General features: G+C 44.8%; 60 protein-coding genes, 3 tRNA genes, 1 pseudogene and 1 riboswitch (1 of these 65 running past the window's edge). Of the genes and pseudogenes, 7 read left to right on the top strand and 57 right to left on the bottom strand.

Features of this window, described 5'->3' with window-relative positions:
- Positions 1-49: 49 nt before the first annotated feature.
- From D1970_RS13075 to D1970_RS13090, 4 genes are all read right to left on the bottom strand, one after another.
- A tRNA-Glu gene (locus D1970_RS13075) sits at positions 50-124 on the bottom strand.
- Positions 125-135: 11 nt separating this feature from the next.
- Positions 136-226: transfer RNA gene (locus D1970_RS13080), tRNA-Ser, on the bottom strand.
- 4 nt (positions 227-230) lie between these two features.
- Positions 231-305: transfer RNA gene (locus D1970_RS13085), tRNA-Asn, on the bottom strand.
- Between the two features lie 314 nt (positions 306-619).
- The gene (locus tag D1970_RS13090) at positions 620-1,093 is read right to left on the bottom strand and encodes a SprT family protein (RefSeq protein ID WP_119113322.1); all 474 of its coding nucleotides are present in this window, start codon (positions 1,091-1,093) and stop codon (positions 620-622) included.
- Between the two features lie 91 nt (positions 1,094-1,184).
- Between D1970_RS13090 and cmpA the strand changes: the two genes are divergently transcribed.
- Positions 1,185-1,298, top strand: a complete 114-nt coding sequence (gene cmpA / locus D1970_RS13095) for a cortex morphogenetic protein CmpA (RefSeq protein ID WP_119113323.1) — start codon at positions 1,185-1,187, stop codon at positions 1,296-1,298.
- A 416-nt stretch (positions 1,299-1,714) separates the two neighbouring features.
- Here the strand turns inward: cmpA and D1970_RS13100 are convergent, their stop codons facing one another.
- The 14 genes from D1970_RS13100 to acpS form a co-directional block, all read right to left on the bottom strand.
- Positions 1,715-3,892 carry a Tex family protein gene (locus D1970_RS13100; protein ID WP_119113324.1) on the bottom strand — a complete coding sequence of 726 codons (2,178 nt, stop codon included), beginning with the start codon at positions 3,890-3,892 and terminating at the stop codon, positions 1,715-1,717.
- 277 nt (positions 3,893-4,169) lie between these two features.
- Positions 4,170-4,766 (bottom strand): PP2C family serine/threonine-protein phosphatase, encoded by a 597-nt coding sequence (locus tag D1970_RS13105; RefSeq protein WP_119113325.1) that lies wholly within the window; start codon positions 4,764-4,766, stop codon positions 4,170-4,172.
- On the bottom strand, positions 4,763-5,557 hold the full coding sequence (gene sigB, locus D1970_RS13110; protein ID WP_119113326.1) for an RNA polymerase sigma factor SigB: 795 nt from the start codon (positions 5,555-5,557) through the stop codon (positions 4,763-4,765). Before sigB ends, D1970_RS13105 begins: the two co-directional genes overlap by 4 nt.
- On the bottom strand, positions 5,535-6,008 hold the full coding sequence (rsbW, locus tag D1970_RS13115) for an anti-sigma B factor RsbW (protein WP_119113327.1): 474 nt from the start codon (positions 6,006-6,008) through the stop codon (positions 5,535-5,537). Before rsbW ends, sigB begins: the two co-directional genes overlap by 23 nt.
- Positions 6,005-6,337, bottom strand: a complete 333-nt coding sequence (locus D1970_RS13120) for an anti-sigma factor antagonist (protein WP_119113328.1) — start codon at positions 6,335-6,337, stop codon at positions 6,005-6,007. Before D1970_RS13120 ends, rsbW begins: the two co-directional genes overlap by 4 nt.
- A 59-nt stretch (positions 6,338-6,396) precedes the next feature.
- Positions 6,397-7,407 (bottom strand): PP2C family protein-serine/threonine phosphatase, encoded by a 1,011-nt coding sequence (locus tag D1970_RS13125; RefSeq protein ID WP_119113329.1) that lies wholly within the window; start codon positions 7,405-7,407, stop codon positions 6,397-6,399.
- Between the two features lie 11 nt (positions 7,408-7,418).
- The gene (locus D1970_RS13130) at positions 7,419-7,820 is read right to left on the bottom strand and encodes an anti-sigma regulatory factor (RefSeq protein WP_119113330.1); all 402 of its coding nucleotides are present in this window, start codon (positions 7,818-7,820) and stop codon (positions 7,419-7,421) included.
- Between the two features lie 3 nt (positions 7,821-7,823).
- Positions 7,824-8,180, bottom strand: a complete 357-nt coding sequence (locus D1970_RS13135; protein ID WP_119113331.1) for an STAS domain-containing protein — start codon at positions 8,178-8,180, stop codon at positions 7,824-7,826.
- Positions 8,177-9,010 carry an RsbT co-antagonist protein RsbRA gene (rsbRA, locus tag D1970_RS13140; protein WP_119113377.1) on the bottom strand — a complete coding sequence of 278 codons (834 nt, stop codon included), beginning with the start codon at positions 9,008-9,010 and terminating at the stop codon, positions 8,177-8,179. The genes D1970_RS13135 and rsbRA overlap by 4 nt, the downstream gene beginning before the upstream one ends.
- A 284-nt stretch (positions 9,011-9,294) precedes the next feature.
- On the bottom strand, positions 9,295-9,645 hold the full coding sequence (gene ndoA, locus D1970_RS13145; protein ID WP_041967053.1) for a type II toxin-antitoxin system endoribonuclease NdoA: 351 nt from the start codon (positions 9,643-9,645) through the stop codon (positions 9,295-9,297).
- Between the two features lie 4 nt (positions 9,646-9,649).
- Entirely contained in the window at positions 9,650-9,931 is a 282-nt protein-coding gene (locus D1970_RS13150) for a CopG family ribbon-helix-helix protein (RefSeq protein ID WP_119113378.1), read from the bottom strand.
- A 171-nt stretch (positions 9,932-10,102) separates the two neighbouring features.
- Positions 10,103-11,263, bottom strand: coding sequence for an alanine racemase (alr, locus tag D1970_RS13155; RefSeq protein ID WP_119113332.1), 1,161 nt, complete (start codon positions 11,261-11,263; stop codon positions 10,103-10,105).
- A gap of 148 nt (positions 11,264-11,411) precedes the next feature.
- A complete protein-coding gene (locus tag D1970_RS13160; protein ID WP_119113333.1) occupies positions 11,412-12,428 on the bottom strand; it encodes a LolA family protein in 1,017 nt (338 codons plus the stop codon).
- A gap of 193 nt (positions 12,429-12,621) precedes the next feature.
- Entirely contained in the window at positions 12,622-12,972 is a 351-nt protein-coding gene (gene acpS / locus D1970_RS13165) for a holo-ACP synthase (RefSeq protein ID WP_119113334.1), read from the bottom strand.
- 115 nt (positions 12,973-13,087) lie between these two features.
- Between acpS and D1970_RS13170 the strand changes: the two genes are divergently transcribed.
- On the top strand, positions 13,088-13,675 hold the full coding sequence (locus D1970_RS13170; protein WP_119113335.1) for a rhomboid family intramembrane serine protease: 588 nt from the start codon (positions 13,088-13,090) through the stop codon (positions 13,673-13,675).
- 16 nt (positions 13,676-13,691) lie between these two features.
- Here the strand turns inward: D1970_RS13170 and D1970_RS13175 are convergent, their stop codons facing one another.
- The 6 genes from D1970_RS13175 to D1970_RS13200 form a co-directional block, all read right to left on the bottom strand.
- Complete coding sequence (locus D1970_RS13175; RefSeq protein WP_119113336.1) at positions 13,692-15,161, bottom strand: PH domain-containing protein; 1,470 nt, start codon at positions 15,159-15,161, stop codon at positions 13,692-13,694.
- Positions 15,154-15,636 (bottom strand): PH domain-containing protein, encoded by a 483-nt coding sequence (locus D1970_RS13180; RefSeq protein ID WP_119113337.1) that lies wholly within the window; start codon positions 15,634-15,636, stop codon positions 15,154-15,156. The genes D1970_RS13175 and D1970_RS13180 overlap by 8 nt, the downstream gene beginning before the upstream one ends.
- Before the next feature lie 115 nt (positions 15,637-15,751).
- Positions 15,752-16,717 (bottom strand): UV DNA damage repair endonuclease UvsE, encoded by a 966-nt coding sequence (uvsE, locus tag D1970_RS13185; protein WP_119113338.1) that lies wholly within the window; start codon positions 16,715-16,717, stop codon positions 15,752-15,754.
- Positions 16,718-17,020: 303 nt separating this feature from the next.
- Complete coding sequence (gene cshA, locus D1970_RS13190; RefSeq protein WP_119113339.1) at positions 17,021-18,481, bottom strand: degradosome RNA helicase CshA; 1,461 nt, start codon at positions 18,479-18,481, stop codon at positions 17,021-17,023.
- Between the two features lie 512 nt (positions 18,482-18,993).
- Complete coding sequence (locus tag D1970_RS13195) at positions 18,994-20,367, bottom strand: UDP-N-acetylmuramoyl-tripeptide--D-alanyl-D-alanine ligase (RefSeq protein ID WP_119113340.1); 1,374 nt, start codon at positions 20,365-20,367, stop codon at positions 18,994-18,996.
- 129 nt (positions 20,368-20,496) lie between these two features.
- Complete coding sequence (locus tag D1970_RS13200; RefSeq protein ID WP_119113341.1) at positions 20,497-21,567, bottom strand: D-alanine--D-alanine ligase; 1,071 nt, start codon at positions 21,565-21,567, stop codon at positions 20,497-20,499.
- A gap of 338 nt (positions 21,568-21,905) precedes the next feature.
- Here D1970_RS13200 and D1970_RS13205 point away from each other — a divergent pair, with 338 nt between their 5' ends.
- Complete coding sequence (locus D1970_RS13205) at positions 21,906-23,102, top strand: dicarboxylate/amino acid:cation symporter (RefSeq protein ID WP_119113342.1); 1,197 nt, start codon at positions 21,906-21,908, stop codon at positions 23,100-23,102.
- Positions 23,103-23,516: 414 nt separating this feature from the next.
- Here D1970_RS13205 and D1970_RS13210 read toward each other — a convergent pair.
- The 3 genes and pseudogenes from D1970_RS13210 to D1970_RS13220 all read right to left on the bottom strand — a co-directional run.
- Positions 23,517-23,633, bottom strand: a pseudogene (locus tag D1970_RS13210) (universal stress protein); the annotation flags it as partial.
- A 38-nt stretch (positions 23,634-23,671) separates the two neighbouring features.
- On the bottom strand, positions 23,672-24,448 hold the full coding sequence (locus D1970_RS13215) for a hypothetical protein (protein ID WP_119113343.1): 777 nt from the start codon (positions 24,446-24,448) through the stop codon (positions 23,672-23,674).
- A 161-nt stretch (positions 24,449-24,609) separates the two neighbouring features.
- The gene (locus tag D1970_RS13220) at positions 24,610-25,473 is read right to left on the bottom strand and encodes a sulfite exporter TauE/SafE family protein (protein ID WP_119113344.1); all 864 of its coding nucleotides are present in this window, start codon (positions 25,471-25,473) and stop codon (positions 24,610-24,612) included.
- Between the two features lie 151 nt (positions 25,474-25,624).
- Here D1970_RS13220 and D1970_RS13225 point away from each other — a divergent pair, with 151 nt between their 5' ends.
- Positions 25,625-26,200: a YqaA family protein gene (locus D1970_RS13225; RefSeq protein ID WP_119113345.1), complete on the top strand. Its 576-nt coding sequence runs from the start codon at positions 25,625-25,627 to the stop codon at positions 26,198-26,200.
- Between the two features lie 276 nt (positions 26,201-26,476).
- Here D1970_RS13225 and D1970_RS22425 read toward each other — a convergent pair whose 3' ends face one another.
- The 21 genes from D1970_RS22425 to D1970_RS13325 form a co-directional block, all read right to left on the bottom strand.
- Positions 26,477-26,620 (bottom strand): hypothetical protein, encoded by a 144-nt coding sequence (locus D1970_RS22425; RefSeq protein WP_181213463.1) that lies wholly within the window; start codon positions 26,618-26,620, stop codon positions 26,477-26,479.
- 130 nt (positions 26,621-26,750) lie between these two features.
- Entirely contained in the window at positions 26,751-27,404 is a 654-nt protein-coding gene (locus D1970_RS13230) for an ECF transporter S component (RefSeq protein WP_119113379.1), read from the bottom strand.
- Positions 27,405-27,424: 20 nt separating this feature from the next.
- Positions 27,425-29,059, bottom strand: coding sequence for an ABC transporter ATP-binding protein (locus D1970_RS13235; protein WP_119113346.1), 1,635 nt, complete (start codon positions 29,057-29,059; stop codon positions 27,425-27,427).
- Positions 29,041-29,916: an energy-coupling factor transporter transmembrane component T gene (locus tag D1970_RS13240; RefSeq protein ID WP_119113347.1), complete on the bottom strand. Its 876-nt coding sequence runs from the start codon at positions 29,914-29,916 to the stop codon at positions 29,041-29,043. The genes D1970_RS13235 and D1970_RS13240 overlap by 19 nt, the downstream gene beginning before the upstream one ends.
- Before the next feature lie 21 nt (positions 29,917-29,937).
- Positions 29,938-30,708 carry a DUF4430 domain-containing protein gene (locus D1970_RS13245; protein WP_119113348.1) on the bottom strand — a complete coding sequence of 257 codons (771 nt, stop codon included), beginning with the start codon at positions 30,706-30,708 and terminating at the stop codon, positions 29,938-29,940.
- A gap of 13 nt (positions 30,709-30,721) precedes the next feature.
- Positions 30,722-31,288 carry a class D sortase, LPxTATN-specific gene (gene srtD / locus D1970_RS13250; RefSeq protein ID WP_119113349.1) on the bottom strand — a complete coding sequence of 189 codons (567 nt, stop codon included), beginning with the start codon at positions 31,286-31,288 and terminating at the stop codon, positions 30,722-30,724.
- Positions 31,289-31,294: 6 nt separating this feature from the next.
- The gene (locus D1970_RS13255) at positions 31,295-33,220 is read right to left on the bottom strand and encodes a DUF4430 domain-containing protein (RefSeq protein WP_119113350.1); all 1,926 of its coding nucleotides are present in this window, start codon (positions 33,218-33,220) and stop codon (positions 31,295-31,297) included.
- A 92-nt stretch (positions 33,221-33,312) separates the two neighbouring features.
- A riboswitch (cobalamin riboswitch) is annotated at positions 33,313-33,499 on the bottom strand.
- A gap of 87 nt (positions 33,500-33,586) precedes the next feature.
- Entirely contained in the window at positions 33,587-33,874 is a 288-nt protein-coding gene (locus D1970_RS13260; protein WP_119113351.1) for a hypothetical protein, read from the bottom strand.
- A 185-nt stretch (positions 33,875-34,059) separates the two neighbouring features.
- On the bottom strand, positions 34,060-35,103 hold the full coding sequence (locus tag D1970_RS13265) for a GGDEF domain-containing protein (RefSeq protein ID WP_119113352.1): 1,044 nt from the start codon (positions 35,101-35,103) through the stop codon (positions 34,060-34,062).
- A 765-nt stretch (positions 35,104-35,868) separates the two neighbouring features.
- Positions 35,869-36,594 carry a CoA-transferase subunit beta gene (locus D1970_RS13270; protein ID WP_119113353.1) on the bottom strand — a complete coding sequence of 242 codons (726 nt, stop codon included), beginning with the start codon at positions 36,592-36,594 and terminating at the stop codon, positions 35,869-35,871.
- The gene (locus tag D1970_RS13275; protein ID WP_119113354.1) at positions 36,591-37,424 is read right to left on the bottom strand and encodes a CoA transferase subunit A; all 834 of its coding nucleotides are present in this window, start codon (positions 37,422-37,424) and stop codon (positions 36,591-36,593) included. The genes D1970_RS13270 and D1970_RS13275 overlap by 4 nt, the downstream gene beginning before the upstream one ends.
- Positions 37,425-37,439: 15 nt before the next feature.
- On the bottom strand, positions 37,440-38,771 hold the full coding sequence (locus D1970_RS13280) for a CoA-disulfide reductase (RefSeq protein ID WP_119113355.1): 1,332 nt from the start codon (positions 38,769-38,771) through the stop codon (positions 37,440-37,442).
- Between the two features lie 4 nt (positions 38,772-38,775).
- A complete protein-coding gene (locus tag D1970_RS13285) occupies positions 38,776-39,933 on the bottom strand; it encodes an extracellular solute-binding protein (RefSeq protein ID WP_119113356.1) in 1,158 nt (385 codons plus the stop codon).
- A gap of 17 nt (positions 39,934-39,950) precedes the next feature.
- Positions 39,951-40,208 (bottom strand): EutN/CcmL family microcompartment protein, encoded by a 258-nt coding sequence (locus D1970_RS13290; protein WP_119113357.1) that lies wholly within the window; start codon positions 40,206-40,208, stop codon positions 39,951-39,953.
- 16 nt (positions 40,209-40,224) lie between these two features.
- The gene (locus D1970_RS13295; protein ID WP_119113358.1) at positions 40,225-40,890 is read right to left on the bottom strand and encodes a phosphate propanoyltransferase; all 666 of its coding nucleotides are present in this window, start codon (positions 40,888-40,890) and stop codon (positions 40,225-40,227) included.
- A gap of 1 nt (position 40,891) precedes the next feature.
- Positions 40,892-41,170, bottom strand: coding sequence for a BMC domain-containing protein (locus D1970_RS13300; protein ID WP_119113359.1), 279 nt, complete (start codon positions 41,168-41,170; stop codon positions 40,892-40,894).
- Entirely contained in the window at positions 41,167-41,544 is a 378-nt protein-coding gene (locus D1970_RS13305) for a BMC domain-containing protein (RefSeq protein ID WP_119113360.1), read from the bottom strand. Before D1970_RS13305 ends, D1970_RS13300 begins: the two co-directional genes overlap by 4 nt.
- Positions 41,531-41,845: a BMC domain-containing protein gene (locus tag D1970_RS13310; RefSeq protein ID WP_119113361.1), complete on the bottom strand. Its 315-nt coding sequence runs from the start codon at positions 41,843-41,845 to the stop codon at positions 41,531-41,533. The genes D1970_RS13305 and D1970_RS13310 overlap by 14 nt, the downstream gene beginning before the upstream one ends.
- A 22-nt stretch (positions 41,846-41,867) precedes the next feature.
- A complete protein-coding gene (locus D1970_RS13315) occupies positions 41,868-42,191 on the bottom strand; it encodes a BMC domain-containing protein (RefSeq protein WP_119113362.1) in 324 nt (107 codons plus the stop codon).
- A 9-nt stretch (positions 42,192-42,200) separates the two neighbouring features.
- Positions 42,201-43,724, bottom strand: coding sequence for an aldehyde dehydrogenase family protein (locus D1970_RS13320; protein ID WP_119113363.1), 1,524 nt, complete (start codon positions 43,722-43,724; stop codon positions 42,201-42,203).
- A 12-nt stretch (positions 43,725-43,736) separates the two neighbouring features.
- The gene (locus D1970_RS13325) at positions 43,737-44,561 is read right to left on the bottom strand and encodes a class II aldolase/adducin family protein (protein ID WP_119113364.1); all 825 of its coding nucleotides are present in this window, start codon (positions 44,559-44,561) and stop codon (positions 43,737-43,739) included.
- Positions 44,562-44,867: 306 nt separating this feature from the next.
- On the opposite strand from D1970_RS13325, the gene D1970_RS13330 reads away from it, so the two are divergent.
- On the top strand, positions 44,868-45,629 hold the full coding sequence (locus tag D1970_RS13330; protein WP_119113365.1) for a DeoR/GlpR family DNA-binding transcription regulator: 762 nt from the start codon (positions 44,868-44,870) through the stop codon (positions 45,627-45,629).
- 103 nt (positions 45,630-45,732) lie between these two features.
- On the opposite strand, the gene mtnA is transcribed toward D1970_RS13330, so the two are convergent.
- The 6 genes from mtnA to D1970_RS13360 all read right to left on the bottom strand — a co-directional run bounded on the left by mtnA (position 45,733) and on the right by D1970_RS13360 (position 53,389).
- Complete coding sequence (gene mtnA, locus D1970_RS13335) at positions 45,733-46,794, bottom strand: S-methyl-5-thioribose-1-phosphate isomerase (protein WP_119113366.1); 1,062 nt, start codon at positions 46,792-46,794, stop codon at positions 45,733-45,735.
- A gap of 12 nt (positions 46,795-46,806) precedes the next feature.
- Complete coding sequence (mtnK, locus tag D1970_RS13340) at positions 46,807-48,033, bottom strand: S-methyl-5-thioribose kinase (RefSeq protein ID WP_119113367.1); 1,227 nt, start codon at positions 48,031-48,033, stop codon at positions 46,807-46,809.
- A 14-nt stretch (positions 48,034-48,047) separates the two neighbouring features.
- Positions 48,048-49,049, bottom strand: a complete 1,002-nt coding sequence (locus D1970_RS13345; protein WP_119113368.1) for an ABC transporter permease — start codon at positions 49,047-49,049, stop codon at positions 48,048-48,050.
- 1 nt (position 49,050) lies between these two features.
- A complete protein-coding gene (locus tag D1970_RS13350) occupies positions 49,051-50,535 on the bottom strand; it encodes a sugar ABC transporter ATP-binding protein (protein WP_119113380.1) in 1,485 nt (494 codons plus the stop codon).
- Between the two features lie 113 nt (positions 50,536-50,648).
- Positions 50,649-51,770, bottom strand: a complete 1,122-nt coding sequence (locus D1970_RS13355; RefSeq protein ID WP_119113369.1) for a sugar ABC transporter substrate-binding protein — start codon at positions 51,768-51,770, stop codon at positions 50,649-50,651.
- A 371-nt stretch (positions 51,771-52,141) separates the two neighbouring features.
- A complete protein-coding gene (locus D1970_RS13360; RefSeq protein ID WP_119113370.1) occupies positions 52,142-53,389 on the bottom strand; it encodes an MFS transporter in 1,248 nt (415 codons plus the stop codon).
- A 124-nt stretch (positions 53,390-53,513) separates the two neighbouring features.
- Between D1970_RS13360 and D1970_RS13365 the strand changes: the two genes are divergently transcribed.
- Together D1970_RS13365 and D1970_RS13370 are read left to right on the top strand one after the other, a co-directional pair.
- Complete coding sequence (locus tag D1970_RS13365) at positions 53,514-53,840, top strand: helix-turn-helix domain-containing protein (protein ID WP_181213462.1); 327 nt, start codon at positions 53,514-53,516, stop codon at positions 53,838-53,840.
- 417 nt (positions 53,841-54,257) lie between these two features.
- A complete protein-coding gene (locus tag D1970_RS13370) occupies positions 54,258-54,566 on the top strand; it encodes a DUF3784 domain-containing protein (RefSeq protein WP_119113372.1) in 309 nt (102 codons plus the stop codon).
- Between the two features lie 314 nt (positions 54,567-54,880).
- On the opposite strand, the gene D1970_RS13375 is transcribed toward D1970_RS13370, so the two are convergent.
- From D1970_RS13375 to D1970_RS13385, 3 genes are all read right to left on the bottom strand, one after another.
- Positions 54,881-56,329 carry a spore germination protein gene (locus D1970_RS13375; protein WP_119113381.1) on the bottom strand — a complete coding sequence of 483 codons (1,449 nt, stop codon included), beginning with the start codon at positions 56,327-56,329 and terminating at the stop codon, positions 54,881-54,883.
- A 482-nt stretch (positions 56,330-56,811) separates the two neighbouring features.
- Entirely contained in the window at positions 56,812-57,360 is a 549-nt protein-coding gene (locus D1970_RS13380) for a GNAT family N-acetyltransferase (protein WP_181213461.1), read from the bottom strand.
- 147 nt (positions 57,361-57,507) lie between these two features.
- On the bottom strand, positions 57,508-57,671 hold the 3' portion of the coding sequence (locus D1970_RS13385) for an MBL fold metallo-hydrolase (RefSeq protein WP_119113373.1). The gene runs 691 nt beyond the window's last position; the window shows 164 of its 855 coding nt (coding positions 692-855); its start codon lies beyond the right edge, outside the window — the gene reads right to left on this strand; the stop codon is at positions 57,508-57,510.

The following is a 57,671-nucleotide window of genomic DNA, read 5'->3' on the forward strand; positions in this document are numbered from 1 at the left end:
CAGGCAGGCATGTTAACCGCTACACCACGGGACCGTATATGATTTTGAATGGTGACCCCTACGGGATTCGAACCCGTGTTACCGCCGTGAAAGGGCGGTGTCTTAACCGCTTGACCAAGGGGCCATATGAAATACTGGCGGAGAAGGAGGGATTTGAACCCTCGCGCCGCTTACGCGACCTACACCCTTAGCAGGGGCGCCTCTTCAGCCTCTTGAGTACTTCCCCAAAATGGCTCCGCAGGCAGGATTCGAACCTGCGACCGTTCGGTTAACAGCCGAATGCTCTACCACTGAGCTACTGCGGAATAATTGTAGTTTGTTTCCTATACTAGTTCAGCTACCGAATGTCCTCACCTCGGAAAGCTTATCCAAGATGAATCCTCGGTGAGTACAACTCGCAGACAAATCAAGATGTCTTGCTCGTTGCTCTACCACTGAGCTACTGCGGAATAATATTACTTTACATCTGTCTGATCAAAGCTTTTTAAAACGTCACTTTCAGACTAAAGCCGTTATCGACTCTTCATATTATAATGACGCAGTAATTAGATGTCAAGAGACTTTTTAAAATGATTTTCAACTGAATATGTCAGTCAAGATTTATAACTTTACCACCCTGTTACTTAGTTGTCAATACTTTTACTTTCATCAGCTTTCCACGACACTTACCGCATACAAAACGGTCTGTATCAATAGATCTTTTTCGATTATAGACCTGGCCGCAAGCTGCACATTTATAAACAACAATCCTTGTAGATCGGACTTTTTTCTTCTCTCCAGGCAACTCTGAGCAGAACCTTGGTGCTTTCACCCAGGCTAACAGTTCGCGGAAGTCCTTATCCCTGTGCTTAAACCCTTTACCTTCAAGATGAAGATGATAGTGGCAAAGCTCATGCCTAATGATTCCTTCAAGTTCTTCCTCTCCAAATTGTTCGTAATACTTTTTGTTGATTTCGATATTATGGCTGCGGAGCATATACCTGCCACCAGTCGTGCGAAGTCTTGGGTTGAAAAACGCCTCATGCCGGAAGGGCTTTTTAAACTCGGAAAGGGAAATTGTTTCAACAAGTCTTTGCAATTGTTCGTTATCCATATAAACTCCTTTTCTTGAAGTGTGAACATGACAACCCATTATAGCATATATTAACTTTGCCTTTTAAGACTCACACCTGGAGGGATATGCAATGCCCGTCTGGTTCCAGAATCAAATAAAAAAAGCATTTTACGAAAAAAACCGATCACAGATCAAATTGTTAAACCAATGCTGGTTCTTCTATAGGAAGAAACAATCCATTTGAATGAGGATCAAGCTGGTTGGTTGATTTAATCGCCAGGTTGATTGATATCCCGCCCAAGTTGATCGATTTACCTGAGAAGCTGATCGATAACCACGCAGTTCGACCAATAAAATTGAAAAGTTGGTTGATATCCTGTTGAGCCAGCACTCACAAAATAAAGCTTGTCTTTTCGCAAAATACGATTGAAGTACCGAAAATCCCGCCGTTTCATTACGAAAACTGCTGCCCAAGACCATCCGGAGCAAATTCCCCCTCAACTCATCGTTTGCAGACATTAAAGAAAACCGCAGCCAAAATGGCTGCGGCATACGATTCAAAGGTTAAAGTTCCAGAGCAAATGTAATTCCCCCTCATTCAGCTCTCTGCGTCGGGTTACATTACATTTCTCCTGCTTTTTACTGTTCATACAGACTTTCTTATCCTTCGGGCGATAGCATGGTAAGGCTCACTCTGCCTTTTTTCATGTCAATGCTGTCGACCCAGATATTTACGATATCGCCTACTGAGACGACATCGAGCGGGTGTTTGACAAACCTTTTGCTCAGCCTGGAAATATGGACCAGCCCATCCTGTTTTACACCGATATCAACAAACGCACCGAAGTCCACGACATTGCGGACAGTCCCCTGCAATTCCATGCCTGGTTTAAGGTCTTCAAGCTTAAGGATATCCTTTTTCAAAAGAGGGGCCTGCAAGTCATCCCGCGGGTCGCGCCCAGGCCTGACCAATGCTTCGATTATATCCTTTAGTGTTAGTTCTCCCACCTCAAGCTCTGCAGCGCTCTGCTTGGTATCAAGACCGGCAAGCTTCACTTTTAGCTCGGGAGAACCGATATCAGCCGTTTTGAAGCCTAGGTTTACAAGAAGCTGTTTTGCAGCCGGATAGCTTTCCGGGTGAATAGGCGTTCGGTCAAGCGGGTCCTTCCCGTCGATCACCCGGAGGAAGCCGATAGCCTGTTCATACGTTTTCGCTCCAAGCCGCGGAATTTTTTTCAATTGGGCCCTGCTTGTGAATTTACCTTCTTCGTCACGCTTTTTGACAATATTATTCGCCACCGTTTTTGACAGTCCGGAAACATATTGCATCAGCGAGGAAGAAGCGGTATTCACATTTACGCCGACCTGGTTGACCGCTGTTTCCACAACAAAGCCCAATGATTCCGTCAGCCTTTTCTGGCTGACATCATGCTGGTACTGGCCTACGCCTACTGATTTTGGGTCGATTTTCACGAGCTCTGCAAGCGGATCCTGAAGACGCCTTGCGATGGAAACAGCGCTCCGTTCTTCGACCTGGAAGTCCGGAAACTCTTCCCTGGCCAAATCCGAGGCGGAATACACGCTGGCTCCTGCTTCGTTTACAATTAAGTAATAGATGTCTGTATCCATTTCTTTAAGGATGCCAGAAACAAACTGCTCTGTTTCCCTCGAAGCGGTCCCGTTTCCAATAGCGACCATTTCCACTTTAAAGTCTTTAATGATCTTCATAATCTTTTCTCTTGCTTCCCGTGCCTTTGACACAGGAGGATGCGGGTAAATGACGCCGATAGTCAGCACCTTACCCGTCTCATCCACGACTGCAAGCTTGCAGCCAGTCCGGTAAGCAGGGTCAACCCCCAGGACTACTTTCCCTTTAAGCGGCGGCTGAAGGAGCAGATTGCGGAGATTCTCGGAAAAAATATGAATGGCCTGCTCCTCTGCTTTTTCTGTCAGTTCATTTCTGATTTCCCGTTCAATCGATGGCTGGATCAGCCTTTTATAGGCATCCTCCATTGCTTCGGTCACTTTTGCTGCCGTTATGGACCGCTCGTTTTTAATCCATCTCCGGGTCATGTATCTCATGATAGCCTCAGGGTTGATTCTGATATAGACGCGCAGAATATCTTCTTTCTCCCCGCGGTTCAGCGCCAATATACGGTGCGGAACAATTTTGCTGATAGGCTCACAGTATTCGTAATACATTTCATATACTTTCTTTTCATCCTTGTCTTCATCTTTTACGGATGATTCGACAGATCCGGATTTCATCGTTTCAGCACGGATCCACTTTCTTACACTCGCGTCATCGGAAAACATTTCTGCAATGATGTCTTTTGCCCCGACAATCGCTTCATCACGATCAACTGGTCCATCTTCACCCAAAACAAATTCTCCTGCCTTTTGCTGAAGGTCGCCTGTGACAGGAAACTCCAGCATCCATAAAGCAAGCGGTTCAAGCCCTTTTTCCTTTGCGACCGTTGCCTTTGTACGGCGCTTCTGCTTATAGGGACGGTATAAATCCTCCACTTCCTGAAGCTTTAATGCTTTTTCAATTGCTTTCTTTAATTCACCCGTGAGCTTGCCCTGTTCCTCAATAATGCGGACAACTTCAGACTTACGCTGTTCAAGGCTCTGTATGTACTGCCATCTATCGATGATGTTCCTTATTTGCACTTCATCAAGGGCGCCTGTCTGCTCTTTACGGTAGCGCGCGATAAATGGGACGGTATTCCCTTCACTGACAAGCGCTATTACACTCCGAACCTGTTTTGGAGAAAGGGCCTGTTCTGCGGCAATGTTTTTTACATATTCTTCTTGTCTATCAACTGTTTGTTCCAAACCATCAGCCTCCATTTTCAATCTTGGATAGCAACTAAGCGAGGCGCAAGTACCTTGCTCACCCCACAGGCATAAGACAAATCGCGCAGGAAATCATCATTCCCGCAGTGATTGAGCTTATGATCCGGGGGATTAGGCGCAATAGGCGGGAAATGTCGCAGAGTAACAATGTATAATGCAAACGAATCCAACTCTCCATGGCCTATTCTTTAGTTTAACAAATAAACCGTCCCGTTTCCTTTTCGACTGCCAAAAAATAAAAAAAGAAGCTTCCCTGTTACAGGAGGCTCCCTACGATAAAAGTAGCATCGTCCATTGTATTTTTATAGGCGGCTTTGATTTCATCGGCAATCGCCTGTACAGAGCGGTAACCTTTCAACAGCGCTTTAGCCCCGTGAATATCAAAACCATCGGAATAAATAAGAAATTTGGATTCCGGCTCATACAAATATCGCTGGGTGTTAAAGACCTGCGGCCTGCCAGACAAATAACCGGTAACGGGAAGAGGGTATGTGAGCTTGCCATTTGGAGAGTAAAGGAAAAAGCGGATATTACCTACGCAGCTGTAGACAAACTCCCTGTTTTTAAAAAATACCTTGAAAATAGATACTGCAGCCCCTCTTTTTCGGGCAAGGACTCGGTTGCAGCTTTTCATTAAGGTGTCTACGTCTTCATGGTGATTTTGCTCCACCACTGAAACAACCGCTGCGGAGGCTTCGTGTGCAAATTCCCCGCTCCCAAGCCCGTCAGCAACCACACATAAAAAGTATTCATCTGTCGCCATGTAAAAATAGCTATCGCCGCATTGCGTCTTGCCTTCCTTTGTTGTCTGATGGGCATATATGTCAAGCTGTTCATGGAAGCGCGGTATCATGTAGAAAGCTCCGAACTGCTATTTTCCGCATGAATGGCTTCCTGCAGTTTTTTGATCGCCCTTCGCTGGAGCCTGGATACATGCATCTGCGAAATGCCAAGCTTGTCTCCAGCTTCTTTCTGGCTCAAGTTTTCAAGGTAGGTGTACTGGATAATTATTTTTTCACGATCCGACAGTACATGCAGTACTTTTTCCAGCACAAGCCTCTGGTTGATCTTTTCATAGCCATCGTCAATATTGCCGACAATATCAAGAAGCGTTACCGTCCCGCCGTCCGAATCAGCCTCGATCGAATGGTCGACTGACAGTGCCTGATAGCTTTTGCCCATCTCCATCGCTTCAAGCACTTCTTCTTCAGACACCTCGAGGGCGTTGGCAATTTCCTCTACCCTCGGCGAACGATGCAGCTGCGTTGTCAGTTCCTCTACTATTGTCTTGATTTTCGGGCCTAGCTCTTTGATTCTTCTTGGAACATGCACACTCCATGTTTTATCCCTTAAAAAGCGCTTTATCTCACCGATAATCGTGGGAACTGCAAATGCCTCAAAGCTTTTACCAAAGGTTTCATCATATCGCCTGATGGCGCCAAGAAGCCCGATCATCCCCACCTGGACAATATCCTCATGGAAAGACCTGCCCTTGGAGTACTTGCGGGCAATCGTTTCAACAAGGCTTTGATAATGGAGGACCAATGTGCTTTGGGCATCATCATCTTCATGAAGCTGGTATGCTTTGATTAACGCATTGATTTCTTCTTTGGATTTTTGCTTAGGTTGAGATTGTTTCTGCATCTATCTCCACCTGCTCTCCTTCTCGGTACTTGGTCATAAAGACCGTGACACCTTCTTTGTGATGGATTCTGACTTCATCCATCAATGTTTCGATCAGATACAGTCCCAAGCCTCCCTCACGAAGGAACTCAACGGAATCATTCTGATCATACGGTCCGAGTCCTTGGCGGGCCGTATGGAAATCGAAACTTTGGCCATTGTCTGCAACCATGACCTCAAGACGGTCTTCATATAAGCCGAAGCCAATGACCACTTCGCCTTGCTCACTCATTTGGTAAGCGTGCTGGACCGCGTTCGTGCAGGCTTCGCTTGTCGCAATTTTCAAATCCTCAATTTCATCGTACGAAAAGCCCATGCGGCTTGCTATGCCGGAAAGAGTCAGCCTGATGACTCCAACGAATTCCGGTTTTGCAGGGATTTTCATTTCGATATAGTCAAACGGCTGATTCATTGCACTCCACCCTCTATCTGGCTGTTAATATCAATAATATCGGCTAACCCGGTAATGTCAAAAAGCCGCTGCAACCTGCTAGAAAGGCCGATGATTTTAAATTCACCTTCGTTTGACCGGACGTTCTTGAAGACTCCGACAAAAACCCCAAGGCCTGTACTATCCATATAGGATACATCAGACAGATCGACGGTCATTTTAACGCCGTTCTGTTCAGACATCGGGAATAGTGTCTCGCGCAGCTTCGGAGCTGTATAGGCATCAATTTCACCGCTTACTTTTATCTCAGAAACAGCATTGTTTTCATTCACATCTATTGATATATTCATTTCTGACCCACCTTTATACATTGAATTGCTTTTTGACTCTTACCCGCCTTTTCGAGCAGCTAAACATCCCTTTTCAAAATAATTAAGGTAAAATCATCCCGCAGTTGGAAATGCTGAAGCTTTTCAAGCTCCTTGAATATATTGTTAACGATTTCCTGTGCACTCAAATCGATGTACTTGTCGATGTAGTCTATCAGTGTTTCTCTTTCGATAAATCCTTCTTCCGTCCTGCATTCAGTTACACCGTCAGACATCAGAACAATCATATCCCCAGGGTGGATTTCCATCTGATATTGGCGGTATTTTGTTCTTTTTTCAACCCCGAGAAGCAAGCCCCTTGCATTAAGGTCCCGATACTCTTTTTTCTCGGCGTTGTAATAAAATCCAGGCTCATGACCTGCTGACGCGTAATAAAATTGGTCCGATTCCGGGTCGAACATGCCGTAGAACATCGTGATAAACATACTAGGGTCTACGTTCTGTTCAACTACTCTGTTTAGGTTTTCAAGGATGCCGCTTGGCTCCATCCTGTTTTCAGGAAGGCTGTCCATTGCATATTTGATCATGGACATACAGAGAGCTGCCGGTATGCCTTTACCGATTACATCCGCGATGGCAACACTGATGCAATTGTTCTCATCCTGAACAAAATGGAAATAGTCGCCGTTCATATGTTTGGCTGGAACGCTTATGGCTCCAATGTCCAAGCCCTGGATTACTGGAACTTTTGTCCCCAAAAGAGTCTGCTGGACATTCGCAGCAATTTCCATTTCCGATCTCAGTTCTTCCTGCTGGTGGCGCAGGCTTTGATGTTCTCTGTAAGCAAGACCGTAACCAATCATTACTTCAAGCAGAATATCAAATGAGTGCAAAATACTTTCAGGAACTTCAGGGTACATCTCAATGAGAAGGCTTTTGTGCAGACTCACGATCTCTTCTGGTGAAACCTTGTGTTCGATCGATTTCCGGCTGAACTTCTGCCCTGCATACAATGCTTGCTCTGATTGCTCCCTAATATAGTTCTCAAGAAGCTCCCGATATTTTGATTCCATCATTTCCCGGAATTCCATATCCCTTCCCCCTATCGGAGCCATTTAGTCGCTTTTATCTGCGTTCCGCTGCCTGTTTCAGACTCAATATGGAAGTCATCCATCAGCCTCTTAACTCCAGGCAAACCGGCTCCCAGTCCCCCGGAAGTTGAAAAGCCATCCTCCATAACCTGGCGGATATCGTTAATTCCCGGCCCATTGTCTGCTGCATGTATCCGCAATCCCGCTTTGCCGGCATCGTTTAATTTATCAATGCAAATCTGGCCTTTACCCGCATAAAGATAAATATTTCTGGCCAACTCGCTTATCGCTGTGGTAATCCTTGCCTGGTCAACCGTGCCAAAACCAAGTTCTTTCGCAACATTCCGACCAAGCTGGCGCGCTGCCACGATGTCCCACTCGTTTATAATTGTCACACAGGATTGGATGCTCATTAGTTAGTCCCCCAATTCCTGTTGTAATTTCTCCAACCCTTTTTCTAAATCCAATGCAGTAAGAACATCTTCAAGGCCGATCCCCAGTTCGATAAGGGTGATGGCCACTGCTGGCTGGATTCCCGTAATGACTACTTTGGCACCCATTAACTTGGACATACTGATGACATCGCCAAGAACCTTGGCAATAAAGGAGTCAATAAAATCAATGGATGTCAAATCAATCACGACTCCGTTCGCGCTCGTTTCATGAATTTTGTGAAGCAAGTCCTCCTGGAATTGAAGGGCTGTCTGGTCGTCAAGTTCCCACTGTATGGAAACAAGCAGACAATCATACAATTTTAGGATTGGTATTCTCACATTGCTCCCTCCACTTTAATGATTTTTCTGCTGGTAAGCTCAAGTGCGGCTTCAATTCCTTTTTGAAGAGTGCTTTTCGTTGTGAATTGGTTTAGATTAATGCCAAGATTTACGATCGTCTGGGCGATTTCCGGCCGGATGCCTACAAGCATGCATTTTGCCCCAATCAGCCTTACCGCCTCGGCAGCTTGGATAATATGGTGCGCGACCATCGTGTCGACTACAGGAACACCAGTAATATCGATTAGGACAACCTCCGCATTGTGTTTTACTGCCCCATTCAACAGATTCTCCATAATCTGCTTTGCGCGTTCTGTATCAATCGTCCCAACCAAAGGCATGACACTGATTTTCTCGAACACAGGAATGAGCGGAGCTGATAGCTCCTGAAGCGCAATTTTTTGAAGGGAAACGGTTTTTTCCCACGTTGCGGAGTAAATGCTGACAATTTCATTGTTCATCGGAGTAATCCACTCATCAAACTGATGGACCATATCCATCTGGTTGTCCCGATTGACAGTCCCACTCTCTTCCATACGATGAAATACAATCTGCCCAAAGGTATGAAGTCCCCTCGTTACAAATGTAAGCGGCCAGCCAAGCCTGACTACTTTCTCCGCAAAATCGGTAAGCTTATTATTATAGTCTTCCTTTAAACCTTTTATGTTGGTAATAATTAAATCAATGAATTCACTGCTTGTAGATGTAAAGACCTCGTCGGAAACCACCCGCAAAACGCGATCATCTGCAGTTTCCTTTGTTGTTTGTATCCATTCCTTAAGAATCTCCTGCTTATGTTCCTGGATATAATTAGCAATTACTCTGTTGATAATCTCCACCCCATTCTATCATACAAAGTTTTTATATTTCCCTCATGGCTCAAATGTAAACCAAAATTAAAAAAACAACCAATTCTTCACAGTTATATATTTATATCAATTAAATGACAATACTGCGCCTCCCGTCAAATGATAATACTGCGTTTCCCGCATATGGAAAAAGCCGCCCCTAAACAAAAAGAGCGAGCCAATAAGCGGCTCGCCCTTCAAGTTGGGAAAATTTTTAGAAGTATATATTTCTGACAAAAAAACGCCCCTATACAAGGCGCAGAGAGTTAAAATTCAATCAGGCCCAAACTTACCTGCAGGGCTTCGTCCACTTTTTCCATCATTTCGTCATCAAGATGTGTAATCTTATCGGTTAGACGTTGTTTATCAATTGTACGAATCTGCTCCAATAATATGACCGAGTCTCGTTCAAAACCGTAACGTTTCGCATCAATTTCTACATGTGTAGGCAGCTTCGCCTTTTGGATCTGGGCAGTGATAGCTGCGATGATTACTGTGGGACTAAACCGATTCCCGATGTCGTTTTGGATGACAAGCACTGGACGGACGCCGCCTTGTTCTGAACCAACAACTGGGGATAGGTCCGCAAAATAAACGTCGCCGCGTTTGACAATCAAAGGATTATCCTCCGCTTACTAAACGTTCGACTGTATGTTCTGCCTCGTATTCTGCCTGGAAGGATTCTGAAGCGATCGACAGATTAATCTTCGCCATCTCCATATAGCCCCGTCTCATGGATTCGCGGATCTGTCTCTTTTTCCGCTCACGCAGATACATCTTTGTTGCCTGATAAATGAATTCACTTCGGTTCACATTTTCCTGTTTGACAAAGCCATCCAATTCAGTCAATAGATGCTGCGGCAATTTCACCATAATCTCAGTTGTTGCGCTGGATTCAGACACAAACATACACCTCCACCATCATCACTACAAGCCAGTATTATTTTTTTGTTTCTACCATTTTCAATCTTACCATTAATCGATCCGGATGCAAAGGCAAATCGGCATTTCCTCAGTATTATCACCCAAGGATACTTAACTTTATGCATGGACTTCCTGTTCTTCCAGAGACAATCATTTCAGTATCGGATTGTTCACTCCAATTGTTTCCCCATTCTTCCTATATAACCTCGGCACCCTATAGGAAATCAGGCATGGCACCTCATAATTGATCGTCTCAAGTTTTTCGGCTATTTCATCAATGCCGACCTTTTCCTGCCCCTGTGTGCCGATAAGGGTAGCTGCCGTTCCGACCGGAACTTCATACGGAAGTTTAACCATGCACTGATCCATGCATACCCTACCAATAATTGGAGACCTTATTCCATCGACAAGTACTTCCTGCCCTTGCAGTCTCCTGATCCAGCCATCTGCATAGCCAATCGGAAGCGTACCGACCCATTCTTCCTCTGAAGCTTCATAAGTAGCTCCGTAGCTTACTTTTTCTCCTTTTAGCAGTTTCTTAACATGCACGACCCTTGAATGAAGGGAAAAAGCCTCCTGAAGATGCACCGGCAAAAGATTCGCCATTTCAGGCGATGGTGAAAGCCCGTACATTGAAATCCCGATTCTCACAGCGCTGAAATGGGCATCAGGATACCTGAGAGCAGCAGCGCTGTTGCTGCAGTGAATAAGAGGAGGCAGCGTTTGGAGTTTTGAAAGGAATTCCCGGAAGCTGGCAAGCTGGACAGCAAAGTAATGTTCATCAAGTTCATCCGCAGTCGCAAAATGGGTGAAAACCCCTTGAAAAATCAACCGTGGATCTCCTTGAATCAATTCCTCGACTTCCTTCAGTTCCTTCAGGGATTTCACCCCAATCCGCCCCATCCCTGTATCCACTTTCAGATGCAACGCAAGGGAAGCATCTTCTTCCAGGACCGCCTGCGCTTTTTCAATCCACTCTGACTGAAAAACAGTCAAGGAGATCTTTTCCGCAGCGGCAATCGCCGCATACTCCGGCCGGCTTGGCCCCAGGACAAGGATAGGCGCTTGTATTCCCTTTTTCCTTAAGGCGAGCGCTTCATCCAAAAAAGCAACAGCAAGCATGGACGCACCAGCTTTAAGAGCCGCCTTGGCTGTCTGGCAGTCCCCGTGCCCATAGGCGTTTGCTTTTACAACTGCAATGATTTCTGGCTGCCCAGGCAATAATTCTTTAATATTCTTGAGATTTTCTACAATTTTATCAAGATCGACTTCCGCCCAAGTATCACGGTAAAAAAAACCTTGCTCTTCCACGAACTACACTTCCTTTATTCCGTTCATTCTTCCTGTACCATTATCAAACCACGCACATTGATTGTCAAATGGTTATTATTAGCCTGTACTCCTTCATTTTTCACAAAAAGAAAACAGGCTCCTAGTCACGAGCCTGCTTCGAAAAAGGCTATTTCACAGCATCAGCCTGAACGGATTCTGCAACCATCTCCATCTCGTCCGGGGTAAGGTTGGAGGAAGCAATCATATAGTCTACACCGTTATGGGTCCACTTAATGCTGTTATCCGTAAGCGCCCCCACCGTAAATCCAAGGTCGACAGGCTCCCCGCTGACAGTGACAGTTGAAGCGGAAGCAGGCATAACATCTGCCTTTTCCTGGACAAGGGTGAACGATTTCCCCTTCCCTTCATAGGTTAAAACGATTCTCTTGCCATTTTCCGACTTCATTTCCTTCTCACCCTTTAAGGTGACACCCGGCAGCTCAGCCAGAGGATATTTCACTGAAAACTCCTTCTTGTCTGCTTCCCCCATCACCGGCACCTCGAGCTGGGAGGCGGTCATATTCTTTTTCATATCGAAAGCGTCCTTATCAAAGTCCGCATCAAATTTCACTTCGGAAAACTCGACCGTTACGAGTGAATTTCGGTCAGGATCCATTACCTTTACACTGACAGGCGCCAAATTTTTCTTATTCAGGGTGATTTCCTGAATGGGAAGCATTTTATTGTTTTGGTAGCGCGTCTTAGTTTCAAACACATAATGCTGCTTTGTTGCTGAAAACTTTGCATCTTTGTCCTCAAGGATATCCTGGATCAAGGATTCGTACAAATAGGCCTGACTGCTGTTCTTCGGCCAATTACTTTGGAACCGGAAGCTTTTGTTCAGCGCCGGGGTTAGAACAAACACACCTTCATTATTCCGCAGGATCATTTGGCTTTGGTCTTTCTTGGAATTTTTCAGGTTGACACGGTAATAAGACGGATTCTTATGCCAAATTTCCACATCGTATACTTGCGGCTCCGTGCCCATCTGCAATGTCATCTTCGCTTTTGCCTTGTAGCTCTTCAGGTCAGTCAGTGTGCCATCCAGGTCTTTAACAACCGATTGCTGGGATTTGGCACCACATGCAGCTAACACAAACATCACCATCAGCCCGGCGAGAAGCAGCAATAACCTTTTTTTCATTCTTCCACCCCTTTTTTAGTCTCAATTCAACGTGTAAAGGGAAAGAAAAGACAGGATGAAGATTCTGGCATTATGCTAAAAGCGTGTGCCATGTTCCCGCCGCCTGGCCTTGTCTCCCCTGTTGCACTATGAATATATGAGACAACCAATGGGTTTATTCCGCCATTTTGTCCAGCTACTTCATTAGAAAATCTTACTTTTCGATAACGACCTGGGCCACAGCATATTCCTTGCTGTGGGAAATGGAAAGGTGGACGCCTTCATCACGGGGCTTTAGAATGATGGGCCGCCCTCCTGGCGCTGTGCCTGTTTCTATATCAAGAAAAGATAAGTCTGCCCCAATCCCGGTTCCCGCCGCTTTCGAGTAGGCCTCTTTGGCGGCAAAACGGCCAGCAATGTATTCAACCTTCCTTGAGCCAGCAAGCTTCTCAAAAACTTCTCTCTCGTTCAAAGTTAAAACCCTCTCCGGGAATCTTGGCTGCTTTTCAAGCAGAATCGCAATCCGGCCAATTTCAACAATATCAATCCCTATACCTGCAATCATCTTACATCATCCTTCTAAAAAATTTGGCTCCTACATAAAAAAGTAGTACTTGCCTGTAGTTTTATCCCATCAAAAAAGGCTATTCTTAATGTATAGGCAATTTAGGAGGTTATCAATGTTTACCAGAACAGAAAGCTTTCGGGAATTTATCCGCCTTTACCCCGCGGTCTCAATCATCATACTGATCCATTTGCTGTTATATATCATGACGGCACTCCCTATTCTGCCATCATTGCAGATATTTGAACTGTTATCGGGAGTAAACCTTTATATTGCCGAGGGAGAATACTGGCGGCTCGTAACCCCCATTTTCGTTCACTCAGGATTTCCGCATGTGTTATTTAACAGTTTTTCGATCGTGCTGTTCGGACCGGCACTCGAACAAATTCTAGGCAAGTTCAAGTTCTTAACAGTCTATTTGGCAGCAGGTATTTGCGCAAATCTCGCTACATTTCTTCTTGAACCCCTTACATACATGCACGTGGGGGCAAGCGGCGCCATTTTCGGCCTGTTTGGATACTATATTGCAATGTCCATCTTCAGAAAGGATTTACTTACAAAAGAAAATTCCCAGCTGATCATCACCATTGCTGCCATCGGCGTCGCCATGACCTTCATCCAGGAAAACATTAATGTAACTGCCCATATATTCGGGCTGCTTGCAGGTTTCTTAGCCGGCCGGCTGACATTGCCGCGATTGTAGCTGATTGATATGCTTATTAGGCTTCTGTATTTCCTGCTCCTTGCTGCTCTAGCGCTTCCCTTGAAAACCAGCTGTAAATTTTGTCTGCGTCAGTCTTTTCAAGATTCGTCACTTTTCCGCCGGAACCTGCCTCACCTGATTTTACAATAGCTCCGATTGTGGAAAGCCTTCTTTTCTTCTGAAAGGGGCTTTCCTTCCTATTGAGGGACTGGACTTTTCTTTTATCCATAAAAACGGTATTCCTGGAAATTCCTCTGTATCTCAATGTCAAAACTCCGCCATCAAGGCTCCAGCCTGTGTCCCTGTAGACCAGCCATGACCAAAAAGCAGAGACTGGGAACAACAGGATGGACAAGAAGCCCCATGGCATAAAGAAGACAATCGCAAGCACTGCCAATGGAGCTATAAACATCCAGCCTTTCAAAATAAACCTTGCGAACGCCCTCTTGGGAACTCCTGTAATTGCAGGGTCAAACTCGTACCCTTCCAAATATGGTGTCAGCAGATCCGGAATGCGGTGTTTCTTCACAACAGGCAGGATCAGCACTTTTGAGCTACCCTCATTCCGGACAGAGCCTCCCGCGCTTTCTACATAGGCAGATGCCAGTCCAAACGGCTGCCGGATTAAATTTTCACTGATGCGAACCGCCTGAATTCTATGCAACGGGATTGTAAACTGCCTCTTTTCGAGCATTCCCCTTGTGATAACAAGGTCCTTACCTTCTTTTCTAACCGTGAATCCGGCGTACTTCAGGAAGGTACCGGCAACAGCTGCTGCCCATGCAAGCACGAAAACTGCAAATATAGCTGTTGCAATAAAGACTATGCCATTTTCGGCAAAATCAGAAAATCCTTTGAAAACTCTCTCATAGGGAATGAATTCCTCGAACTGGAATACAAAAGCCAGCACACCGGAAATAATGACACCCGGTCCGCCGGATGTGGAAGCAAGCAAAACAAGCTCCGCCCCACTCATCTTGTAAAAGATGTCCTTTTCATCGCACTCTCTTTTCTCCTGGCCATCCTTCTCGCCGCCCTTTTTGGCAGCAAGAAGCATATTTTGAATATTTGCGGCTTCTTCCTTTGAAATCGCAGTAAGGACTGCCTCGCTGTCTCCTGTTCCGGCAGATCCCGCCGTTTCCACCTTTACCTTTACAAGGCCGAACAGCCTTTGCAATATTCCTTCCGAATAATCTATGCTTTGGATCCGTTCAAACGGAATATACCTTTTACGTTTTACGAACAAACCGTACTCTATCCTTAATTCATTTTCTTGGATCCGATAGTTAAAGCGGTACCATGAAACAATCCCGGATAGCAGGAAAAGTATGAGTATACCTATTGATCCAAACCAGTAATACAAATCCCAATCTGTACCTTTGCTGCCGAAAACGAAAAAAGCAACAAACGGGACAATCATTTCTTTTATTTGGCGCGCTGTATTGACGACAGCTGCAATCGGATGCATTCTTTTCGGTTCAGACATCTTCCTCTGCCACCCTTGCCAGCCTTGAAATGAAAACCCTCAGCTGTTCAGCTTCCGCCATGTCCAGTGCAGGAATTTCATGCACTGTGGCAGCCGTGGACACAGCCACAGTGGCAAGACGATATTTCCGCAGGAGGGGTCCCTGCCGGGTATCAACATGCTGTACCCTGATCATCGGGACAAGCGTTCTCTTTACAATGAACACTCCATGCTGAAGTTCAACTTCCTGCTCTCTTACTTCATATCTCCATCGTTTCCAACGCAATTCAGGAAACAGGAAAATAAAGAAATAGCCGTAAGCCAGACAGAGAGCCAAGAACGCAGGAATGATCCATACAGGCCAATGATAGATCATGATTAAAGCGACGACTGCTCCCGCTCCAATCAGCAAAAAAATGAAGGAGTTGATCGTGCCTGATATTTTCCAGACAGTCAGTGCGCGTCTTGAAATCCTTGTTTGCGGTTCAAAAATCATGGTTAAAACACCCCGTTTTTCCATTTAATAGCACTATAATTATAACGCATATACAATGGGGCAAGGATACTATTTTTTGCGCGCTGAACCCACTACCCTTCTCTTTCGGCAGCATTTATTTCAGGAGAAACTTTACCTTTCCCAGCCTTTCCACCCCAGCCTCTCCTTCAAGTTCTTCCGCCAGCCTGAAAAGAGAAGCATCCTTTTGCTTCGCCTCAATCATACAGTGAATTTCAGGAACAGAGCCCTTTATGGCATTTAAAAAATCCATGAACATCCGAGTATCAATGTAGTCTGCATGCGCCCGAAAATCCTTCTCAGAACGCGGACTTGAGATATGCATTTTAACAGGCAGCGGAGAATTCTCCCATGTCGCTGCTGTTCGCTTCCAATGCTCTTCCCAGTTTTCCAGGCCAGGATTGGCAAGATGGTGGTGATAGTCGAAAACATGTGGGATCCCGAGTTTCTCACAAAGGTACAGCGTATCATTCATCGTAAAGCTTTTATCATCGTTTTCCAGCATAATCATCCTTTGGATTGGGAGAGGAATGAGCGCCCAATTCTCGATAAACATCTCCAAGGCTTTTTCTTTGTCTGCATAAGCACCCCCGACGTGAAGGACACAACGGTGTTCAGTATCCACTCCCATCCCAATAAGAAGCCTTCTATGCATGGCCAGTGTTTTAACCGACATTTTGAGGACATCGGTCTTTGTGGTATTTAATAAGACAAAGTGATCAGGGTGAAAATCCACTCTCATTGGATGGGCTTTTAAGTAATCTGCTATTTCCTTCAGCGGTTCTGCCAGTGGCTTTATGTAATTCCAGCCGGGTAACGCTTCATGGTTGGCAAGAGGAATCAGCTTTGAGCTAAATCGGAAAAATTCAATTTCATTCAATTCATTGTGCTTTAGCAGCCTAAGGCAATTATTTAAGTTAGTAACAGAAATCCTTTCAAGCTTCCGGATGGCCGCTTCCCTGTCTGCAATCTGCTCAAACTGCTTATAAGTCATCGTCTTCGATGGCGAAGCATTCTGCAAATGCATACTCATCGCCACATAGCCAAGTTTCACAATAGTCATTTTACGGCCCTCCTGTTGGTAATCGCATTTGTTAGTATGTCCGTTTTACAAGAAGAACCGGCTCACTTGTTTAAATACACGGATAAATTTGGATGAACAATATCAAGCGGCATTTTTGCTGAAAAATGGTAAATTCACTTCTAATTTCGAATAAAAGCCTGAAGCTGTGTTTGCTTTAGAAGCAAATTCATCAAGCTGATGGATTCAACGTATTTTTACAGAAGCGAAATCCAGCCACCAGAAAGCTTAAGCTATTGATTCCATAAAAAAAGAGAGCATGTATACATGCTCCCTTGTGTATTATTATTTAGGCGTGCGGCTTGGTTTTCCGCTTCCAGGACGTTTTCCGCCGCCAGTACGCGGCTTGTATGGTCCCTTTTTACCTTTATTATATGAAGATTCCTGTCCTCTTCTTCTGTCTTGGAACTTTTTGCCACCACGGTTAGGAAGCGGTTTTTCCTCAGTTAGGAGAACAGGTGTAGTATCCGGTTCTTTTGTCATCAGTTTTAGCACAGATGCTACAACTGTAACAGGATCATTGCCGTCAAGCAGTTCATTGGCAGCCTGGCGGTAGTATTGAAGGTTGTTTGACTCAATCGTTTGCATGATCCTGTCGACAACAGCTTTTTGCTGGCCTTCAAGCGCCTCATCAATTGTTGGTGCTTTCATGCGCTGCATCTTCTTCTTCGTAGTGCGTTCTACCACTTCGAGGTAAGATCTTTCACGCGGCGTTGCGAAAGTCAGGGCAATACCTTGTTTTCCGGCACGGCCAGTACGGCCGATACGGTGTACATAGCTCTCTGGATCCTGCGGAATATCAAAGTTATAGACGTGAGTGACACCGGAAATATCCAGGCCGCGTGCCGCAACATCTGTTGCAACAAGTACGTCAATTGAACCTTCCTTGAATTTCCTAAGTACAGACATCCTCTTCGCCTGTGTCAGGTCGCCATGAATTCCTTCTGCTGTATATCCACGCAGGGTCAGCGCTTCAGCAAGCTCATCCACTCTTCGCTTTGTGCGTCCGAAAACGATTGCCAGCTCAGGTGATTGGATGTCAAGAAGCCTTGTCAGGACATCAAATTTATTTTTTTCCTGTACCTCAACATAATACTGTTCAATCAAAGGCACAGTCATTTCTTTTGTTTTCACTCTGATTACTTCAGGATTTTTCATGAAGCGTTCAGCAATCTTCTGAATCGGGCCAGGCATGGTTGCCGAGAACAGAAGGGTTTGGCGCTCAGATGGGGTAGATGCGAGAATGCTCTCGATATCTTCGATGAATCCCATATTCAGCATTTCATCTGCTTCGTCAAGAATGACTGTTTCCACGTTTTCAAGGCGCAGTGTCTTCCTCTTGATATGGTCAAGCAGACGCCCTGGTGTTCCAACGATAATATGAGGGCCCTTTTTCAGCGCGCGGATTTGGCGGTTAATATCCTGGCCGCCGTAGATCGCAAGCACTCCAACCCTTTTGCCCGAACCAATTCTGTACAGTTCTTCGGAAACCTGTACTGCAAGTTCCCTTGTAGGGGCAATGATGATTCCTTGAATGATATTTCTTTCTCTGTCAATCTTGTCAATCAACGGAATCCCAAAAGCGGCTGTTTTTCCTGTTCCAGTCTGCGCCTGTCCGATTAAATCCTTATTTTCAAGGCTCTTCGGAATGGTTTGGCACTGAATTGGTGTTGCCTCTTCAAAACCCATTTTTTTAAGCGACGATAGTATTTCGGGACTTATGCCCAGTTCTTCAAACATTGTCAAGTTTATTCATTCTCCTTTGTAACATGTAATTTATATTCTTTTAAGTGGCTGTTTAAGTATATCTCGATTATTGCCGTATCTGGTTAAATTGTACACCTTGTGCAGGGAGAGGTGCCAGCGCGCGGTTTTTAAATTAGAGGCGCATTCAAAAATGCTTCGCTTATTCCATCAAAAATGATTGAATACGGGGATTGTTACACTGCGCGCAACTGATAGTAGCAAAAAAAACATTCTCCATAATTGGGGAGCATGTCCATTAACAGGATTTTCTTACGTAGACACTTGATGTTAATCTTAACATTGGCAGGAAGGGATTGCAATGATAGAGGAGCGGGCAGCATGTCATTTCCCTCTAACACTGCGCCTCACCTGCCGCCAAAAAAATTAGTAAATCAAGGAAGTAACCATTAAAACGCAATCCCTTTATTTATCTTTTCCCTTTTCCGTTATATTCACTCAAGCATTCAACAAAAAAGGGAAAATCCGACCTTCCCTGAAACTTGTCTTAATTTTTATTGCAATGCTGCAACAATGTCTTCAAGCTTCATTCCGCGCGAGGCTTTGACTAGGATAAGCGTTTCGCTGCTAACGTACTTCTTAAGCTCCGCCACAAGCTGTTCCTTATCATCAAACTGAAAAACACAATTCTCTCCCAAAGCTTCAATGGCTCCTTTGGCAATCAAAGCACCGAGGCTGCCATACGTGATCACATAATCAACCTTGCCTTTTTCAAGCTCTGCGCCAATCCTGTAATGGTATTCTTCCTCAAGAGGCCCAAGTTCAAGCATATCCCCAAGTACTAGTATTTTCCTTGAAAATCCGGAGAGATTGGAAACAAGATCTATCGCAGCTTTCATCGAAGTAGGACTGGCATTATAGGCATCGTTAATAATTTTCCCGCCGCTCGTTCCCTCTACCATTTCCATCCGCATATTCGTGAGCCGCAACCCGGCAAAGCCATCGTTCATGCTTTCAAGCGGCACACCAAAAAACTCCGCTGCCAGCATGGCCGACAAGGCATTAAGGATATTATGGGATCCGAGGACCGGCAAGTGATAAACCTGGCTTCCCCGGTTTGTCACGAAATTGCTTCCGCCCGTTGTCTGTTCAACCTGGACCGGATAAAGGTCATTCCCGGGAGTTTTCCCAAATGTTTTCATCTGCTCCTGCCGGCTGAATGCCGCAAGCCGCTCCTGAAGCAAAGGTTCGTCCCCGTGGAAAATAATTTGTCCGTCTTCCTTTAGCCCAAGAATAATTTCCAATTTTGCATCCGCAATGGCTTCCCTAGAACCTAGGTCAAGAAGATGTGCTTCACCAATATTGGTTATGATTACAGCGTCTGGGCGGGCAAGCTTTGTAAGAAATTCGATTTCCCCTCTGCTGCTCATTCCCATTTCAAGGACTGCAACCTCAGTATCCTGCTCAAGACTCAGAATGGTCAGAGGGAGGCCAATATGGTTATTAAAATTTCCCTCTGTTTTCTGAACCTTGTATTTTAGGCCAAGCAGGTTCGCTGCCATGTCCTTTGTCGTGGTCTTTCCATTGCTGCCCGTTATCCCGACCACCTTAACGTTCAGCTCCTCACGGTAGCTGCGCGCAAGTTCCTGCAGTGCTTTTAGCGTGTCATCCACAATGACGATTGGCAAGTGAAGGGGAGGGTTCGGCACATCGGACTGCCAGAGTGCTGCCGCGGCCCCATTCTTAATTGCTTCTTCGACATACTTGTGGCCATCAGTCTTTTCACCCTTAAATGGGATAAACAAGTTCCCTTTTCCAATCTTCCGGGTATCTATTGATACTCCTTTAACAGCAACATCTCTGAACTGTCCGCTGACGCTTCCGGTACCGACGGCTGCTGCTATGTCTATTAGCTTCTTTTGGATCATAAATGGTTATCCTCCCATTAAAAATCAGGCTTCAGCAAGCTGGGAGCGGAAAAGCACTCCCCGCCCTCGGCGCTAAAGCAGTGAAAGGACAAGGCACCCCATTATCCTTTTGCGCCTTGTCTTCCTTGCCTATATGGTGTATTTGATATTTTGTTTCTGTTCATGGCGTTCGATTGCCAGTTGGACAAGCCGTTCGATCAGCTTTGGATACTCAAGGCCTGTATGTTTCCACAACAGCGGGAACATGCTGAAAGGAGTGAATCCAGGCATTGTATTAACCTCATTGATGAGCAGCCTTCCATCGTTCGCAAGGAAGAAATCAGCTCGCACAAGACCGGAACAATCAAGCGCTTTGTAAGCTTTTACAGCCATTTCCTTCAGCTCTTCATATTGATCAGCTGAAATTTCCGCTGGAATGATTAGCGCTGTATTGCCGTCTTCATACTTCGCTGTATAATCGTAAAAATCTTTTTTCGGAACGATTTCGCCGCAAACCGAGCATTCAGGATCATCATTCCCAAGAACGCCCATCTCGATTTCACGTGCAATTACGCCCTGTTCAATGATAATTTTCCTGTCAAACTGGAATGCTTCCTCGAATGCAGTTTCAAGCTCTGCCCGGCTTGTGCATTTGGAAATCCCTACGCTTGATCCAAGATTGGCAGGCTTGACAAAGCAAGGGTAGCCAAGCTTTTCTTCTGTTTTCTCATAAACAGCTGAGGCTTCCTTTTCCCACTCGCTCTTTAGGAAAGATACATAGTCCACCTGGGCGAGACCTGCCTGCGCAAAAATATTTTTCATGATAATTTTGTCCATTCCTGCTGCAGATGCAAGAACCCCATTCCCTACATACGGGAGATTCAGCAGTTCAAGCAGTCCCTGGACCGTACCGTCTTCCCCGTTTGGTCCGTGGAGAAGAGGAAAAATGACATCAAGTTTGCTATTGCCATTCTGAAATACAGCAGGGCTAAAAGCTGGGGACGGAAGAGCAGACTTGGAAGAAAACTCAAGCGCTTTTACATCCTCTGGAGGAGTGTCAAGCTGCTGCCCCTTCACCCATTCACCTTCTTCCGTTATGTAGATAGGATGTATTTCAAATTTACTAAAATCCAATGCTCTGGTTACAGCCAGTGCCGTTTGCATGGATACTTTATGCTCAGCTGATTTGCCGCCGTACAGCAGCCCGATTTTTGTTTTCATATATTAGGACCTCCAATTAATCTAATCCAGGTGTCCGTCATAAACACTGGATTATGGTGCGCCCGATTAAAAGGCGCTTTCGTTTTTATATTTTACCACTATCTGAGGCAAGAAAGGAGTACGATTCTCGTCTGAATATAAGATTTATTCGTCCGTAAAGCCTCAGACTTATATTTTCCTCTTTTAAACATATGAAACCATAGTCTTGTTTCAATACATCACCATTTTTAACGTCAAACTGACTAACTATTCCGTATATTCCTTTTAACATTCCCACGCGAATCAATTATGTGTATAATCCATATATAAAATACAATTGTTTATTACAGGAGGACAACATGAGAAAATTCGGACTGCTCCCAAAAATCATCCTCGCCATCGGACTTGGCATTGTTGCCGGCCTTATCCTTCCAGACTGGCCAATAAGAGTGTTTGCCACCTTCAACAGCATTTTTGGCAACTTCCTTGGCTTTGCCATTCCACTCATCATTATTGGCTTTATCGCTCCAGGAATTGCTTCACTGGGCCGTGGTGCGGGGCGTATGCTTGGCCTTACCACAGCACTCGCTTATGCTTCCACAGTCCTGGCAGGCTTGATTGCCTATTTCTCAGCAAGCACCTTGTACCCTTTTATATTAAAAGAACAAGGCTTTCAGAAGTTTAAAAATCCGGAAAAAGCGTTGCTTGAGCCTTTCTTCAAAATAGACATGCCTCCTGTGATGGGAATCATGACTGCACTATTGATCGCTTTCACGCTCGGACTTGGGCTGGCAGCAATCAAGGGTGATACGCTTCAAAAAGCAGTAGAAGATTTCAGGCAGATTGTCGAATTGCTCATAGAAAAGATGATCATTCCGCTCCTCCCCATCCATATATTCGGGATTTTCGCGAATATGACCCAAGGCGGGCAAGTATCTGCAATTATCAGCGTATTCCTGAAGGTGTTCGTCATGATTATTGCCTTGCATCTTCTATACCTGGTTTTCCAATATAGCGTAGCAGGGGCAGCCGCAAAGAAAAATCCGATCAGAATGCTGAAGGAAATGGCTCCAGCTTATATGACAGCCTTGGGCACCCAGTCTTCCGCTTCAACCATACCGGTCACCTTGAAGCATGCAAAAAAAATCGGAGCGCGTGAAAAAGTCGCTGACTTTTCCGTTCCGCTCTTGGCCACCATCCACTTGTCCGGCAGTACGATTACTCTCGTCAGCTGCAGTATGGCAGTCATGCTACTACAATCAGAAGTTTATACTTTCCAAAAGATGCTGCCATTCATTCTCATGCTCGGAATTACGATGATTGCCGCCCCGGGAGTTCCCGGAGGAGCAGTAATGGCTTCGCTAGGATTGCTTGAAACAATGCTTGGATTCAGCCCTACCATGATTTCCTTGATGATCGCTCTCTACCTCGCGCAGGACAGCTTCGGGACAGCATGCAACGTCACCGGCGATGGAGCGCTCACCGTTCTAACCGACAAGCTGAGCGGAAAGAAGAATGTATCCGTTAAGAAACCAAAACCTGTTTCGGTTTCTTAAAATTTAAAAGTAAAACCCAGCCACCTGCTGGCTGGGTTTTTTGTGCATCAGAAAACAGGAGGTCTCCTGAGATGGGGGAACTTGAGAGGTTCGAGCTCTCTCTTTTCCTATGTTAAGCACTGCTTTTTACGATAAAAATCTTTCAGAAACGGCATTTCGCGGTCGGGAGAGGGTTTCATGTCTGACCCGGAAGCAGGGTATCGACCAGCTTGTTCAGGATATCAGCCACTTTTGTGATAAATCAACCAACCTTGATGTTTTTCCGATCAACCTGCGAAAGATAACAGCCAGCCCACTCGATATATCAACCAAACGAACTATCCATCACTCTTTCTAATAACCTCCGTTATTTACCGCAAATCCATTCCCGACAACCTAAAAACCCAGCCGCATAATGGCTGGGTTTCATTTTAACTATTTTACGATCATGCCGGGTGCTTTAGCCCGTTTTGCTACCTTATGGCTTACACTTCCCAGCACCGTTTCCTGAAAGGAATTTACCCCTCGGCTACCAATGGCCACAATGTAGAATCAACATCATTCGGAAACTTCACTATGGAAGGAGGCTGTCATTGCGCCAACAAGCTCCACTCTTTCAGCTTTTTATCAAAAATCAGCTTGCCTGCAAAAGGACTTCCTAGTGCCTGCAAAAATTCTTCATACATATCATCCATATTTGAGAAATCCCCTACCGCCCAGATTGGAATTTCCATCCTGTTCCGGTTTTGCCCAATGTTCTTGAAAGAAAAAACCGCCCCTTCTTTCAGCACCGGGCTCAGCGATTTTAATATTTCCTTATTGATTGGCGGGTATAGTCTCTTTTTCCGAATACCGAACAGGCTTTTTTCCGGTCTTAGTTCAGCAAGCTTTCCTGGGATCGCCTCGCTTAATACTCGGAAGAAATCATTTAGGTTACGGTAGTAAATTTTATTAAACCAGCCATCCTCCTGCGCCAAATATACAAACCGGTTCCCAAGCTGATTATAAAAAGGCAGCTTGAGGTGGTGTTTAATATGCCCAAGGTAGAGAATTTCCGCTATTTCATGCCCTGTCAGTACATTAAGCCCTTCCACTTCTTCAAAGTCCATCCAGCAGAAGTCCCCGTAAGTCCGGACATCATCAGCCACCAACTTCCCGATGCGTTCCTGGGGCACGTACTGCAGCATTGTATGCCTGTTATATTCACCATCTTCAAAATTATGCTTTAAAAGCAGAATATTAGCCATTGAATCGGCCAGGGACCGAGCAAATTCAATAAACTCTATTCCGCATGACAGCACGTATTGATCCCTCTCGTTCAAATGAACATAAAGGAGATCCCCGTTAAATGGCTGACTCTTCCTCAAAACAATACCCTCCCGGAACAATAATAGGGATAAAAACAGCAGCAAATTCCAGCTTAAACCAGAAGCTTATGACGATCTTATTCACTTCCTTATCATACCAAAAATCTCGCTGAATTTCTTTCTTGAGCTTGCTTTTTATCCTAGAATATTTCCAGCCTTTATCAAGCCCTCAGAGAAGCCCGTCCATTCCTGATTTTCAAGACGGACAGCAACAGGAAAAACAGCATAAATAAACCCATTGCTGACAAGCCGGCATAATCGTAATGCAATAGTTTGAACACCGTTCCTGATACCATTACAATATATAATGTGCCGAGCAGCGGCTTCATTTCCCCGTTTTTGAAAAAGGCAGTCAGCCTTGCACCGAGCTGCGAGCCTGCCAGTCCCCCGCATACAAGCAATGCCCCATGGAGATAATCGATGTGGACTTCCGTTGCATAGGAAGCAAAGCCTGTCCCTGCAATCATCAAGACTGCAAGAAGACTTGTCCCTACCGCTTTTCTAGGCTCGAAGCCAAGAAGTGTCACGAGCAGTGGGACGATGAGGAAGCCACCCCCCACCCCCATAGCTGCAGAAGTAAAACCTGCCCCAAGACCAATAGCAAAAAGCTTCCAAGGCTGCCGTAAGTGCCTGCCCTCAAGCGAATGACTTTCTCTCACTCTCGGCTTGATCATTTGATAGGCAAAATAGGAGAGCATGACAATGTAAAGAGATGGAATGGCAATCGCATCCCACCCTCTCGATTCAAGGAAGAATACAAACGGGTGAGCAGCCTGTGTCGCTACAGCTCCGCTTAATCCGAGAACCAGTCCATCGGTCCAGCGGATATTTCCTAAAGATATATGAGCCAGAATGCCTGATGAAGAAGTACCAACTGTAAAAAGAAGGCTTGTTGTAATGGCTTCAAGCGGCGACAGCCCGATGAGCAGCAGAACAGGTGTCAGTATGAACCCGCCGCCGACTCCGAAAAAACCTGACAGGATACTGATGAACCCGCCCAGAAGAAAAAATATAATAAGTTCCACTTAATAAACACCCCGCAAACAGACACGCTTTTTCTCCACTCTACCATGAAAGGGTTACCCGCGCTTAGATATTTGGGCAGTATCACCAGAAAATGCTATACTTCTACATGTAGCTGGAAAAGTAACCATACAAAAGGAGATTTTATTATTCATGACAGAAATTATTGACTCTATTGGAACATGGCTGATGAACTATGGGATATTGGGTTTATTTTTTGTTTCCTTCACCGAGTCCTCCTTTTTCCCGATCCCTCCCGACGTTCTGATGATTCCCATGGGAATCGCCAATCCCGACAAGGCACTGCTGTACGCGTTGGTGACAACTGTAGGTTCAGTTCTTGGAGCGCTTCTAGGCTGGTATATCGGGAAAAAGGTCGGCCGGCCGGTACTGAGGTACTTTATATCTGAAGAGCGAATCTTAAAGGTAGAACATTATTTCCAAAAATACGGGGCCATGGCCATTCTTATTGCGGGCTTTACCCCCATCCCATACAAAGTCTTTACCATTTTTTCCGGCGTATCCAACGTTAAAATTTCGAAGCTTCTCTTTTGGTCAGTAGTCGGCCGCGGACTCCGCTTTTTCCTGGAGGCAGCCATCATTATCGCCCTTGGAGACAAAGCCAAGCCTTTTATCGAGGAAAACTTCGGTATGCTTACAGGGCTTGTTGGTATTACTGCCGTAGCGGCCTATGTAGTCTATCTTTTAGTATCCAGAAAACGAGCATAACCATACATTGATCATGGTAATAACGGCCAGTCTCCTTTTTCGGGGGAGGCCGTTTTTTTAGACGAAACTCTTTAGTTTACACATATACCACATGTAAAGAGCTGACATTAGTAAAAATCTTAACCCCGGAAGCCCCAATACAAAAAAGATCGCCTTTTACCCAGCTATAAATCAGCTAAGTAATGACGACCTTGTCTAAGCATAATCCTCAAAAAAAATACTTTCACAACCTGCGCTTAAATCAAACCTTCTTTTTCAGAGCAGATACTGTAACAATCAGACAGAGAAATATTCAATGAAGAATACAACAACCGTAATAATAAACGCATAAAAACTTAGATGCAGCAAAATAGTAGCAAAAAAAGCTTTTAACCTTGCAAAGGGCATTGTTGCTTCTTTTTTCCGAACCCGAGTCCTCATGGCATCCTCCTACTGAATAAAATACCATCCCCGCCATATTCTTCTTTTCATTAATCATAGCATATTGAACACTCGATTTGTCGGACAAATCCAACAATATCCTGAATCTTAAACTTAATGCAGGCCGCCATCATTCTAACAGTCCGTACTTGCGTTTAAACCGGGATAGGGTCTTAATAAACTGATCGCCGAATACAAGGAGGAAAACAACATTCGCGATTGAGTGGAACGTATCAAACAAGAGGCTCGCTCCAAAATATGCTACCACTGCATCCATGGTCAGGGTATTCCCGCCTCCGCCTAGCGAAAACAGCCCCCACAGATTCATGATAAAACCAAACAGGAAGCCCCAGATGATGCCGTAGACCGCCCTGCCCCACTTGTTCTGCATAAAGCTCCTGTTTCTCAGTAGCCCCGAAACCAACCCGATCAATCCCCATGCAGCCATTTGCCACGGCGTCCACGGCCCCTGCCCCAAAACCATATTGGAAGCAAGCGCCGCTACTCCTCCAACCATAAATCCCGCTTCGGCACCGAACACCAGACCAGTAACTATAATCACAAATGTCGTCGGCTGTGCGCCGGGAATGCTTGCAAACGGTATCCGGCCAACAGAGGCAATTGCTGCAATAACCGCAATCAAGACCAGCTCGCCGACCTCCATTTTCCTGTTTTCAAACCTCGCCAGCAAAAAGAGAATGCCCGCAGCCATGACGCCAAAGCTGAGCAGGATATAATGTTCTGCGCGCCAAGCGGATACAATCAATAACAGTATAACTGCCATAATCAGCAGAGTGGAGGCCGCTACTTTATTCCGAAGCATTTGACCGCCTCCTCTAAAGTGACTGCTCCGTACTCGGGCACCTGGCGAAACAGCTTCTGAATCATTGTTGTGTAAAAGAAGTTACCCTGAAAAAACTCTTTGGGTTCTGCTTCGGAAGTAATGATTCCCTGGAACATCATTCCGCACTTTACAGCATGCCTGGCTGCAAATTCAACATCGTGTGTCGCCATCACGATCATTTTCCCTTCTTCCCGTAATTCTTGGAGAATCCCGGCCAACCGTTCCTTCGATATAGCATCAAGCCCTTTTGTTGGCTCATCGAGCAACAGGATATCCGGGCTTCTTAGCAAAATACAGGCAAGGGCGGCCTTTTGGATTTCCCCTCCGCTCAAATCATAAGGGTGGCTGTCGCGCAAATGGGAAATACCCAGCCTTTCCAGTATAGGCTCACCTTCCGCAGGCTTCCTTCCCCATTGTTTCGCCGTTTCATCGAGCTCTTTCCCCACCGTATCATGAAGGAAAAAAAGCTTTGGGTTTTGCGGCAAGTAACCAATCTTCCCAGCGCTTTCCCTGTTATTCAGCCCCTTCATCCTTTTGCCGTTCAATAGCACTTTCCCCTTGTATGGCTTATAGATTCCGGCCGCTATTTTCAAAAAGGTCGACTTGCCTGATCCATTCCCTCCAAGCAAGGCATAGAAGCTGCCTTTTTCGAGCGAAAAATCGAGTCCTTTTAATACGAAATCAGCATCCTTTCCATAGCCAAAATGAATATTTTCAGCACGCAGGACACTTTCCTTCCCACCCGGATCCTTGCTTGTTCCGCCAATTTTTTCTTTTCCAGAAGTTATTTGGCATTGCTGAAGCCATTTTCTTGCATCCCTTACGTTCAAAGGGATTTGCCCTTCCCCGTCAACGCTCTTAAAGAATGATGGAAGGCTTGGAATGTAGGCTCGTCTCCCCGAATCCCACAGCCACTCGACCGAATCCTCGGGACACCCGTCATAAACAGCTTGTCCTTTTTCCATCATAACCACTTTATCGGCAGCCGCGACAAAATCTTCAAGGCGATGTTCAGCAACAATGATTGTCATGCCAAACTCTTCATTAAGACGGACAAGCATGTTCGTAAACTCGCGGGCACTTACCGGATCAAGCTGGGCCGTTGGTTCATCAAGCAGGAGAATGTCCGGCTGCATGAGCAGGACGGAAGCAAGGTTCATCTGCTGCTTCTTTCCTCCCGAAAGCTCTTCCACTTTCCTGTGGAGCAGAGGCTCGGCCCCGAAAAAATGAACCATTTCAGCAACTCGATTTCTCATTTCAGATGTTGGAAGGCCTATGTTTTCAAGGCCAAATACCAGTTCGTGAAGGACGGTATCTGCCACCACTTGGTTCTCCGGATCCTGGAAGACAAACCCGATTTTCTCGCTTTTAGCTATTTCAGCTGGTTTCCCGTCTATCATAATATCTCCAGCCAAAACTCCATTCGGCTGGATTTCTTTTTTCAACATCCTTAAAAGGGTGCTTTTCCCTGATCCTGATGCACCGAAGAGCAGCGTGAAACTCCCTTTTTCCACTTTTAAAGAAAGGTTCCTTACAGCAGGAACAGCACCACCGGGATAGGTAAAGCTGACTTTGTTCAATTCAATATACGCCATCGGATATACTCTCCTGTTTCAACAATTAATGGGAACCCTATAAATAAACAGTGGATAATAAGCAGGACTGCTTCGTTTTGCGGAAAGCTGAATGTTTCCATTACCGGAGAGATGGCCAACCACCCGAAGCCTTGGATACGGCCGTACACGAGCACAGCCAAAAGAAGCAGCAAATAAAGAGCTGCGGCAAAATCGGGGCGTTTAAACACAAAATGTTCATAGCTGGACCGGACACCTTCTCCGTACCCTCTTGCTTTCATGGATTCAGCTGTCTGAATCGCTTCCTCAAGCGAAAAAGTCAGAAGCACCTGGATATAGTTCATCCCATTCCGAGCCCTTTCCTTCAAGGTACCTTCATGGACTGACAGCCCTTTACTCACCTGTACATCCCCTATTTCCTCAAGCCTCTTTCTCATCAACGGGATAAAGCGCAAGGTCAGCATCAGGAGAACAGCAAACCGGGGCAGCAGTTTTGCAAAAAGGAAAAGCAGTTTGTTCGGTGTCATCACTTCATTATAGGAGACAAAAACAGCGATGACGCCAATAATGGATAAGGCACTCATTCCCCCATACACTGCCGCTTCGAGGGTAACGCGATGATCCCCCAGCATGAAAAGAACATGTCTTCCCCTTTCATTGAAAACGGGGTTTAAAATAAAAATAAATAAGCCTGTCGTCAGCATCAAAAAAAACCATCGCTGCAGTCCTCTGCAACGATCGTAAAAAAAGTGGATGGCCAGGACAATGATCAATCCCGCCACAAGAAAAACAGGATGCAGAAGGGCCGCGAAAAGTGCAACGGCCCCTGCGTAATAAAGAAAAGTAACAATTGGGTGAAAATCAGTGAATCTTCTCATGATTTTTTCACCAACCGAAACCTACTCGGTATATGTCCAGTCAATCCGATCTCCGTCCTTTACAGTAATGGCTCCAGCACTTTTCTGCAGCTTCGCCCCGTTCTGGGCGCACAGCCAGCCGCTCATGGCACCGTAATCGAATTCGTAAATATTATAGATTCCCTGGACATAGGCGGTTGCTCCGCTTCCAGAATAATCAACATTGCTTTTCCCTGCCCCTTTTAAAAGGATCATAAGAATGGTGTCTCCTTCGTTCATTTCCACCGATTTCGCTCCCATCAGCGTCTTTCCTTTTGGCCCGGTAATGGACAGCGTAACCGTTTTTTGTTTTTCAGGTGCTGGTGTTGCCTTTGGAGGTGCTGGTGCCGGTGCATTTGTAACCGGATTGCTCTGAGAAGGAGCTGGAGCTGCGGAAGCCGGCTGCTCCTTTTTCACGCTGCCTGACGGTTTGCTCTCAGCCGCAGCCCGATCCTGTTGTTGTGATGCTTCAGGTGCCGCGGCAGCTTCACGGGATTCACCCGTTTTTGAAGCGGATTCTTTTTTAGGCTTAGAATCTGTCTTGTTCTCAGCTTTCGCCTCTGTTTTATCCCCTGCTTTGTCTTTCGCTGTTTTTTCTGTTGTTTTCTCTTTCTTTTTTTCTTCTTTCTTTTCGCTCCTCGCCTGTCCATCTGCTTTCGACTCTTCTTTTATCGTGCTGCCCTTGCTTTCATCGGCTCCAGGTGTGCAGCCCATAAGGCTGACAGCAAGAGCTAGCGACAAAGCAAGGATGCATGTTCTCCATAATCGTGACATGCTCCATCTCCTCCTACACTTTTCGTTTTGCATTGACAATATATCTTTGCGGAGCATCTCCAATGAAGCTGAATGGATAACATGTCGTCAATGTCAGGACTTCTTCCGTGACAATGTCTTTGATGACCGTCCTGTCATCCGCTTCTACAATATACGTTTTATCAATTGTATAGGTATACGTTCCTTCAGGTGTTTCCATCTTCAATTCATCACCGACGCTGAGTTTGCCGACCTTTTTAAAAACAGTATCCCTGTGTCCGGACAGCACCATTTGCCCCTTTTCACCAGGCATGGCTGTTCCTTCATAATGGCCGACACCCTTTAAAAGGTCGTCTTCTGAGGTCCCTTTAATGACCGGCAATTCAGCCTTGATGCTTGGCAGGCGGAGAATCCCAATGATATCCTGCTTTTGGGCCGTTGGCTTGCCGCCGGGTTTATCACCATTTTCTTTCACAAGCTCCCTGGCTCTGCTAAGCGCATAGGATTGCGATACTTCCGACCGATAAATCTGGCTGACTGCCAGAATGATAAAAAAGAGCCCTCCTGCAATAAACAAGAGGGATATTCTTTTACGGACCACTGCTCTCTATGCCTTCTTTCTCTTTTCCACCGCATACAGGCCTGCTCCAGCAAACAGAAGCAGCATGCCGATGAGGAGGATATTGTACATATTCGTCGCTGTATTCGGAAGCGCTTTCCCTGCCGGGGAGCCTGTTTGATCGCCAGACTGTCCAGGCTTAATAGAATCATCACCAGTTGTTGGAGCTGGCTTCGGATCTTTTACCGGCGTTGGAGCTGGTACAGGCGTCTTATTATCATCCGGGTTAGGCGCTGGTTCTGGCTGTGGAGCCGGAACTGGCACAGACTCATTCAAATTATAGAAAGAACCTTTTCCGTCAGAAAACAGCTTGTACGCCACTATTCCCTGAAGCCCAAAAGAAGTTGTGAACGGATTGCTCGCATCTCCCTTCATCCAGCTGAAACCTCCATCTTCATACTGAAAAGAAAGAAGGTGTTGAATCAGGCTTGTCCCGTCCTTCATTGTGAAGCGCTCGCCATTTGCATCCTCTCCAAGTGCTGAGAGTCCGATGATCATCTGACCAGCTGTCGAACTGTTATCAACCTTGCCACTTTTGTAAAAGGCTGAAAGATATTCCAGCCCTTTTGTAACAGCTGGTTTTACATTGTCCTGGTTTTTATATGGAGCTAAGGCTGCCAATACGATGGCTGTTATATCAGGGTCGCTTGAATTTCCGCCGCCAAGTGCCCATCCGCCTTCATCACTTTGTTTTGCCAGAAGCTCACTGACAAGCTTATCTCTTGTCCAGACCGCATTCTCGGGTACTTTGTACGATTTGCTGTCAAGGGCGATAAGGCCGTATGCTATACCATTCACTCCCTGCCTTGTTACGTCACCATTATAAATCGCTTCAACAAGATTGACTCCTGCTATGTTTGTCGGGTCCCCGCCTGCTGCAGCAACCGCCAACGTATGTTTTTCATTATCGGTAATCAAACGAAAAGGGCCGCCATTTTCCTTGACAGTGTTCGTCACATCTTCTAGAAAACTCCCCGGAATCGCTTTTCCAATCTGACTGTAGGCGATCACGTCCCACGGGCCAGGATTCCCCTTTGCAGATAGGTATCTGCTGGCTGATTCGATTCCCTTATTAATGCTCTCAGAAGAAAATTTGTCAGGTGCCGGTGTTTCTCCTGTATCTCCAGGTTCAGGCTCAGGAGTTGCTGGTTCTTCAGGCGCTGGCTCAAATGTCTCAAATTTAAAGCTGATTTTGTCGTTAGGCTGAAGCTTATAGCTTTCGGCACCTACAGAAGCATAATTTCCGTTTACGTAAAAGGCCCAGTAGCTGTTCCCCTCTGCTGCAATGCCGTTGATGGAAACAATCATCTTTCCGAAATCGGTATCTTTCAGACCGACCTGATCTTTCCCGGCAGTGGTTTGAAGAAGCTGAAGCGCTGTCGGCTCTCCAACAATACTCGTTGGATAATCGGCATTGATTACAGATTCATCACCCTTTCCAACCACTGACAAATACACAGAGTCCTTTACATTCTTCGAGTGGCTGAAAGTAATGGCATCGCCAGGAAAGACCTTATAGCTGTCGGCACCAGTCGGAGTCCCAACTCCATTGACAAACACCGCCCAGTAATCTGGGGCCGCTGGCTTAATGCCGTTGATTTCTGTAATTAATTTTCCGTATGAAGATGTTGTGTATTTAATATTTTCGTCTCCAACCGCACTGATCAGGGCATCAAAAGCAGTTGCATTATCCTGTAAATCAACCGTTTTCTCTGTATGGGAATCCGGCTGGTCTCCATCAATGATTACCGCCGCACTGTTCCCCCCCTCCGCTGCAAAAGCTTGCGGGTGGATGCCGCTCAGCATTAGAGCGAACATCAGCCAAAATACTGTTAATAATTTCACCTTTCTGTTTGCCAGCATGTCTTCCTCTCCATTTCTATGATTCTCTAAAACTGAACAAAACAAAGGCATAAAAAAATCCCCCTATTAAAGGAGGAGGTTAGTGAAGTTAAGAATCCAGCATAATTATGCATTCTCTTAACACCCTCCTATCCGCGTAGGCTTGTGGTGATTATAAACAGGCAGGTCTCCTGGCTCATGGTCATTGCTTCCTAAGTCTTCCCGCCCGTGAAGGACAGTGACAATCTTTAGGTTGCTCCCATTTACAGTGGCGGGACCGCGTTGGCTTTTACCAACTTCCCTTTTAAGCTATTGCTGTTAAGCAACAACACCTGTTAGGCAGATATTTTTTTATGACACAATTCTAATTATACTACATATGGCCGTTATTTTTGTATAAATTTTTCAGTAAAAAGAAGGCCAAAAGTATCATTCAATTCAGCTGTAATTTTTTTTGTCTGTCCTTATATGAAGCAGGCTGGTCTTAATTGCTGCATAGCTGCCGATCGCTCCATATCCGTAGAAATACCCCATGAACAACGCCCCCAATAGATGCTGCCTGTGGCTGATAAGGATTGAAATAATCAACCCTATCAATACGGCAACCGCCGGGACATAGACAGCACGCAGCCGAAAAACCTTCTTGAGCACCTGGGTCATAAGCATCACCGCTGGCACTGCAAAAACTACATCCCAAATGTTTGTATAGATAACCGGAAAATCCAACCCTTCTCCCCCTTTTCTTGCTGCAATCCATGATACATTCCCATTCCTTTTCTTTACATTATTAGCTGTTATGAAGGAAGAGATACAATGACTTCAAAAAAGGGGTAGAACTTATTTAATTAATCGTTTGATGAATAAAAAAATCAGCGGATGCTCCCAGACAGGAATCCGCCGATTCTTTTACTCTAGATAATGGTTACCCGGTTTCTGCCCTGCCTTTTTGATTCATATAAGGCAACGTCAGCCCGCGCAACAAGGCGATCGACCATTTCTCCATACTGATAGGATGCTACCCCAAAGCTCGCAGTCAGCTTTCCGGCTGAAGCAAATTCATTGCCCTCAATTTTGCTCCTGACCATCTCTGCTAGAAAGCTGGAAACATCCTTCGTATAATCAGTGATAATGATGAATTCTTCACCGCCCCATCTGCCAAAAAAGGCTTCTTCCGGAAGGCTTTCCCGGATTAAATCAGCTAGTTCCTTCAGGACAGAATCTCCGGTTTTATGGCCGTACCGGTCGTTTACCAGCTTAAAATAATCAATATCAAAGAAAATGATCGAGAATGCCGCCCTTTGCTCCATTGCTGATTTTAAATGTTCGTCCAGCCAAATATCAATCTGGTAGCGGTTTGCGATTCCCGTTAACGAATCTAGGCTCGCATTCCGCTTTGCCGCTTTTAATTCGGACAGTGCATTAAAAATATGCCATGCCAAATAGAATAGAATAATATAAATTAAATTCGCTGTATAAAACAATACAACTGAGCTTCCATACTTTGGCGGTATATCGGGAATATGAATGATCCCAAAAACTAACGTAACCCCCAAAACTCCAAGCGACCATATCAGACCAGTCCTCGATTCGAGGGTCAGAAAAATGATGATATATATCAAGGGAGTCCAGATGAGCGAAATGCCAAATCCGCCGTCCTTTTCACAGAGGATATAATGAAAAAAAGCATCATAGACAGTCCCAATATGCATGATGGTGATCATGACCAAATTCAATAACTCAATCTGGCGGATATACCTCCTGTTTAAGATGCATATCCAGTTGAAAATATACCAGACAACAAGAAAACGGGAGATCAGTATATAAGTGCGCCCCGCTGCACCTTGAGCATTTATCCCTAAAAAATTATAAGCAACCAGACCGGCAATGATACACGGCAATATCGATAGATACAATACCCTCTTGAGATCATCAAGAGACTCAATTTTTTTAAACACCACTCTCCACCTTCTAAAAAAACAATGGGCCTGTATTATTTTAAACAGACAGGCTTAACTGAATTCAGAACACATCTTAAAAATAGGACTTTTATCCTACTTTAATCATACTATAACGCTTATTGTTCATCAATGAACAACTGGTATATTTGCAATAAATTTTCAACAAATTTACAGCAGTATCAATGAAAACGCGAGCTATAAAGTGAGCAGGCACTGGTGCTGTCGAGAAACTCAATTGACAAAGGTGCTTTATTCAAATATAGAAGACAGGGGTGTTTCGAGACTCCACTCACCGAAAGAGGTTGGATTTTTTCACAGCAAATGTAGATAGAATGGGCTTAACCGGAGATAGTATGACCATTACCATAGATAGCCAGTTTACAAAGCAAAAAACATCTTAACAATGCTCTTGTGGAACCGGTTACACATAGTCCACTAGCTGATAAAAAGAGTAAAAGTATATTTCTCTCCTCAAAACGACCGCATTTTTCACAAAAAGGCAAACCAAAACAAAAAAGACCGCCTTTGCCCGACTAAATGAGCCAGACAAAGACGATCCTCTTTTTTCTTCATCTTCAAAAACAGGTACTATTCTCAACCACCTGAACGCTGCCCCCCAATATGGACCGGCATATCTACCTCTATCCATTCAAATTCGTCTAGTGTCCATTCTAACTAGTAACACGGTTACCATTCTTCCAATAGCCCGTTGCCAGAGCACGCAAAAAAAGCCCCAATCCCACAAGGACTAAGGCTTCGTTCCTACTTCAGCTCAATGGACCTGTAATCATGCGGATCCACTTTTTTCAGCATATTCAGTTCTTCTCTTGTTGGCTCCGGCGTATATCTGACCGTATCATACAAAAGCTCGAATCCAGTGTTCGCCCTCACTTCCTCCAGCGAGGAGGTAGGATGGATGGTGTCGAGGTGCAGTTTACCATTCTTGAATTCAAAGACGCAGAGCGGTGTGACAATTTTCCATAGGTTGCCACGCGTTGTGACAAAATCAACCTTTTCTACAAATGTACGCGGATCATGTTTCACTCGCCAGATGATCGCTTTTTTGGCTGTAGGAATCAGGACAGCACTCCCAGCACCGCCAGGGAGGCGAAGCTTGGGCCTGTGGTAGTCACCGATCACCGAAGCATTGACATTCCCGTTTATATCAAACTGAATGCCGCCGAGGAAAGCGACGTCCAGCCTTCCCCTCATGGATAGGTCGAATACTTCCTCGAGCGGGAAGTACGCTTCTCCGCTATCGAGAAGCTCTGCGCCTGCAGAAGAGTAGGAGGCTTTTGCTATGGAGGAAGGGTTCACCCCTCCAGGAATATTCAAATGGACGAGGTCAGGTGCATGCATATTTTTCGCCAGGCTCATAGCGACCATTGGAAGATGTGATGAAACACCATGGAATACGGTTTCCCCGTCCTCCAGCATGTTCGCGATGGCACAGGTCATGATATCGACTGGTCGATGGGATGATGTCATATCCTTAATGCCGTCCTTTCCCCAGAATGGTCCCTGGAACTATAATCCGATAAGTAACCTTCGATTTCTTCCTTCGTCTTCATTCCCAGAAAAGAAATGAGTGACGTTTCATCGATGTCATATTTTCCCGGGCACGACGCCGGAGCCGCACCTCTTGGAGTATGGACAACTGCGCTGACAAGAAATGACGGGATGTCCACATACTCAGCATTCCGCTTCATCATCCCTGCAGGAACAACTTGCTCCGTTGTGATGATGACCTTTTTAGCAGCCCTGCTGAGCAAAACATCCTCAAACTTTGGCCCGTAAATTCTTGCATTCCCGTTCTGGTCGCACTCTTGGACGTGAATGACTGCAACATCGGGGACGATGGTTTTCACAAGCGTAATTGGATTCCCGCTGAAAGGATCTTCAACAACCATGAAGTAATCATTCTTTTCCAGAAGTTCACCGGCCACAAGCCCTTTTACAGGCATAAAAGGAACGTTCATCTGGGCTCCGCGTAAAGCACAAATCACCGTATAGCACGCATGTTCATTCCCTTTGACCCGGCCTTCCTGCACTGCTCTCCGGTAGTGGGAAGCGAGACCGAATTTAGTTTCGTAGCTGACAAACCCTGCATCAACCGAGGTGACACTATCCATTGCACATAAAAGATCAATATCATGCGCACCCGCTGTCTTTACTATTTTCAGCTCCTGCTTTTTCTGCCTTGCGATCTCCCTGACAAAAGCCATTGGCACCCGGTGGAGTACATTTCCGCCAAACGAAATGGTATCGCCATCTCTCACCATACCGGCAGCTTTATTTAAACACATCACTTTTTTCATCTATTACCACCACCATTACTTTACTGCATTGCTGGCAATATGGACCGCGTCCCATACACCGGCAAAAGGCGGTGCGTAACACAAATCCGTCATCCCGAGTTCATCGGCTGACATTTTCGCATGGATGGCCACGGCAAAGATATCAATCCTTAAAACCACACCTTTATTACCTGCTGCCTGGGCCCCAAGGATCCGTCTCGTCCGCTTATCACAAATCAGCTTGATCCAAATCGGCGTCTGGTCAGGGTAATAAGCAGGGTGGTCAGCGCTTTTTACAAAAACGGTTGTATAATCCTGTCGAAGCCTTACTGCGTCTTCCTCAGACATTCCGGTGCGGGCAAGCTCAAAGTCAAACACTTTAATGGCTGCACTTCCCAGCGTGCCAACATACTTAGTGTGGCTCCCGGCTATATTGGCGCCTGCAATTCTGCCGCATTTATTCGCATTCGTTCCAAGCGGGATATAGGCGTTTTCTTCCATGACTTTGTTGTATACCACAGCGCAGTCGCCGGCAGCGTACACATCCGGAATATTCGTCCGCATCTCCCTATCAATGAGGACGGCCCCGTTCGCTGAAAGCAGAATCCCCGAGCCCTCCAGAAAACCCGTGGCAGGCTTGACTCCAAGGGAAAGCAGGACCAAATCGGCAGGATAAATACCTTTATCCGTCTGGACTTTTTCCACTGTTTCAGAACCAATAAAGCCAAGGACCTTCTCATTGAGATTTAAATAGACGCCCTGCCTGATGAGCTCACTTTCAGCCAGATCGGTTATGTCTTTGTCAAATGTCCGGAGAATCCGGTCGGACAGCTCGATCACTCTTACATTCTTGCCAAGATGGCCCATCGCTTCAGCAGCTTCGATTCCAATGTAGCCGCCCCCGACAATGACGACATTTTGGACACCTTCCCCGTCTGCGGCTTCTTTCAATACGATCCCGTCTTCAAGCGTTTTTAGGACCTTGATGTTTTTCAGATTCCCTCCGCTGAAAGGCGGGACAATGGGGGAAGTTCCCGTTGCAATCATTAATTTATCATAGTGATCAAGGAACACCCGCTTTGTTTCCAAATCCCTGACCATGACCTGCTTTTTCTCCGGAACAACTTTGACTACCTCATGACGTAGGAAAATATCCATTCCCATTGACTCAAACTGTTCTTTTGTCCGGGCAATCATTTTTGTATAATCATCGTTTTCACCAGAGACAAAATAGGGCAGGCCGCAGGCGCCGTACGATAAGAAGCTTCCTCTTTCGTAAACCGCGATTTCCGCATCCTTATCCATTCTCTTGAGCTTGGAAGCGGCAGACATCCCTGCTGCTACTCCGCCAATCACGATCAGCTTCATTGGCTCACCCCCTTGCGATTTTTAAAATTTCTTTCTCCGCCTCGAACAGTGCCTCGGCAGGTGTTTCAATTCCCTTAAAAGCTTTGTGGATATGTTCGTACAGCGGAGCAAGCTTATCGCCCGCATTCTCCATCATTGGCAGTGGTTTTGCATATGTCCTGATGGATTCCAGCAGGACTGGATACCATGGCTGAATTTCGCCTGTTGTGTAGGAGGATTCCCTGACAGGAGCCCCCGAGTATGTTCCGACGAGCTGATCGATAGGTGAAGATGCCAAGTAGGACAGGAACTTATTGGCAAGCTCTTTCTTTTTGGATTTCTGGCTAATTGCAAAACTCCAAGTAACATTCCACGAAGTCTTAATGGCCGAGAATCCGACATCTTCCTTGTCGAGACAGCGTTCATCCATCACAAATCCGAGTTGCCCTCCCCATGTGACTGCCAGTGCGCACTGACGGTTTTGAAAGGTCTCCCGGAGTTCATCGTTTCCGAAGCTATCTGTGTTTTCAGGGGCAGATTCCTTCAATGAAATATATTTTTCCAAAGCCCTTATGCCTTCCGGAGTATTAAAAGCCGGAGCATGTGTCTTTTCATCGAAAGCATCAATTCCTTCTTCCCGCAAATACGGAAGGAAATCAAGGAATATTTCGCTTTCATGCGCCTTTAGGGCGATTCCAGCCATTCCAGGCTCCCGCTGGTGAAGATGTGACGCCATCCTCACAATTGTATCTGTATCGACAACCCGCGGAACCAGTCCTCCTAAATACTTCTCCGCCACCGATTTCCGGTAAAGAAGGATATGGCCATCACAGAAAGATGGATACAAATACCGTTTGCCGGCGGTCTCCATTTCTTTCCTGATCACCTCAAGGATGTCTTCCTGCCTATCGAAAGCACCTTCGTGATCGTCTGCCTCTGCGAAATACCCTTTCCTGACAAAATCCTTCAGCCAAAGATGACCTGCGGCCATGACCACATCAAAATCCGACTTTCCTTCAAGTGCATCCATCATGGCACCATAATATTCCGCCCATGGAACGATATGAAACATAATTTCGGCGCCATTTTCCCGGCTGAATGTTTCAACGATCCCATACCGCGGGTCTTTATACAGATAAACCGCAGGATCACCGACTGCAAGAACCTTTAATATCTGTCCCATGTTTACCACCCGCACACCTATTTTATAATTGGTTCGTTATCTACAATTCCAACGACAACCGCATCAACGGGAGCGTTCTTCTTTAGTCCATTGGCTACCATGCTGCCTCTTGAAACGAGGACAAGCTCGCCTTCCCCCGCTCCAATTTCATCTGCCGCAACGAAGCAGTCTTCCATATTTCCGTAATACGGCTGTATGACAAGAAGCTTAAGTCCCTGGAGTTCATCGTATTTCCTTGTAGAGACAATATTGCTGATCACCCTGCCGATCATCATGCCTTACCAAGCCTCCTTAAGGAATTATTTTCAGCAGTTCGCCGCCAGCGAGCCCGAATGCATTAGCGTCATCCGTATCGATATGCATATCAAGGGCATACCTGTCCTTTACCCGGATGGTCACTTGCCCCATCACACCGCTCTTTTCTCCTTCAACGGCAACGGAGACCTTTTGGCCGTCCGTTACTCCGTATTGCATTGCATCGCTCGGCGTCATATGGATATGCCTGTCTGCAATGATTCCGCCCTCATCAAGCGTTACACTTCCTCTTGGGCCGATGAGAGTAACGGGAGAAGAACCCTTCAGGTTCCCTGAATTGCGTACGGGCAGCTGAAGGCCTAGCTTCCGGGCATCTGTCCTCGATAACTCAACCTGCGACTGTTTCCGCAAAGGACCCAGAATCCTGACGTTTTCAATGGCTCCCTTAGGGCCTTTGATTGTGACTTTCTCCTGGGCAGCGTACTGCCCAGGCTGGGAGATGTCTTTCATCGGAGTCAGGCTGTATCCGTCCCCGAACAGCAGCCTGACATGCTCCTGCTGTAAATGAATATGCCTTGCCGAAACACTGACAGGAACAAACTCTTTTCTGGTCTGTCCATCGAGCAAATGATGTTTTTTTAATTCTTCTACGACAGATTTTGTAATCTCAACCAAGAGATCTGATTGATTTACGGAAACCACCTTATTTCAATCCTGTCAGGAGTTTTGCTACATCTGAATGAGGTCTTGGAATGACATGAACAGCTACAAGCTCCCCGACTCTTTGAGCAGCTTCTGCTCCTACTTCAGTTGCTGCCTTCACCGCGCCAACATCGCCTTTTACAATCACTGATACGAGGCCTGACCCGATTTTTTCGCTACTGACAATTTCTACATTTGCTGCTTTTAACATTGCATCTGCTGCTTCAATTGCTGCTGTAATTCCCCTAGTCTCGATCATACCCAATGATTCATTCATCATAATTCCTCCTCGTTTTCACTGTGATTGGTTATTTTAATTTCTGCCGCATCTGGCGGCAGAAGTGTTTCTCCTATGGAATTTCCTTCATTTGCTGGAACGATATATCTTAATATTTCTTCATGCGGGTTCGTGATGGCTAAAGCCATTTTCAGCGGCTCGTTTGGCTTGCCTTCACATACTTGCCGAGCAATCTCGAGGCTTGCCTGTATATCCGAGACTCCCCCGCCAAGGACCAGCGTCACCAGCCTGCCGCCCAAATACTTTTCAGATGAAAGCAATTCAACATTGCCGCCCTTGCAGACAGCATCAAGAATTTCTGCCGCCACTGTAAAATATTGTGCTTCAATGATACCTAGCGCTTCATACCTCATCATTGTTCACCACCTTCAAGTGTTCACCACCTTCAAGCGGGCCAGTGAGAACTCCGAGTCCGCCGGATGGCCTTGGAATCACCCGCGCAGCGACCAATTCGCCATATGATGCTGCTGTTTCCTGTCCGGTTTCGACGGCAAATTGCACCGAAGCGAGATCTCCCGTCACCATAACCGCTATCATCCCACTGCCAATTTTGTGGATGCTGTGAATCTCAACAAAAGCGGATTTGATCATTGCATCGGCACACGCTAAAGCGGTTACATTCCCGACCACCTCAAGAATTCCTATCGACTGGTTCACCTGACTCACCTCATTATTGGGCTTAACCCTTTACTTTCACCTTACCGGTATAAAGAAGCTTTTCGATTCCTACTGACCCCGATGGTATCAAGCGGGACAAAATATCACTTTCATCGATATACTTTCCGGCCTCACGGACGGCTGTTTCAAGCGCAACTTCTACGTCGGAGACTGTGCCAGTAAATTTCACCTGGATGACCACAGGTATTGGGGCACTGTCCCCGGAGGCCGGATTATTGCAGTCAATTCCTTCAATCCTTACCTTTGCAGCTTTGCAGGCCTTGTCCATTGCGGCTAACGCTACGCTAAACCCCTGAACTTCAAGCAAGCCAATCGCTTTTCCCATCTTTTTCACCTACCCTATGATTCGGAATCCGCCTTCTGCAAGCACACAACGCCTTTGTCTCGTAAACGTTTTCGCAGATGTTATTCCTTCCCCTGTCGGCCCTGCAATCGTCATTGTTGTGAAGCCTTCCCCTCCGAATCCAACTCCTGCAAGGGAAGAAGCATTTTTCACAAAAATGGTTGTTTCAATTGCCTTTGCAAACTGTGTCAGGTGATCTACATTTTTTGAGTGCATAATTGCAGTGTGGCGGTTGCCGTGCTCCGCTTTCACTGCAAAATCAATGGCTTCTTCAAGCGTATTTACCCTGACAATTGGCAGCACAGGCATCATCTGCTCAAGCTGGACAAAAGGATGGTCAAAATCCACCTCGCAAATCAGAAGTTTTACCGTGCTGTCAGGTATAATGCCAAGCTCTTTCATAAATTGATCTGCAGATCGGCCCACCCATTTCTTGGAGACATGGTATTCCCGTTTATTGTCAAGAGAACAGCCCCGTGATTCCTGTTTTTCGTTTGCTTCAAGCGCGAATTCCATAACTCTCTCCAGCTGGTGCTGGTCAAGCATACAGGCACCGTTATTCAGCATGTGAAAAATCAGGCCGTCCGCAGCAGAATCAAGGACAAATACTTCCTTTTCAGCGATGCAAAGCAGGTTATTGTCAAAAGATGCGCCAGTGATGATCGATTGGGCGGCATGCTCCAGGTCCGCTGTGTTATCAACAATGACCGGAGGATTGCCTGCTCCTGCCCCAACTGCCTTTTTCCCTGACTTCAGCAATGTTTTCACTAGCCCCGGTCCGCCTGTGCCTACAAGCATCCTTACTTTCGGACTATCGATCAATGTCTGCATTGTTTCAAGGCTTGGATTTGCAACCATTGTTACAAGATTCTCCGGCCCTCCGGCAGCCTTGATTGCTTTATTAATCAAGATAATGGCGTAAGCACAAGACTTTTTCGAGGATGGATGGACATTGAATACGACGGCATTCCCCGCTGCAAGCATTCCAATGCTGTTGTTAATAATCGTTTCGGTCGGATTGGTGACAGGCGTTACTGCCCCTATCAAGCCAAATGGCGCTTCTTCCACAATTGTCAGGCCATCATCTCCGGAAAAAGCCTCTGTCTTGAGGATTTCTGTTCCAGGTGTTTGCAATGCTGCAAGTTCATGCTTTGAAATTTTGTCTTCAACGTTCCCTAGCCCTGTCTCTTCATAGACAAGCCTTGCAAGCTGTTCTTTTTCATTCACAGCAGCCTGTCGGATGGAAGAAATGATCCGTTCCCTTCCCTTCAGTTCAAACTGGCGCATATACGCAAGCTGCGCTGAATACCCTGCCTCTATTGCATCTTCCATTCTTGCAAATACTCCGTTTTCCCCCTGCGATACAGTCGAGGCAATTTGCCCCGTATGGCTTGCCGGTTTCATTTTAACCGGTGCTTGTGCAGCCTTGGCATCAGAATTAAGGACTGATTCCACATTCTGCAAAACAGACTGGATGATTTTTTGGATGTCTTGGTCAGAAATCTGGGCGTTCAACTTTCTTCCCCCTTACTTCAGATAGTTTTTCAGCACATCTTCCGTTACTTTCCTGACAATGCTTTCAATCAATTGGTCGTCGACTTTCCTGCTTTGCTTGCCTCGGTCTCTAGAGTCGGCACTGCACCCGCCATCTGTACTCTCCAACCCACACTCACACTGCGGAATACCTCCTGTTTTGATGCCGAGGTTCTCCCTGATATTGATCAAGTCCGAGATTTGTGAACAATTTAATTCGTTGGCTTTGTTGATGATGTTATTCGAATACATCAGCATCAATGCGTAGTGTTCCAAGGACTCCATGCGGTAGTAAGCTTGAATGAGGTCCTGCCCCCATGTCAGCGCTCCGTGATTGGCAAGCAGCACGGCATTGTAGCTCTTACAGTAAGGCGCAATTGAATCAGGCACTTCATTTGTCCCAGGAGTGGCATATGGCGCTACTGGCACCGTTCCCAGCAGGACGACCGCTTCTGGAGACACCGGTTTTTCAAGGCCCATGCCCGCGATCGCAAAGGACGTTGCCACCGGCGGATGGGCATGGACCACAGCGTTTGCGTCAGGGTTTTCATTATATACACGCAAATGCATTTTCACTTCGGATGATGGCTTCAGCTTGCCTGAGAGCACTTTGCCCGACAAGTCCATCTTCACCATCATGTCAGGTGTCATGAACCCCTTGCTCACACCAGTCGGCGTTGTCCAGATGGCATTTGCTGCGACTTTGACAGAAATATTCCCATCATTTGCGGCAACAAAATTCTTGTTATATATTCTTCTGCCAATCTCACAAATTAGCTTTTTTGCTTCAAAATCTGATAAATATTTAGATGTTACCATTTTTACAGCTCCCAACTTTTCTAAGAATCCTAAAAAGTAATGATTCTTCGATAAACCCTATTTTATATACTATAATTTTCTTACTTTATCTTTGTTTTGTCAATATTCATTTGCGTTTATAGGGATATTCACCAATAAAAACAACAAAAACAGACATTAAACCAAATAATCAGCTTGCGTTAATATCATTAAAGCTCTATTATTTGCAGTATCACTTGTTAATCACCAAACAGTGCGGTTAACTGTATAAAACCAACAAAAAATGGTATAATTCAAACTAAACCAATGCAAGTAAGGAGTATAGTCATGCTGCATATTACAAGAAAGACAAAAATCAAAGAATTAATCATTGAAAAGAAGAGTGTAACGGTATCTGAACTAACAAAATTATTCAAGGTGACGGAAGAAACGATTCGTAGGGACTTAAAACAACTCGAAGACGAAGGCTTCCTCACAAGGACTTACGGCGGCGCTTACATATCTGATGGCGTCCAAAATGATGTCGATATCAATCTCCGGGAATTTATCCACGTTGAAGGCAAAAAGAAAATTGCGTCAAAAGCGCTATCCTTCATTAAAAGCGGCGACTCCATCTTCCTTGATGCATCAACTACATCCATTGTGATCGCAAGCATGCTGACAGACCAAAAACTTACGGTTGTCACCAATTCTGTCAAAGTGGTAACTACTCTCATGAACAATCAGAACATCAACCTCGTTGTCATCGGGGGCACACTATCCAAGACATCCTTATCCAATCTTGGACGGACGGCTGAATCGAACCTGGAGCATTACTTTTTTGACAGTGCCTTCATATCATGTCGCTCTGTAAGCAGACAGCACGGCATTACAGACTCCAATGAGCAGCAGGCTGGCATCAGGAAAATCGCAGCGGATCATGCCAACAGAGTCCATTTGATTGCCGACTATACCAAATTTGATAAAACCTCGTTCGCTAGCATTTGCGGCTTTGAACAAATCAATACCATTATTGTTGATGAGAAACTCGAACCCGAATGGGCCAAGTTCCTTGAGGAAAAAGGCGTGGAGCTTGCTGAGTGTGAATAAATCGGGCTCCAATTATCACAGTTAAGGGAGTATCACCCGACTAAAACCGCATAGATTTTTACAAAAAAAGCCGGTTATTCAGCCGGCTTTTTCTTTTTCTTCATTATTTGAACATTTTCGGAAGGCTCTCCGTGAACGGCGCGTAGGCAATTCCATTCTCGGTAACGATTCCTGCAATCAGCTTATGGTCGGTTACGTCAAAAGCCGGGTTGTATGTTTTCACATCTTTCGGACCCATTGGCTTTTCGTACCACTGTGTCGTGATTTCCTCCGACGGCCTCAATTCAATATGGATGTCTTCTCCTGTCTTACATTTTAAATCAACAGTCGAAAGCGGGGCACAAACATAGAAAGGCACACCATAATGCTTGGCAAGAATCGCCACACCAGAGGTGCCAATTTTGTTGGCAGTGTCCCCGTTAGCCGCAACCCTGTCGCATCCGACAAGGACAGCTTGGACTTTACCCTCTTTCATCACGATCGAAGCCATATTGTCACAGATCAAAGTGACATCGACACCTGCTTCCTGCAGCTCCCAGGCAGTCAGGCGCGCGCCTTGAAGGAGCGGCCTCGTTTCATCGGCAAACACTTTAAAATCATAGCCTTTTTCCTGGCCAAGATAAATCGGGGCAAGTGCAGTGCCATACTTAGCTGTAGCGATTGTACCAGCGTTACAGTGCGTCAGGATTCCCCAGCCTGGCTCCAGCAGGGAAAGAGCGTACTGGCCAATCGATTCGCAAACCTTTTCATCTTCGGCACGGATCAGTTCGGCTTCTTCTTTCAAGGCTAACTTTACTTCTCCGGCAGTTTTTCCTTCTTCCTTTTTAAAACGGGCATCCATCCTGTCCAGTGCCCAGAATAAATTCACTGCAGTCGGCCGTGAAGATGCGAGATATTCCTTCGCTTTTTTAAAATCTGCATACAGACTCTCATAAGCATCAGCTTCAGACTTCTTCGTACCAAGGTACACACCGTACGCTGCCGCAATTCCAATGGCAGGGGCGCCGCGGACCTTTAACAAATAAATAGCATCCCATATGTCCTTTAATTCTTTTAACTCAAGAAACTTCTTCTCATTTGGCAGAAGTGTCTGGTCCAACAAGATCAACATATCTCTGTCGTCATCAAGCCTCACGGATTGAATGGCCTCTACTGGTTTTTCCATTTGACTTTCCTCCTAGAAGTTCTCGACTGTTTCTTTTATAATGCGGGCAAAATCTGCGCCTTCCATTAAAGAATCTCTTTCCATGATAAATCTCTTTCCGACTGTCAGGCAAACCTTCTCGGCTGCCGCCCGTTTTTTTCCATCCTTGATAGTAGTGATATCTTTGACATGGGCGATCCCGATAATCCGGCGGCACAGCTCCAGGCCGGCAACTGCCGATGTATCTTTAAGCACATTCGCCAAATAATGCTCCTTGAAGCCTTCATAACCCGCGGTACGTTCAGTGGCTTTTTCTTCCCACACTTTGATGAACTTCACTTTGAAAAGATCTATGATATCAAGGATTGTATTTTGCAGGTACTCAACCTGTTCATCCCTTGCATCACCATCCTCCATCGTGAACTTTGCATTGACGAGTGCAAAGGTTAGGTTAGCGATGACATTTCCGACGTCATAGCCCGCAGGACCGTAAAAAGCAAACTCGGGATCGATAATCTTTGTGGAGTCTTCTTTAATGAAAACAGATCCTGTATGCAAGTCACCGTGAAGTAGAGACTGTGCGTTTGTCATAAACTCCTGCTTAAGCTTAGCAGTTTCAAGAAGCAGCTCTTTGTCGCTCCAGATGTTTTCTACGACAAACGCCCTAGTTGCAGGGAAAATATCATTTCGCTCGCAATCAAAGAACGGCTCCGTATAGACGAGATCCTCTGTAATTTCGCACAATTCTGGATTGATGAACCTCTTCACAAGCTCTTTCTTTTCTTTATGTTCCATGACAACATCGGTCGTCAGGAGAAGCGTATTCACCATATATGTAGTGATATGGTCGGCAAACAAAGGGAATTTTTTATATTTCAGCAATGCTGTCCGCATGATTTCATGATCTGATAGGTCTTCCATTACGCAGCAGTTCATGATTGGATCGTACCCGTACATAACAGGGACAAATCCAGGAGCCAGTTTGTATTGGAGGTCCAGGATCTCACTCTCGATCCGGTTGCGGTCAGGAGAAAGTTTGAACTCATCCGAAATCCTGGCAACAGGGCCGGCCTGCTTGATGATTACAGACTTGCCGGAAAGCTCATCCACTACTTTGAACACAAAGTTCAAATTGCCATCGCCAATTTCTTTGCAAGTCAGCTCAGCAGATTGGTCAAATATGCCCAATCTTGTCTTTGCATACTCGACAGCATCCGCTTCTGTCATCGTGAAATATTCCGCAGTGAAAACTGTTTCCATTGTAATCCCCCACTTTACTTTTGTTTGTAATAAGTAAGCGCCAAGGCAAATGCCAGTACGGTTCCCTTTACAATATCCATTGCATAGTAAGGAACAGACATCATAACAAGACCATTTGCCAAAATACCGATCAACACTGCTCCGACAAACGTTCCAAATGCATTCGGCTTTCCAGCACCAAGAACAGAGAAACCGATAAAAGCAGCAGCAACAGAATCCATAAGGTATGGAGCCCCAGCATTGATTTCCGCTGTCATAACACGGGAAGCAAGCACAATCCCGCCGATTGAAGCAAATGTAGCTGAAATCATGTAGGCTGCAATTTTATATTTATTGACCGGAATTCCCGAAATCCGTGCTGCTTCTTTGTTTCCGCCGATGACGTACATATACCTACCGTGCTTTGTATACGTCAGAAGAATATGTACCAGAATGACAACGACAATCATGATCAGGATAATCCATGGTACCTGTCCGATTTTCGCAAAGAATGGACTGATTTTCCCTTCGGAAAAAGTGCCATCAGGCATAACCATATTTTGCGAAACGGTTGCACCCTTTGTATAGGTAAGTGCAATTCCCTGGATGATGAACATGGTCGCAAGCGTCATCAGCATGTCGGGAATTCTCATTTTCACTATCATGAAAGAGTTCAGCGCCCCAACAAGCAAAGATGCTGCAACGGCTGATAGAATAGCCACCAATGTATTTTGCGAGAACCAGACAAACATGGAAATTACAATGGCATTTGACAGGGAAGCCACAGAGCCTACCGACAAGTCAAAGCCATCGACTGTCAATGAAATGGTGATTCCAATCGCAATAATCGTGACGATGGATATTGACCGCAAAATGTTGACGATGTTGCCGCCTTCAATGAAGCTCGGATTGGTCATCGCAAATACTGCAACCAATACGAAAATAGTGATGATCGTCCCATACTTATACAGAAAATCGAACAAATCGAATGCTTTCCGAACTGGCTGTTTAGATGGAACAGGAACTGGTTCGCTCATCTCACTTGCCTCCTGTTGAGTAGAATAGTAGCTCTTCTTCGTCCGTTGATGGTGTCACGAACTCCTTCGTGATCTCGCCGTCATAGACAACATAGACACGGTCTGTAATCCCGATAATTTCAGAAAGCTCACATGATGCATAGATGATTGCTTTCCCTCTTTGCGCAAGCTTGGAAATCAGCTCAAAAATGTCTTTCTTGGCCCCGACATCGACGCCCTTTGTCGGTTCGTCAAAAATATAAACATCCGCGTCAGCAAGCAGCCATTTCCCAATCGCGACCTTCTGCTGGTTTCCTCCAGAAAGGTTTTGGACCCTTGTTTCTTCAGACGGGGTTTTGATTCCAAGGCTTCCGATCATTTCCCTCGCTTTTGCTTTTTCAGCCTTGTTATTAAGGAAGCTGAAAACGCTTGCGAACTGCTTTAAGTTTGCCGCACTCAAGTTACTGAAAACTGGTTCGGTTACAAGAATACCTTCTTTCCGCCTCTCTTCAGGAACAAGTGCAATCCCTTGCTTCACAGCCTGATGCGGATTATTGACTTTAACGGTTTTTCCCTTCAGGACGATTTCTCCTGACGTTTTTTTGCTTGCCCCGAAAAGCGCTTTGCAAAGTTCCGTTTTTCCCGCTCCAACAAGTCCAGCGATTCCAATTACTTCCCCTGCTTTCACATGCATGGAGACATTCTTGATTTTTTCAGTGTCATGAAGGTTGTTGACCTCAAGAATGGTTTCTCCAATCTCTACATTATGCTTAGGGAACTGGTCTTCAAGCTTCTGCCCGAGCATACGTTCAATCACTCTGTTTGTGGAAGTCTCGGCAATTTTTTCTTTTACCACGAATTGGCCATTCCGCATTACCGTTATGTCATCACAAATGTCAAACAGCTCAGGCAATCGGTGTGAAATAAAAATGATCCCGACATTTTTTTCCTTGAGACTCCTGACAATCCGGAATAGCTCATTCGTCTCGGAATGGCTTAAAGGCGCTGTTGGCTCATCAAGAATAAGAAACTTGCATTCTTTTAATATAGCTCTGGCGATCAGCACCATTTGCTTTTCAGCCAGCGTCAGCTCACTGACCAGTCTTTTGGAGGAAACATTGACATTCATGCTGTCCAGAACTTCAGTGGCTTTACGGTGGATTTCCTTCCAGTTGACAATCTGCTTCCTGCCCATATCATTCACTGTTTCATTCAGGAGAATGTTTTCACCAACTGTCAGATATGGAATTAAAGCAGTGTCCACTTCCTGATAAACAATCTGGATTCCGTGTTTTTGCGCATCTTTTGGAGACCGTATCACAATCTGCTCTCCATCAAGGAAAATGTCTCCCGTATAGTGGTTATAGGCGCCCGAAAGGACTTTCATTAAAGTCGATTTTCCGGCACCATTCGCGCCAATCAGCGCATGCGTGGTGCCTGTCTCCGTTGAAAAGCTCACTTCATCAAGGGCCTTTACACCAGGAAACTCGATTGTGATGTTCTTCATTTCCAGCAACCTTTTGGTCACAACTTTTCCCCACCTTCAGGCAATGGTGATCGCCGAGGGGAGCGAACACTTTTCGGTGTTTGCCGCCCCTGGTGATCCGGCCAGCTATAATCTTATTTTTTATAATGATCTTTCAGTGTTTTCATCCAATCTTCCATAAAGGCATCGGATTTACCCCATCCATCAATGACGCCGCCAAGCTTTTGCATATTCATAGAATCATTAGTGGATTGAAGAGCCTTTTGGTCAATAAGTGAGGCTTCAAGGTCATAAGTCTGCGGAGTTTCTTCTTCAGCAAGCTTCTTCGCCAAAATTCTCATATTGACTTCGCCAATCAGTTTAGGGTCAACTGCAGCAGTATATTTCCAAGGGCTTGATTTTTCCTGCATCAATTGAAGGTCGGCATTGGATACATCAATTCCGTATATCTTGATCTCATCCCTGCCAGCTTCTTTAATAGCACGGGCAGCTCCAATGGCAAATGCATCCCATGTTGCAAAAATGGCATCGATGCTTCCTTTTTTATGTTTATTCAGCATCGCAGCAACAGCGTTTTGAGTTTGGACAGAAGTGTCGGAAGCGGCAACGCCAAATCTTTCAACTTCTTTTAACCCTGGGTTTTCTTTAAGGACATCTTTATAGACATTGTTCCTTCTGACCATCGGCGGGAATCCGTCTACCCATAGATAAACGATATTGCCTTTCCCTTTTGTTTCTTTTACCAGTTGGTCCAATGCTAGTTTTGCAAGAGCTTCGTCATCCTGGGAAGTCAATGTTACGCCTTCCACATTTTTCAGATCGCCGTTTGAGTCAAATGTCACGACGCTTTTTCCTGCATCTCTTAATTTCTTAACATCTTCTACTGTTGCAGCATCATCTCCGTGGGAAATGATGAATCCATCATAGTCTTCCTGAAGCCCTTGAGCGATTGCATCATGGAACTTCGCTGTATCTCCATTTGCAGTGAAAACATCAACCTTGAAGCCCATTGCTTCTCCTTCAGACTTAGCGCCTGCCAGGAACTGGGCAGTGTGGTCATCCCCGCCGATTTTCCTGATGACTTTGATTTTCATGTCATTTCCTTTAGAAAATTTGTCAGGAACATCTTTCAGGGAAACATTTGATTTTTCTTTTGCCGGCTCTGATGATGAGCCTCCCGATGTACAGCCCGTCAATAACAGGGTCATCGCAACGAATGAAACAGCAGCACTTTTGAAAATGTTTCTTTTTCTCATCTTTTTTCCCCCTGGGTTTTTTATAGATTCAAGTCTATCGGGCAGTCACAAAAGTGTGACAATATCCTCAGATTAGACGAACCACCAAATAAAGCGCTTTCACTTTAGTTGATTAAATTTTACCATGCAACACTTCTTTTATACAATATTATTTTTGAATTGTTAATAATTTATTTGGTTTTGTTTAAATTTATTACTTGTTTATACGTGGTTTTATGTTGTTTTGTAGTTATTTTTACTCTTAAATCGGGAAAAAGGTAGCAAGTATGATGTCTAACCGGAACAAAACAACAAAACCCATAAATTCCATAATTGGATTCTTTTGGGCTTTGTTCTCGCTTTATTTTTCATTGCTATTCTTATATATACTCTCAATCCGCGTAGCGGACCTTCGGGATCTTTACCATGATAAAACTGCATATTACTGCAACAATACTGCCACAAACCAATAAAATGACAGATATTTGGATATCGAAAAACAAGGCAAGCGATGTTAAACCATAGGAAAGCGGTGTAAGTCCAAGTGAAGCAGTTGAAGTAAGACCCATTACCTTCCCCATTAATTCATTAGGAGTGTGTTCCTGAATCATGGCAATTATGATCGTACTCACCGACAGGCAGACCCCATATATAAAGAGAACCACCATTCCTTGTGTTACATTTGTAATATAAGATAGCCCCGCCACGCTTAAGCCTGAAAAAATCATTGCTGCAAGAATGATTTTTCCCCGCTGGCGGCGGACATTCTTTACTGATATGAAAATTGTTGCTATCATTAATCCAAAAAACAGGGCGCTTTGTAAAAAGCTGTAATACAGCGGGTTTCCCTGCAGCTTTTCCTCTACAATCAACGGGATGGCAATATTTACAGGCCCGACGATAAATAGATTGACCAGGAAGACAATGGCCATGAAATGGAGCAGGATCGGATTCTTCCTGACGAAGCGATATCCTTCAGCAAACTGCTTTGAAATGGAAGGTTTACCTGCTGTTATTACAGGCGAAGATACTGTTCTAATGAAAATAAACGAAGCGCCGCCAATGATTAGAAAAAGCCCTGTTGTAAAGAAAAGCCCAGAATAAGACGCTGCCCCGAGGATCAGTCCTCCTAGAAAGGGACTTGCCACAAGTGTAATGAGATTGATGCTTTGCAGGATGGAGTTTGCCCTTGTGAGATCCTCCCTTTCCACAATCTCCGGGACGAGGGCTGAATTGGCAGGGTAGAAAAAGCTATCCGAAATTCCATATAGAATAGCACAGACAAGCAATACGGAGATGCTCACGCTCCCGGCGAGCAGCAAGCCCGCCAGCGAAAAGACAAGAAGCGCTCTGACTGCCAGTGATACTGACATGATTTGTGTTCTGCTATACTGGTCAGACAGGATTCCGCCAAAGTACATGAGGATCAAGCGCGGAATGCTTGCGGCCATCAAAGTGATGCCGAGGTATTGCTTCAAATGAAGCTCATTGACGATGTACCAACTTTCGCCAAACATGTAAATGCCAAAAGCAAGGCTTGTTAAACATCTGGCTGCCACCAGAAAAATAAATTCCCTGTTTTTCAACAAACGATACTGTTTTGGTTTTTGCTTTGCTGTAAGCTGCGGATTTGAACTCATATAAAAGGCTCCTTTCGATTATCACATATAAGTTATATAACATATATGTGATAAAGAAAGCGAGGATGTTTCCTTTTTCCTTAGATATTGCTAAAATGACTGCTGTTAGAGGGAGGAAATGAAAATGAAGGATGAACAAAAACAACAAGAAGAACATAAGCTTGAGCACGATGTGGCAAAACAACTTGTTCAGCTACGAAAAACCCTTGGGATTTCTCAAAAAGAACTGGCTGAGAAATTAAATACAAAACAAAGTGCCATCTCAAGAATTGAAAAAGGTGAACAGAACATTTCCATCGGGCTGCTTGAAAAAATTGCTGCCGCACTCGGCGTGGAAGTTAACGTCTCACTGAATTTCACCCAGCCACCGGTCCAGTCCCCATCAAGCCAGCAACAGCCTGGCGGAACAGTTAACCAAGTGGGCGGCATGAATAAAAATAATGTGTATTAAAGATAGGGCCGTGCAGTATTGAACTAAAGGGTTCCGTTTTCGGGTGCTTTCTTAATAAATGACACAAGAATTGACGTATGAAATTGGCATACGTCATTTTCTTTATTTATCAAGGTTTCTGCGAGCTTTAATGAATTTTGACATAGCAATTAACATTATTTTTTATGATGGACAATAAGTATTGTACAATTAAAAAATAATGTCAAAACTACTGTCAATTTCACGGTCGTTTGCTGTGCCGGTATTAAGGTACCCTTCTTCAACGCGTGGCAGGTTAGCAAAAATAATTGGATCAAATTGGAATGTGCTAAAATAGTAATTGAAGAAAGTTTGATATAGGTACCAGCTCTTTTGAAGTAGCGATGCCACATCGCAGCGTGTTCATTCTATTACTTATTTCTTGAGGGAGGAGTAAATATGAACGGACCTATTATTTTCATTGGATTATTTATTGTTCTAGGAATTATCTTTTCAAATGGGAAAGGCTCATTCTTGATTGCGGGCTATAACACAATGCATAAAAAAGAAAAAGAAAAATATGATACAGTTTCATTGTGTAAGTTTATGGGTAAAGCGATGTTTTCAATAGCATTCAGTATGGCATTTTGGGTACTTAGTGATGCATTTAAAATCAAGTGGTTGTTCTACGTTGGTCTCGTTTTATTTTTATGCACAATAGTATTTATCATTATTTACACTAATTCGGGGAATAGATTTAAAAAATAGAATGGATCCTGAGGTTTTAAGGGCTGTAGTTTCTAAAAATCTGTTAATCATCGAAGTAATTGTGAAGAATTTCACTTAAAGTAAACGGGTGGTTTAGTTGAACATGACCATCATATCGATAATCTATTTTTTTATCCGAAACATCAAGTAGATCTCAGAAATCCATTGTGAAATGCTTCACTTAACGAGTTTAGTTCAATTAGAACTCCTTATCAACAAAGAATCGCCAACCGTTAACTGAATAAGATAAGTGTGAATTGTCTGTAAAGGGCAAAATCCAGCTGATATATTGTAGCTGGCTTGAGTAATTTCGTTTAATTATCATCTGGAAAGCTATGTTTACTGTTTGTTAATTTTTTCAAATCTCCTCTAAACAAAGTGTCCTTAAGTTCCTTATATCTAAAGGGAATGAAGGGGGAAAGATAAGGGACACCTATTGATTTCAAACTAATCATATACATAATTAATAAAGTTACACCTATAAACATCCCATTGGTACCTAAGAAGTAACCAATCACAAAGAAACTAACTTCTAATGTACGTACTGCTCCTAAAAGTCCCTTATTTGCAAGTACCAACGCAGATATAGACGAAATCCCTACTACAATAAGACCAACTGGATGTATTAACTTAGCCGCAACCGCAGTTTCTCCAAGTAAAATAGCTCCTATTATTGATATTAAAAAAATTGCACTTTTAGGTACTCTGAAAGATGCATCAATAAATAATGCTAATATTACGTTGAGTATTATTACTTCCCAAACCGTTGGTAAGATTTCGTCCTTTGTAAAGAATGCTTCATAGAGTTTTTTTGGTATACGATCTTTACCATGTTTATCTAAGGAGGCATAGATGCTAGATAAAAAAACAGCTATAAGAAATGAGAAAAAACGTAGCAATCGAATGGAAAAACGTCCGTAACTAACATGATATTCATCTGGTGCTTGAAATAATTCAGCGAATAGCGATGGGGCAATAATTACTTGTGGAGTCCCGTCAACCATTACAATTACACGGCCTTCAAAAAGGGCTGAAGTTGCTGAATCAGGACGGTCCGAAGATACTGTTGAAGGGAAAAATGACTTTGGTTTACCTTCTATGATGTCTGCAACAATTTTTGCTTCCAAAACATATTTAACGTCCAATTTCTCAATTCTATTACGTACTTCTTTTAATATTCCTTTATCTACAATACCGTTGATGAAGAGTAGGAAAACATCCGTTTTAGCCATGGTTCCGAAAGTCATTCTTTGCACACAAAATTGTTCCGTTTTAATAATTCCTCGCAAGATGTTAATGTTAGTTTTCGCTTTTTCAGAAAAGCCTAAAACAGCTCCTTTAGGCGAACGTTCTCCTAGTGACTCCTCAACTGCTCTTTCTGCCCACTTAGTAACCTCAACAATGATAACTTCATGAAATCCATCAAAAAGTAAAACTGCGTTACCTTGAATAATAGCACCCAATAACTCTTGGTAAGACTTGGTTGTTTTTACGTTTGTTGTGGTAAGAATTGTATTGGACACATGATTTATTAATTCTTGACTTTGTGTTTTATTAATATTAAGAGTCTCTATTAATGGCAGTATAACGGATTCCTGCAATAGAGTTGTATCAATAATTCCATCTAAGTAGACAACCTTTAATGTCATTTCTTTTTTAGGTCCAAATCTAAATTCTCTAATCACTAAATCAGCGGTATTATTGAAGCTCATTTTTATACGGTCAATATTAATCTGAAGTTCCCTTAGTAATGTATCCTCCATTTGCATAATAACCACCTAAGTTTTTATGTGGTTATTATGAGCTAAATTAATTATAAGTATGCGTCTGGGAATGGGCATTCAACGACAGATTCTTCAAACTAAAGTACATTACCTTCTTCAACTTAACGGGTGGTTTAGTTGAACAAGGTTCGGATTTCAATAACAAAGAAAACTCGCCACTATGGCGAGTTTTGCTTTTTTTATATGCTAATTACGATGTCAAAACGTCTGTCAATTCGGTACATTTTTTTAGATAAGCACCTCAAAACGGAACCCTTTAGTATTGAACTGTCCGGCCTTTTTCTATTGGAGGAGGAGCGGGCGGAAGTGATCCGGTTATTTGCCTGTTTCCGCTATTTACTTTCCGTTTTACCACTTTTATTTTCCTAATCGTATTATCCTGCAAGCCGGAGCCTAGACTCTTCGCCCCATTCTTTCTATAAAAATAACCGTCTTTTTTAAGTGGACGGTTATTTCTTCTATTAATATCTTCTGTTCACTGTGTATACTTCGTGATCTGTCCATTCTTCATTCTCGAAAATAAAGCCTTTACGGATACACTCAAACTCCATTCCCACGCAGAGTGCCAGTCTCTTGGAGGGCTCGTTATCAAGATTGATATGCGCCTCTATCCGATGGTAGTTTAATTCTTCAAACCCTGCCTCAATCAAACCTACGACCGCTTCTTTTCCATATCCCTTTTTCCAAAATTGATTATGGATCGTATAGCCAATGCGGGCCCATTGGAAATCCATCCTGGCTAAGGTGGAAAAGTCGATCATTCCTACATGCGTTCCGCCTTCTTTAAGAAAAGCACCAAAGATGTATGCTTCATCATTTTCAGCCAAGCACTTATGCTTATCAACCAACTGGCAAAACCACTCCTCCGTACAATCACTCATATCCATTTTCCCTCGATCGTGACGATATAAAGATGGAAATCGATTGTTAAAAGACAATAACCAGTTTTCATAATCAGCTGCCTGCAACGGCCTCAAAAAAAGCCTCTCTGTTTCTTTCATTAAATTCATTATTTCTCCTCCTGCTGTTTTCTTCATTTTAAGCAGCAGTCAGAGCTTCAGCGGGATGATTACACGCATCCCCTCTGAACCTTGCTGCCAAATCTACTTCCCATAACCGTTATGATCATTTGACATCACCTACTTTCAGTATTTTTCTTACACCTCTATGAGCAAGGTATCATATGCAATCTCAACGTTCAGGCCCTCAAGATTCAGGTTCTTCTCCACTTCTTTTAAAACATCAAAACTGAGTCCCGTGAATTTTTCAATATGCGTCAACATCGTCTTCTTTGCCTGCAATGTTTTGATGATTCCAATCG

The organism is Mesobacillus zeae, from assembly GCF_003570705.1.
In the GTDB taxonomy this organism is placed as follows: Bacteria; Bacillota; Bacilli; order Bacillales; family Cytobacillaceae; genus Mesobacillus_C; species Mesobacillus_C zeae.

Bases quoted from the DNA above. Each gene is read 5' to 3' on its own strand.
- D1970_RS13175 (WP_119113336.1), bottom strand. From the start codon at position 15,161: ATGTCTGAACCGAAAAGAATGCATCCGATTGCAGCTGTCGTCAATACA.
- D1970_RS13160 (WP_119113333.1), bottom strand. From the start codon at position 12,428: ATGAAAAAAAGGTTATTGCTGCTTCTCGCCGGGCTGATGGTGATGTTT.
- rsbW (WP_119113327.1), bottom strand. From the start codon at position 6,008: ATGAATCAGCCGTTTGACTATATCGAAATGAAAATCCCTGCAAAACCG.
- D1970_RS13245 (WP_119113348.1), bottom strand. From the start codon at position 30,708: ATGTCACGATTATGGAGAACATGCATCCTTGCTTTGTCGCTAGCTCTT.
- acpS (WP_119113334.1), bottom strand. From the start codon at position 12,972: ATGATTGCAGGTATAGGGATTGATATTGTTGAAATTGGCCGGATTGCG.
- D1970_RS13180 (WP_119113337.1), bottom strand. From the start codon at position 15,636: ATGATTTTTGAACCGCAAACAAGGATTTCAAGACGCGCACTGACTGTC.
- D1970_RS13300 (WP_119113359.1), bottom strand. From the start codon at position 41,170: ATGATGAATGAATCATTGGGTATGATCGAGACTAGGGGAATTACAGCA.
- D1970_RS13315 (WP_119113362.1), bottom strand. From the start codon at position 42,191: ATGGGAAAAGCGATTGGCTTGCTTGAAGTTCAGGGGTTTAGCGTAGCG.
- sigB (WP_119113326.1), bottom strand. From the start codon at position 5,557: ATGCAGAAACAATCTCAACCTAAGCAAAAATCCAAAGAAGAAATCAAT.
- D1970_RS13105 (WP_119113325.1), bottom strand. From the start codon at position 4,766: ATGATACCGCGCTTCCATGAACAGCTTGACATATATGCCCATCAGACA.
- D1970_RS13225 (WP_119113345.1), top strand. From the start codon at position 25,625: ATGACAGAAATTATTGACTCTATTGGAACATGGCTGATGAACTATGGG.
- D1970_RS13120 (WP_119113328.1), bottom strand. From the start codon at position 6,337: ATGAATATATCAATAGATGTGAATGAAAACAATGCTGTTTCTGAGATA.
- cmpA (WP_119113323.1), top strand. From the start codon at position 1,185: ATGCCCGTCTGGTTCCAGAATCAAATAAAAAAAGCATTTTACGAAAAA.
- D1970_RS13290 (WP_119113357.1), bottom strand. From the start codon at position 40,208: ATGATGATCGGCAGGGTGATCAGCAATATTGTCTCTACAAGGAAATAC.
- D1970_RS13375 (WP_119113381.1), bottom strand. From the start codon at position 56,329: ATGGAGGATACATTACTAAGGGAACTTCAGATTAATATTGACCGTATA.
- D1970_RS13195 (WP_119113340.1), bottom strand. From the start codon at position 20,367: ATGATCCAAAAGAAGCTAATAGACATAGCAGCAGCCGTCGGTACCGGA.
- D1970_RS13360 (WP_119113370.1), bottom strand. From the start codon at position 53,389: ATGAGTTCAAATCCGCAGCTTACAGCAAAGCAAAAACCAAAACAGTAT.
- D1970_RS13370 (WP_119113372.1), top strand. From the start codon at position 54,258: ATGAACGGACCTATTATTTTCATTGGATTATTTATTGTTCTAGGAATT.
- D1970_RS13255 (WP_119113350.1), bottom strand. From the start codon at position 33,220: ATGCCTTTGTTTTGTTCAGTTTTAGAGAATCATAGAAATGGAGAGGAA.
- D1970_RS13380 (WP_181213461.1), bottom strand. From the start codon at position 57,360: ATGAATTTAATGAAAGAAACAGAGAGGCTTTTTTTGAGGCCGTTGCAG.
- D1970_RS13130 (WP_119113330.1), bottom strand. From the start codon at position 7,820: ATGAGCATCCAATCCTGTGTGACAATTATAAACGAGTGGGACATCGTG.
- D1970_RS13200 (WP_119113341.1), bottom strand. From the start codon at position 21,567: ATGAAAACAAAAATCGGGCTGCTGTACGGCGGCAAATCAGCTGAGCAT.
- D1970_RS13235 (WP_119113346.1), bottom strand. From the start codon at position 29,059: ATGGCGTATATTGAATTGAACAAAGTCAGCTTTACCTATCCCGGTGGT.
- D1970_RS13205 (WP_119113342.1), top strand. From the start codon at position 21,906: ATGAGAAAATTCGGACTGCTCCCAAAAATCATCCTCGCCATCGGACTT.
- mtnA (WP_119113366.1), bottom strand. From the start codon at position 46,794: ATGGAAAAACCAGTAGAGGCCATTCAATCCGTGAGGCTTGATGACGAC.
- D1970_RS13170 (WP_119113335.1), top strand. From the start codon at position 13,088: ATGTTTACCAGAACAGAAAGCTTTCGGGAATTTATCCGCCTTTACCCC.
- D1970_RS13125 (WP_119113329.1), bottom strand. From the start codon at position 7,407: ATGGAATTCCGGGAAATGATGGAATCAAAATATCGGGAGCTTCTTGAG.
- D1970_RS13365 (WP_181213462.1), top strand. From the start codon at position 53,514: ATGAAGGATGAACAAAAACAACAAGAAGAACATAAGCTTGAGCACGAT.
- D1970_RS22425 (WP_181213463.1), bottom strand. From the start codon at position 26,620: ATGAGGACTCGGGTTCGGAAAAAAGAAGCAACAATGCCCTTTGCAAGG.
- D1970_RS13240 (WP_119113347.1), bottom strand. From the start codon at position 29,916: ATGAGAAGATTCACTGATTTTCACCCAATTGTTACTTTTCTTTATTAC.
- D1970_RS13355 (WP_119113369.1), bottom strand. From the start codon at position 51,770: ATGAGAAAAAGAAACATTTTCAAAAGTGCTGCTGTTTCATTCGTTGCG.
- D1970_RS13285 (WP_119113356.1), bottom strand. From the start codon at position 39,933: ATGGGACAGATATTAAAGGTTCTTGCAGTCGGTGATCCTGCGGTTTAT.
- D1970_RS13350 (WP_119113380.1), bottom strand. From the start codon at position 50,535: ATGAAGAACATCACAATCGAGTTTCCTGGTGTAAAGGCCCTTGATGAA.
- uvsE (WP_119113338.1), bottom strand. From the start codon at position 16,717: ATGACTATTGTGAAACTTGGCTATGTGGCGATGAGTATGCATTTGCAG.
- D1970_RS13305 (WP_119113360.1), bottom strand. From the start codon at position 41,544: ATGATGAGGTATGAAGCGCTAGGTATCATTGAAGCACAATATTTTACA.
- D1970_RS13280 (WP_119113355.1), bottom strand. From the start codon at position 38,771: ATGAAGCTGATCGTGATTGGCGGAGTAGCAGCAGGGATGTCTGCCGCT.
- D1970_RS13275 (WP_119113354.1), bottom strand. From the start codon at position 37,424: ATGAAAAAAGTGATGTGTTTAAATAAAGCTGCCGGTATGGTGAGAGAT.
- mtnK (WP_119113367.1), bottom strand. From the start codon at position 48,033: ATGGAAACAGTTTTCACTGCGGAATATTTCACGATGACAGAAGCGGAT.
- D1970_RS13330 (WP_119113365.1), top strand. From the start codon at position 44,868: ATGCTGCATATTACAAGAAAGACAAAAATCAAAGAATTAATCATTGAA.
- D1970_RS13090 (WP_119113322.1), bottom strand. From the start codon at position 1,093: ATGGATAACGAACAATTGCAAAGACTTGTTGAAACAATTTCCCTTTCC.
- D1970_RS13325 (WP_119113364.1), bottom strand. From the start codon at position 44,561: ATGGTAACATCTAAATATTTATCAGATTTTGAAGCAAAAAAGCTAATT.
- D1970_RS13230 (WP_119113379.1), bottom strand. From the start codon at position 27,404: ATGGCAGTTATACTGTTATTGATTGTATCCGCTTGGCGCGCAGAACAT.
- D1970_RS13345 (WP_119113368.1), bottom strand. From the start codon at position 49,049: ATGAGCGAACCAGTTCCTGTTCCATCTAAACAGCCAGTTCGGAAAGCA.
- D1970_RS13270 (WP_119113353.1), bottom strand. From the start codon at position 36,594: ATGACATCATCCCATCGACCAGTCGATATCATGACCTGTGCCATCGCG.